The following is a 57671-nucleotide window of genomic DNA, read 5'->3' as shown; positions in this document are numbered from 1 at the left end:
CCCGCTTGGCCGCGTCGGTGGGGGTGGAGGCGCGCAGGTCGGCCACGTAGTCGAGCAGCGGGTTGTCGGGCTCGTGCCCGATGGCGGACACCACGGGCGTACGGCACTCGGCGACCGTCCGCACCAGCTGCTCGTCGGAGAACGGCAGCAGATCCTCCACACTGCCGCCACCGCGCGCGACGATGATCACATCCACCTCCTCGAGCGCGTCGAGCTCCTTCACGGCCTGCACGACCTGCGGCACCGCGTGCACGCCCTGGACCGGCACGTTCCGCACCTCGAACCGCACCGCCGGCCACCGGTGCCGGGCGTTCTCCAGCACGTCCCGCTCGGCGGCCGAGGCCCGCCCGCACACCAGCCCGATCAACTGCGGCAGAAACGGCAACCGCTTCTTCCGCTCGGCGGCGAACAGCCCCTCCGCGGCCAGCGCCTTCTTGAGCATCTCCAGCCGCGCCAGCAGCTCCCCGACCCCGACCGGCCTTATCTCGGCAGCCCGCAGGGACAGCTGCCCGCGCGGCGCGTACCACTCCGGCTTCGCGTGTACGACGACCCGGGCGCCCTCGCCGACCACATCGGCCACCGCGTCGAACACCTGCCGGTAACAGGTGACGCCGATCGAGATGTCGTGCGACGGATCGCGCAGCGTCAGAAACACGACGCCCGCCCCCGGCCGCCGCGAGAGCTGGGTGATCTGCCCCTCGACCCAGACGGCCCCGAGCCGATCGATCCACCCACCGATCAGCCGGGAGATCTCACCGACGGGAACGGGAGCCTCGGCGGACGTGTTCAAAGCCATGCGCCGAGAGTAACGGCGCACACTGACAGACAGACCGGCACCACAACCCGGCCGGTCCGCCGGTCTCCCCGCGATCGTCACCCGGACGCGATCTTCGACCCCCCGAACGCGGCCTTACGATGGGTGCCATGACTGCTTCGCCTGGCCGCCGTGTCCTGCTCGCCGCCCCCCGTGGCTACTGCGCGGGTGTGGACCGCGCCGTGATCGCCGTCGAGAAGGCCCTGGAGCAGTACGGGGCCCCGATCTATGTCCGGCACGAGATCGTCCACAACAAGTACGTCGTGCAGACCCTGGAGAAGAAGGGCGCGATCTTCGTCGAGCGGACCGAGGAGGTCCCGCCGGGGAACATCGTGATGTTCTCCGCGCACGGCGTCGCCCCCGTCGTCCACGAGGAGGCAGAGCGCGGCCGCCTCGCCACCATCGACGCGACCTGCCCGCTGGTCACCAAGGTCCACAAGGAAGCCGTCCGCTTCGCAGGCGAGGACTACGACATCCTCCTGATCGGCCACGAGGGCCACGAGGAGGTCATCGGCACCTCCGGCGAGGCCCCCGACCACATCCAGCTGGTCGACGGCCCGGCGGACGTCGCCAAGGTCGAGGTCCGCGACGAGTCCAAGGTCGTCTGGCTCTCCCAGACCACCCTCTCCGTGGACGAGACGATGGAGACCGTCGACGCCCTGAAGGAGAAGTTCCCGCAGCTGATCTCGCCGCCCAGCGACGACATCTGCTACGCCACGCAGAACCGCCAGCTCGCCGTGAAGCAGATGGGCGCCCAGGCCGAACTGGTCATCGTCGTCGGCTCCCGCAACTCGTCCAACTCCAAGCGGCTGGTGGAGGTCGCCAAGCTGGCCGGCTCCCGCGCCGCCTACCTGGTCGACTTCGCCGACGAGATCGACGAGGCATGGCTGGAGGGCGTGACGACCGTCGGCGTCACCTCCGGTGCCTCCGTACCCGAGGTGCTGGTCGAGCAGGTCCTGGAGTGGCTCGCCGAGCGCGGTTACGGCGACGTCGAGATCGTCAAGGCGGCCGAGGAGTCCATCACCTTCTCACTCCCCAAGGAACTCCGCCGTGACCTGCGCGAAGAGGCGGCCACCCTGGTCGCCGAACGCGGCGGCACCGGCGCCGGGGCGTAAGGACCGGCCGTACGGTCCTCCGGCGTCGTGACTGTCAGTCGTACGACGTAACGTGTAGCCATGCAGATCTTCGGCGTGGACATCGGTGGTTCCGGGATCAAGGGCGCTCCCGTGGACCTGGACAAGGGCGACCTGGCCCAGGAGCGGTTCAAGGTGCTCACCCCGCACCCGGCGACGCCCGACGGTGTCGCCGACGGGGTCAAGCAGGTGGTCGACCACTTCGGCTGGAGCGGCCCGGTCGGGCTCACCTTCCCCGGTGTGATCACCGACGGCACCCACATCCGCACGGCGGCGAACGTCGACAAGAGCTGGATCGACACCGACGCGCGCACGCTGTTCAGCGAGCGGCTCGGCGGACTCCCGGTGACCGTGGTCAACGACGCGGACGCGGCCGGCGTGGCCGAGATGGAGTTCGGCGCCGGCCGGGACCGCAAGGGCGTGGTCATCCTGCTCACCTTCGGCACCGGCATCGGCAGCGCCCTGTTCGTCGACGGCGAGCTGGTCCCCAACACCGAGCTGGGCCACCTGGAGCTGGACGGCCACGACGCCGAGAAGAAGGCGTCCAGCAAGGCCAAGGAGGACCACGACCTCAGCTGGGAGCAGTGGGCGCAGCGGGTCAACAGGTACCTGGCGCACGTCGAGATGCTCTTCACCCCGAACCTGTTCATCATCGGCGGCGGGGTGAGCCGCAAGGCCGACAAGTTCCTGCCGCACATCGAGGGCATCAAGGCCGAGATCGTCCCGGCCCAGCTGCAGAACAACGCGGGGATCGTGGGCGCGGCGATGCGCGCGGCGCACCACGCCAAGTAGGCGGCAGCACAGTACGCGGGCCGGGGTGGGTCGGGCTCGGTGGGTCAGGCCCGGCGGCGGGTGGGTCAGGCCCGGCGGCGGCGCCGGATCAGCCGGATCCGGCGGACGATGACGATCACCCCGGCGATCAGCGTCCCGCCGTAGAGCCAGCCGGCCTGCGTGGCCAGGGCCGTCACCAGACCCATCACCCCGCCCAGGAATCCGCCGCCGCCGTCGGTGACGGCCAGCAGGCCGACGGCGAAGGCGATCGGGACGACGACGGGTGCGGTCAGCAGATCGCCCCCGCGCACCCACAGCGCGGTCAGCGCGGACACCGGCAGGAACAGCACGCCGTACACGGTCAGGGACGCCCCGAGGAGCAGGTCGTCCAGGAAGCCGAGCAGGAACATCGCGGCCATGCAGAAGAGGCCGCAGCCGAGCCCCGTGAGCCGTGGACCCGGCAGCCGCGCGGGCCCCGCCACCGGTGCCGGACGCGACCTTCCCGGAGCGGGCCGACGCTCGGCCGTCCCCGGCCGCCGTCTCGCCTGCGGCGGCAGCGGCGCACGGGGAGCGCCTCGGCGCGGTCCGGGTTGTCGGGGTCGGGTCCTGTGATGCTCCACCGGACCAACTTAGGTCGGTTAATGTGCCCAATCGCGGCCCAGACACGCCGAAACCAAGCCGAAGAGGAGAGCTTGGCCAGGTGTTCGACGCGACCGCAGGCCGGGTGCCCCGAACCCCGTAAACTGGTGGATCGGCCGGCCCGCCGGCACTGGCAGCCCCTGGCCCACTCACCCTCTCACTACGGGAAGTCGCAACGTGTCGCTCACGATCGGAATCGTCGGCCTGCCCAATGTCGGCAAGTCGACCCTGTTCAACGCCCTGACCAAGAACGACGTGCTGGCGGCCAACTACCCGTTCGCCACGATCGAGCCCAACGTGGGTGTCGTCGGCGTCCCCGACGCCCGCCTGGCCAAGCTTGCCTCGATCTTCAAGTCGGAGCGCATCCTCCCGGCCACGGTCGACTTCGTCGACATCGCCGGCATCGTGCGCGGCGCCTCCGAGGGCGAGGGCCTGGGCAACAAGTTCCTCGCGAACATCCGTGAGTCCGACGCGATCTGCCAGGTCATCCGCGCCTTCAAGGACGAGAACGTCGTGCACGTCGACGGCAAGGTCTCGCCGAAGGACGACATCGAGACGATCAACACCGAGCTGATCCTCGCCGACCTCCAGACGATCGAGAAGGTCCTCCCGCGCCTCCAGAAGGAGTCGCGCATCAAGAAGGACGTGGCCCCCAAGGTCAAGGCCGTCGAGGAGGCCAAGGAGATCCTGGAGAAGGGCGACACGCTCTTCGCCCACGGCATCGTCCAGGGCACCGAGCGCAACGAGCTCCTGCACGACCTGCACCTCCTCACCACCAAGCCGTTCCTCTACGTCTTCAACGTCGACGAGGACGAACTGCTCGACGAGGACTTCAAGACCGAGCAGCGCGCCCTGGTCGCCCCCGCCGAGGCGATCTTCCTCAACGCCAAGCTGGAGCAGGACCTCGCCGAGCTCGACGAGGAGGACGCCCTGGAGCTGCTGGAGTCCGTCGGCGCCGAGGAGCCCGGCCTCGCCACCCTCGCCCGCGTCGGCTTCGACACCCTCGGCCTGCAGACCTACCTCACGGCCGGCCCCAAGGAATCCCGCGCCTGGACCATCAAGAAGGGCGCCACGGCCCCCGAGGCGGCCGGCGTCATCCACACCGACTTCCAGAAGGGCTTCATCAAGGCCGAGGTCATCTCCTTCGCCGACCTGGTCGAAACCGGCTCGGTGGCCGAGGCCCGCGCCAAGGGCAAGGCCCGCATGGAGGGCAAGGACTACGTGATGCAGGACGGGGACGTGGTGGAGTTCCGGTTCAACGTGTGACGGTTCCTCGCCGCGCGCTAGAGGCCCCGCCAAGTGTGCAGGTCGGAAGGGGCCGGGCTCTGGTGAGCCCGGCCCCTTCGGTGTCCCCGCGCTGATGTGGTGCTGACTCCTAGTCGCCCCGCGGCGGGGTGAGCTTGTCGAGATCCAGGCTGATCTCGAACGGCACCGGGCGCTTCAGGGTGCCCCGGAAGATGCCCGCAGGTGCGTAGACGCCAGTCGGTTCGTCGAGTTCGTAGGCGTGCACGACTGGGGCGCCGTCTTCGTCCTCGATACACCAGTAGTGCGGGATGCCCGCCTCCGCGTACTTGCGGAGCTTGACCGTGCGGTCCCGGTGCGCGGACTCGGGTGAGACGACTTCGATGACGAGTCGTACCTCATCCGGTGCGAACCAGGTGCGGTCGCCGTCGTAATGGGCGGTCGTCAACAGCAGATCGGGCTCGGGCCGGTTTCGCTCGTCCAGCTTTATGGTCATCTCGCGGCCGACCCTGACATCGGCGGGAGCCTGCTCCATGAGGGCGACGGTGAGCATGGTGACGAGGTGGCCGTGCCACCACCGCTGGGGCGACATCATGAAGACGAGGGCTCCGTCGATCAGCTCGGTGTGGCGGGGTGCCTCGGGGAGGCGGTCCAGGTCCTCCGCGAACCAGCCTTCCACGCGCGGCGGGCGCATCCAGTCGGGCAGTGCGGTCATGGCTCAACCGTAGCCACTCGGCGAGACTCGGGCCACGAGATGGTCAACGCTCGGCCGCCTGTCCGCGGGACCGTGTGATCGAGGCCCGCCGCCTCACCGCTCCTCCTGTGCAGGCGGGCGCCCGCCTCGTCCACCGTCCTGGCGGCCGGCGTTGCCTCGGCGAGCCTGGCGGGCGGCGCCTCGGCGAACTTGAGGCCACGCACGGCACGTCCGTCGATCTCGGGCAGGCCGAGGCCTTTTTCTGCCTGTGAGGAGACACCGCCCTTGACCGTGACGGTGCGGGAGTGCGCCGTGGCGACGTTCTCCACGGTGATGTCCGCACCGGCGAATTTTTCGGGGTGCGGACGACTCGGGGTGGTGCGACCGCCGCTCGCGCGGGTCCGACGCGGCCGTCTGACACGCCCCGCGCGGTCAGTCGTAGTGGAGGAAGCCGGGCCACAGGGCGTGCCACGGTCGCACCGGGTCGTGGCAGAGGTAGATGGCGCGGTGCTGTTCCTCGCTGTCGATGCGGTAGCCGCTGTCCAGTCGGCCCTCGACGCGGCAGTCGGTGAACTGGGCGGACAGCCAGGCCCGGTCGTCGTAGCCGACGACGACGGCCGTACGGGCGGAGTCGGGTGGAGTGCCCAGGGTGCGCAGGGCGTTCTGCCCGCTGTAGAGCGCCCGCGCGGGAATGCCGTGGGCGCCGCCGTAGCGGTCGAGGGCGCCGTACTCGCCGTAGTTGCCGGTGACGATGATCGCGCCCGGGCGGTAGACGGCGGCGATCTGGGAGACGTAGCGCGGCCAGCCGATCTCGTCCCCGAGGCCCTGGTCGGCCTCGGCGAAGTGCAGGCTCTGCTGGCTGCGGAGGGAGACCACCGGCAGGGCGAACGCCGCCGAGACCACCAGGTTGAGTCCGAGGAGCAGGGCGAACAGCGCCCGGCTGTGCCGCCGCTCGGCCAGCGCCCGCGCCACCGGCACCGAACCCACCGCGTGCAGGGTCAGCACCATGCCCATGGCGTAGTAGGGCTGTGCGGCGACGGCGCAGAGCAGCACCAGCAGCAGCAGGTATCCGACGCCGAAGGCGCGCACGGGCCCCAGCACCGGATCGCGGAGCACCCGGAACAGGCCCACCACGGCGATGTACGACAGGGGCAGCCCGACCGTCAGGAAGAAGAACGGGATGTTCAGCACGCCGCCCATGGCGCCCTTGTCGGAGCGGAGGGCACCGGCCATGGTGAGCGCCGGGAATTGGTGGGTGGCCTGGTAGACGAGGTTCGGCGCGCCGATCAGCGCGGCCAGCCCCATGCCCGCCCACGGCCACCGCGACAGCAGCACCCGGCGCGGTCCGACCGCCAGCAGGCCGGCACCCAGCGTGGCCAGAAGCAGCAGGACCAGCAGCTTGTTGTACAGCCCCACGCCGACCACCGCGCCGACTGCGAGCCACCACCGTGGCCGGTCGCGCAGCAGGGCCCGGAAGGCGAACAGCGCGACGGCGAGCCACACGACCATGTCCAGCGACGTGGTCACGAACAGATGCCCGAAGGTCAGCACGAGCGTCCCCGAGGAGGCCGCGGCCGCCAGCGTCTGCGCGCCAGGGCCGCCGCCTACCTCACGGGCGATCAGCGCACACAGGTACGCCACCGCTCCCGCCGCCAGGACCGCCGGGACCCGGAGGCCGCGCACGGTGTCCCCGAACAGGGCGATCGACGCGCGGGAGAGCAGGGGCGTGCCGGGCGGCTGGTCGACGTATCCCCACGCGGGATGCCGGCCCAGTACCCGGAAGTACAACTCGTCCCGGTGATAGCCGTACCGCGAGGCGAACATCAGCAGTAACGCCATCACCGCGAGCGCCACCACCGAGACCGGGAGCCAGGCGAATCCACGACGCTGCGGGCCGGTGTCCGTCACGGCGAGAACGTAGCCGCGCTCGGTATGCGTACGGAAGCAGCACGCCGCAAGTGGTAAGAGGCTTCGCCAGTTGTGACACCCGCCCGAGGCGCCGGCGCACGACCTCGATCCGCGAAGCCCTGCGGGACAGTCCCTGCCCTCGGCCCACGACGCGGATGCGCTGCTGTCGGACCTGTGGCAGGCCCTGACCCCCACGGCCCTTGAGGTGGGAGGATGCCCGAACGGCGAGTGAGGGGGGCGCGTGGGGCGGGACGAGCGGGGTGTGGTCGCGAAGGGAGCGCGGCTGGCCGAGGCGGCCCGGAACGTGGTCGATGACCATGGCAGGGCCGTCGAGGCGGTACGGGCGGCACTCAAGCCGATCCACGACGCGGCGGTACGGCGGGAGCTCGACGCCATCCCGGTCGCGCGGCTCCAGGACGTCACCGAAGGCCGGCTGCGGCTCGGCGGCGTCGAACAGAGCGGACTGCGGACGGTGGGCGCGGTGCTCGAAGCGGGCGCGTACCGGCTGCTGCAGATACCCGGTGTCGGGCGGCGCACCGCCGACCAGATGCTCGCCGCGGCCCGCAGGCTCTCCGAGGCCGTGCACGAGACCGTGGCCGTCCATATCGACGTGGACCGGCCGGAGCCGAGCACCACCGCGCTCGTCACCGCCCTGCAGGTACTGGTGGAGGCAGGGCCTCAGGCGCGGCGGGCCCTCGACCGGGCCGGTGCCCTGACGCGACGAATGGAGCCGCTGCTGGCCGACGCCAGGCCCGCCACCGGGCGGTTCCGGATGCTCCTGGCCGGCCGGGAGAGGAAGGCCCGCGCGCTGGCGGCGGTGGCCGGACTCCGTCCGCTGGTGGACGAGGCGGACCGGGGGCGGCTGCCCGAACTGTTCGCGCAGGCCTCGGTGGACCTGCTCCGGGGGCCGTCGTCCGACCTCGCCGCCTGGGCGGACTTCGAACTCCGCTCCGCCGACTACTACGGTCTGCTCGCCGAGATCTCGGGTGCGGCACCCGACACGGCCGCCGCCGAGGGCTTCCTGCCGGACGAGATCGCCGAGCGGGTCCGGGCCCAGCGCCTCGACGACTCGCACCGGCGGGTCTCCCTGCGTGGCTACCAGGCGTTCGGCGCCCGGTTCGCCCTCGCGCAGCGCAACGTGATCCTCGGCGACGAGATGGGCCTCGGGAAGACCATCCAGGCGATCGCCGTGCTGGCCCACCTGGCCGCCGAGGGGCGGAGCCACTTCATGGTGGTGTGCCCGGCGAGCGTCCTCGTGAACTGGACGCGGGAGATCGAGGCCCGCAGCGCCCTGCGCGTGCTGCTCCTGCACGGCCCCGACCGGCGCGACGCGTTCGCCGACTGGCAGGAGCGGGGCGGGGTCGCGGTGACCACGTTCGACGCGCTGCGCGGGTTTCCCGAACCGGGCGGCGGCGAGGTCGGCCTGTTCGTGGTCGACGAGGCGCACTCGGTGAAGAACCCGAAGGCCAAGCGGTCCCAGGCGGTCGCCCGGTGGGCGGAGCGCTGCGAGCGCACCCTCTTCATGACCGGCACCCCGATGGAGAACCGGGTCGCGGAGTTCCGCAACCTGGTCGGCATGCTCGACCGCGGCGTCGCGGAGTCCCTGGACGACGGTGACGCCCTGGCCGGATCGGTCGCCTTCCGCAAGGCCGTCGCCCCCGTCTACCTGCGGCGCAACCAGCGCGACGTGCTGACGGAGCTCCCCAGCCTCCAGCACACCGACGAGTGGGAGGAGCTGAGCGCGTCGGACGAGGAGGCGTACCGCGACGCCGTACGCGCCGGCAACTTCATGGCGATGCGCAGGGCCGCCTACCTGCGCCCCGACAAGTCGGCCAAGCTGGAGCGGCTCCGGGAGATCGTCGAGGAGGCCGGCGAGAACGGGCAGAAGACAGTGGTCTTCTCCAACTTCAAGGACGTCCTGCGCGTGGTCGAGGAGGCGCTCGCCACCGGTACCACGGTCTTCGGCCCGCTCACCGGCGCCGTCCCGGCCGCACGCCGGCAGCAACTCGTCGACGACTTCGCCGCCGCCCCGGGCGCCGCGGTGCTCCTGGCGCAGATCCAGGCCGCGGGCGTCGGCCTCAACATGCAGGCCGCCTCCGTCGTCGTCATCTGCGAACCGCAGATCAAGCCGACCATCGAACACCAGGCGGTCGCCCGGGCCCACCGCATGGGCCAGGTCAGACCGGTCCGGGTGCACCGCCTGCTCGCCACCGGGGGAGTGGACGAGCGTCTGGTGAAGATGCTGGAGCGGAAGACCCGCCTGTTCGACGCCTACGCCCGCCGCAGCGCGGTGGCCGAGGCCACCCCGGACGCGGTCGACGTCTCGGACACCGAACTGGCCCGCCGGATCGTCGAGGAGGAACAGGCGCGGCTGGGCATGACGGCGCCGGAGCCGGAGCGCATCGAGAGAGCCGACGCCTGACACCTCGACGGGAGAACGCGCTGCTCCGGCTCCGGCTCCGGCTCCGTCACCGTCTGGCCCGGAGCCCGGTCACCCCTACGCCGACTCGCGAAGCCGCAGTTCCGCCCCCACCTTCAGCTGGTCGGCGGGCAGTGGGCCGCTGCCGGTCAGCAGCCGGGCCGCCTGTTCGACGGCGAGTGCGCCGAGGCTGCGGGTGTCCAGGGCCACCGTGGTCAGCTGCGGTTCGACCAGCGTGCCGAGCCCCAGGCCGTCGAAGCCGATCAGGGCGAGGTCCCGGGGGACCTGCCGGCCGAGCCGGCGCGCGGCGCGCAACGCCCCTATCGCGATGATGTCGTTGAACGTGAACACGGCGGTCAGGTCCGGGTGCCGGGCGAGGAGTTCCTGGAGCGCCCGCTCGCCGCCCTCGACGCTCTGGTCCGCGCGGGCCACCGAACCGGAGTCCAGCCCGCACGCGGACATCGCGGCGTCGAACCACTCGTGCCGGATGCTCGGCTCGGAGCGTTCCGCGTGGTCGAGCATGCCGATGTGCCGGTGCCCGGACCCGGTCAGGTGCCGTATCGCCGCGTGCACGCCCGCCTCGCCGTCGATCAGGATCGAGCTGAAGCGTTCCGTGCGGTGCTTGCGGTCGATGAGGACGACGGGGAGCCCCCGGGTGAGCCGCGCGATCTCGTCCTCCGGCAGGCTCAGGTAGCCCACCACCGCGTCCACCTGGGAGGCGATCACCTCCAGGGTGCCGCGCTCCTCCTCGACCCGGTCGCCGGTGTCGTACACGACCACATGCCAGCCGCGTCCCCGCGCCGCGTCCAGCGCGGCGGCGGCGACCTCGGTGAAGAACGGGTTGAGCAGGTCGGGGATGACCAGGCCGACGCTGAACGTGTCCTGCCGCACCAGCCCCCTGGCGAACCGGCTCGGCCGGTACCCCAGCGCGAGGGCCGCGTCCAGCACCCGCTGCTTCGTGGAGACGCCGATCTCGCCCTTGTCGTTGAGCGCCCGTGACACGGTCTGCCGGGACACTCCGGCGGCCTCGGCCACATCGTCGATCGTCACCCTGCGGGGTCCGGTTCCCGACGACGCCATCGCGCACCTCCGTGAAATTGCCGACGCGCCCGCGTCGCAGGGACACCGAGTATGCCCGGGTCCGACGTCATGAGCCTTGACACTCCGGCGGACCGGAGCTCACACTCCCAATCAACTTCCCGTTACCGCTCCCGTGAGCGCTCACGTTACCGCTCACGGACCCTTATTCCAACCAGCAGGCAGCCGCCTCCAGGAGTCAATGTCGACCCGCCTGACCACCTTCGCCAGGCGTTCTCTGGAACGGAAGATATGAGCAGCACAGTCACGCGCACCCGCCTCGCCGTAGCAGCGGCCACGGCCGGCATCGTCGTACTCGCCGGGTGTTCCTCGTCCGGTTCGTCGGACAAGGCGTCCGCATCCTCCTGCGAGCCCGCGAAGGGCAAGGTCACCCTCCAGTACTGGAACACCGTTCCGGGCATGGACAAGGTCGTCGACCTCTGGAACAAGCAGCATCCGAACATCCAGGTCGAGACGAAGAACATCTCCAACGACCAGTACGGCACCCTCGGCAACGCCCTCAAGGCGAACAAGGCCCCGGACCTCGCCCAGGTCGGCTACGACGAACTGCCCAACCTGCGCACCCAGAGCGCCTTCGTGGACGCCTCCGCCTGCAAGGCGGCCACCGCGGCCGAGTCGAAGTTCGTGCCGTGGACGTGGTCGCAGACCAGCTTCGGCGGCACCGGCGTGTTCGCGATCCCGCAGGACACCGGGCCGATGGCGCTCTACGTCCGCAGCGACCTCTTCAAGAAGTACGACGTCGCCGTTCCCACGACCTGGGACGAGTACGCGACGGCCGCCGAGAAGCTGCACAAGGCGGACCCGAGCCTCGACATCACGTTCTTCGACCCGAACAACGCCGAGTGGTTCAACGGGCTCCTCTGGCAGAACGATGCCAAGATGTACGGCTACTCCGGCGACAAGTGGCAGGTCAGCGTCGACTCGGCGCAGAGCAAGCAGGTCGCCGACTACTGGCAGAAGCTGATCTCCGAGAAGGTCGTGCGCACCGACCTCGCCCACGGCTCCACCCAGATGTACGCGGCGTACCAGAAGGACCAGATCGCCACCTACGTCGGCGCCGCCTGGGGCTACAGCATGTTCCGCGACAACCTGCCCAAGCAGGCCGGGAAGTGGACCATCGTCCCCATGCCGACGTGGGGTTCGAACGGCTCCTCCGGTGACTGGGGCGGCTCGACCGTCGCGTTCATGAAGGGCAGCAAGCACCTCTACGAGTCGGTGGAGTTCAACACCTGGCTGAACTCCGACCCGGACGCCCTGGCGCTGGAGAACAAGCTGGGCGGCCTGTACCCGGCGGCCACCGCGGGCCTGGACCTGCCCGCGCTGAAGCAGGGCGTGCCCTACTACGACAACGAGAAGATCTTCGACGTCTTCGCCGACGCCTCCAAGAAGATCGACACCAGCTTCGCCTGGGGCCCCACGCAGAAGACCGTGAACCTGGCCCTCCAGGACGCGATGGCCAAGGCCGCGGCCGGCAGCGGCACCCTCAGCGACGCGCTCGCGACCGCCCAGGCCGCCGCGCTGAAGTCGATGAAGGACCAGGCGATCCCGGCGACGGCGGGCAAGTGACCGCGTAATGACCGACCTCGCAACCCGCTCGGCCGGCGTGCGAACCACGCCCCGGGGCCGCCGTCGCCCGAACGGCGGCGGCCCCGGGGCGGCCACCGTCGCCGCCTTCGTGACCCCGTTCTTCCTGCCGTTCCTGCTGTTCTACCTGGTGCCGGTCGGCTACGCCCTCTGGCAGAGCTTCCGCGTCGTGCGCCGCTCCGGCGGCCAGTACGGGACGTCGTACACGACCTTCGGCGGCTTCGAGCAGTACGGGCAGGTGCTCCAGAACGACGAGTTCTGGTCCAGCATCGGCCGCATCGGGCTGTTCGGCATCGTGCAGGTGCCGGTCATGCTGCTCGTGGCCCTGATCATCGCGCTGCTGCTCGACACGCCCCTGCTGCGGGCCAAGGGGTTCTTCCGCATCGTCGCGTTCATGCCGTACGCGGTGCCCGGCGTGATCGCCGCGATCATGTGGTCGTACCTCTACTCGCCCCAGCTCAGCCCGGTCGTCGACCTGCTGAACGGCATCGGACTGCACCCCGACTTCCTCGGCCCGGGTGCCGTGCTCTGGTCGGCCGCCAACGTCTCCACCTGGCTGTGGACCGGCTACAACATGCTGATCATGTTCTCGGCGCTCCAGTCGATCCCGCAGGAGCTCTACGAGGCCGCGAAGATCGACGGCGCCTCCGACTGGACGATCGCCTGGCGGATCAAGGTGCCGATCATCGCCCCGTCGATCGTCCTGACCACCGTCTTCTCGATCATCGGCACGCTCCAGCTGTACGCCGAGCCGGCCGTGCTGCGGCAGATCTCCTCGAACATCTCCAGCACGTTCACCCCGAACATGCTCGCCTACACGGTGGCCTCCGGGAACAACTACCAGCAGGCCGCGGCCATCTCCGTCGTCATCGCCGTCATCACCTTCGTCTTGAGCTTCGGGTTCATGCGACTGACCTCGAAGAAGGCCGGACTGTGAGCACACCGACCGTCACCCGCGAAAACCGGATCAGCCGTACGGCCGCCATGGGGCTGATGCTGCTCCTGGCCGTCTACTTCCTGCTGCCGGTGTACTTCCTGGTCGTCGCGTCGACCAAGCCGCAGGGCGACCTCGCCTCCACCAACGGGCTGGTGTTCTCGCACTTCAACCTGTTCGAGAACCTCCACACCCTGTTCACCCGCAGCGACGGCATCTTCGGCCGCTGGGCCCTCAACACCGTCCTGTACGCGGTGCTGGGCGCGGCCGTGGGCACCCTGATCTCCGCGCTGTGCGGCTACGCCCTCGCCAAGTTCCGGTTCCGCGGCCGGGAGTTCCTGTTCTCCGTCATCCTCGGCGGTGTCCTGGTGCCCACCACCGCGCTCGCCCTGCCGCTGTTCCTGCTGTTCTCGGCGACCGGGCTCGTCAACACCTACTTCGCGGTGTTCCTGCCCAGCATCGTCAGCCCGTTCGGCGTCTACCTGGCGCGGATCTTCGCCAACGCCTCCGTGCCGCAGGAGCTGATCGAGTCGGCGCGGCTGGACGGCGCCGGCGAGTTCCGCACGTTCTTCTCGGTGGCGTTCCGGCTGATGACCCCGGCCCTGGTGACCATCTTCCTGTTCCAGTTCGTGGCCATCTGGAACAACTTCTTCCTGCCGATGGTGATGCTCCAGAAGGAGTCCCTCTTCCCGATCACGCTCGGCCTGTACGAGTGGAACGGCCAGACCGCCCGCGCCCCGCTGCTCCAGCAGTCCATCATCACCGGCTCGCTGGTGTCGATCCTGCCGGTGATCGTCGTGTTCATCCTCCTCCAGCGGTTCTGGCGCACCGGCCTGGCCGCCGGCTCGCTCAAGTGACGCCCCCCACGCACAGAAGGTGTCTCCTTCCATGACCGACTCCGCCGTGTTCGTACCCCACTTCCACTGGGACCGGGAGTGGTACGAGCCGTTCCAGGTGTTCCGGCACCGCCTTGTCGCCGCCCTCGACACCGTGCTGGAGACGGCCGAGGCCGACCCCGGCTTCCGGTTCACCGTCGACGGGCAGATGGCCGCGGTCGAGGACTACCTGGAGATGCGGCCGGAGAACCGCGACCGGGTCGCGGCCCTGGTCCGCGAGGGCCGGCTGGCCGTCGGGCCGTGGCTGATCCTGCTCGACGAGTTCCTCTGCTCCGGCGAGACCATCGTCCGCAACCTCCAGATGGGCTGGGCGGCCGCCGAACGGCTCGGCGGCGCGATGCCGATCGGCTATCTGCCGGACATGTTCGGCCACATCGCGCAGATGCCGCAGATCCTGGCGCGGGCCGGTATCGAGCACGCGGCGCTGTGGCGCGGGGTGCCCGGCACGGTCGACGGGCACGCCTTCCGCTGGCGCGCGCCCGACGGCTCCGAGGTGCGCACCGAGTTCCTCTTCGACGGGTACGACAACGGTCTCGACGTCCTGCTCGTGCCGGACCAGATCAGGCGGGCGCTGGGCGAGTACGCCGGGATGACCGCCGGGCGGTGGGGCGGCGACCCGCTCCTCGCCATGGCCGGCACCGACCACAACGCGCCCGACCCGCGGCTCGCGGACTGGCTGCGGAAGGCCTCCGGCGAAGAGCGGCCGATCACCGTCGCCACGCTCGACGAGTACATCCGCAAGCACGCACGGGACGAGGTGACCGCCGTCGTCACCGGCGAACTCCGCAGCCACGTGCGGGGCAACATCCTCCCGGGCGTGCTGTCGGTACGGCTCGGGCTCAAGCAGCGGATGGCCGCCGCCGAGCGGACCGTCGACCACGCCGAGCGGATGAACGCCCTGTGGTCCGGCCGCGACGACGCCAACTTCCTCGCCCTCGCCTGGCACAAGGTCATCGAGTCCACCGCGCACGACTCCGTGGTCGGTTCCGGCACCGACGAGACCTGCGACCAGGTCGCGGCCCGCCTCGCCGAGGCCGCGCAGACCGCCCGCGCGGTCCGGGACGCGGCCCTCGCCGAGCCCGCCGCCGGGGTGCCCGGCGACGCCTACCTGGTCGCCAACCCGCTGCCGGCGCCGCGGACCGCGCTCGTCGAGGTGGACGTGGTGGCCGCGCCGAAGGGCAGCACGCTGGTGGCGACCACCGCCGACGGCTCGGCGCACCCCGTACAGCTGGTCTCCCAGGCGCCCACCGTCCTCAGCGACGAGCGGCTCGACGCCTCCCAGCTGGAACGCGTCCTGCGCCGGATCCACCGCCGCGAGCTGTTCGGCCTGCTGATCAACGGCTACGAACTCACCCCGAACTCCCTGGTCTTCCACCTCGCCGAGGTCCCGGAAGGCCCCTTCGACCTGATGACCCTGCGCGGCGAGGTCGCCGCCGCGGCCGCGGCCCACCCGGGGGAGTGGCGGGTACTGACCCTGGCCCAGGCCCGGGCCACCGCACTGGTTGCCGTACCCGTCCCGGCCGCCGGGCTGGCCGCCTTCCGGGTCGAGGCGGGCGAGCGGCCCGCCGCCCCCGCGACGCCGGGCGCGACGGCGACGGCGGACGCCCTCTCCAACGGCCTGGTCCGGGTCGCGGTGGCCGCCGACGGCACACTGGACGTGACCGGCGTCGACGGCACCGTCCTGTCCGGCGTCGGGCGCCTGGTCGACGGCGGTGACCGCGGCGACAGCTACAACTACGCCCCTCCGGCCCACGACGTGCCGGTGTCCGAGCCGACCCGCGTCGACGTCGAACTCCTCGAAAGCGGCCCGCTGCGGGCCCGGTTGCGCGTCACCCGCGTCTACGACTGGCCGGAAGCGCTCGCCGACGGCGACCGGGACCGGCGCAGCGGCCGTACCGTCCCGACCCCCGTGGACATGCTGGTGGAAGTACGCGCGGGCGAGCCCTTCGTCCGGGTCTCCACGGCGTTCCTGAACCGGTCCGCCGACCACCGGCTGCGCCTGCACGTCCCGCTGCCCGTGCCCGTCACCGGCTCCGCTTCGGCCGGGCAGTTCGCCGTCACCGAGCGCGGCCTGACCGCCGAGGGCGGCTGGGGCGAGTACCCGATCCCGACCTTCCCGGCGAGCACCTTCGTGTCGGCGGGCCCGGCCACCGTGCTGCTCGACCACTCCGCCGAGTACGAACTCGTCGACGACGGCTCCGCACTCGCCGTCACCCTGCTGCGTGCCATCGGCTCCATCAGCGTCAACATCCACCCCCTGCGCGACGAGCCCGCGGCGAGCGAGATCCCCGCCCCGGGCGCCCAGGACCTGGGCATGCGCATCGAGAACCGGTTCGCCGTGCTGCCCTGGGCGGCCGGCTGGCAGGGCGCGAACGCGGTCGCCCTCGCCGACGAGTTCCGGGGCGACTGCCTCGTCACCCGCGGCACCGCGCCCGGCGGCGGCCCGCTGCCCCCGGACGCGAACGGCGTGCAGGTCGACGGCCGGGACGTGCACGTGTCGAGCATCCGCCGCGTCACCGACCCCGAGCACGGGCCCGGCACCGAGGTCCGGCTGGCCGCGATGCGGGACACCGCGACGGCCGTCCGCGTGACCGGCGCCTTCACCGGGGCGACCACGGTCGACCTGCTCGGCCGGCCGATCGCCCCCGAACCGGTGCGGGACGGACTCGACCTCGTCCTCGGCCCCTGGGAGATCCGCACGGTGGTGCTCCGCTGGTAGGGCCGCGATGTGCCGTCTGTCGTCTGCCGGTCCGTCGTGGCTGGTCGCGCAGTTCCTCCCCCAGCCTTCGGCCGGGGGTACCCCCAGCGCCCCTTCGGGGGCGCTGCAGCTCCCCCCATCATCAAGAAAGTTGTGACGTCTTGCCCTCCGAGCTCTCCGCGTACGTATCGGACCCCACCCCGTGGCACGGCGCCCTGCGCCCGGCCCGCTCATGGCTGCACTCCGACGCCCCGTCCCGCTCGCTGAACGGCCCCTGGCGCTTCCGGCTGTCGCCCACGGCGGCCGTGGCCGAGGAGTTCGCCACCGAGGACTTCGACGACCAGGGCTGGGACAGCATCCCGGTGCCCGCCCACTGGGTGCTGGAGGGCGACGGCGCTTACGGCCGGCCGGCCTACACGAACATCCAGTTCCCGTTCCCGATCGACCCGCCGCACGTCCCCGACGAGAACCCCACCGGCGACTACCGCCGCCACTTCGACCTCCCCGCGGACTGGTCGGACGCCGAGCGCATCGTGCTGCGGTTCGACGGGGTCGAGTCGCTGTTCCGGGTGTGGGTGAACGGCGTCGGGATCGGCACCGCGAGCGGCAGCCGGCTGGCCCACGAGTTCGACGTGACGTCGGCGGTCCGCGCCGGTGACAACGTCGTCGCCGTACGGGTGCACCAGTGGTCGGCGGCCAGCTACGTCGAGGACCAGGACCAGTGGTGGCTGCCCGGCATCTTCCGGGACGTCACCCTGCTCGCCCGCCCGGCCGGGGGCATCGAGGACGTCTGGCTGCGCACCGGCTACGACGGCGGGCGCGGGCGCCTCGACCCGGAGGTCACCGCAGGTGCGGCCGCGTTCCCGGTCACCCTGCGCATCCCCGAACTGGGCGTGGAGCGGGTCTGGGAGACGGCGGCCGACGTGGCGCCCGTCGACGTCCCGGAGGTGGCGCCGTGGTCGGCCGAGCTGCCCCGGCTGTACGACGTGACCGTCTCCTCGGCCGCCGAGACCATCGCCCTGCGCATCGGTTTCCGCACGGTCGAGATCCGCGGCGACCAGTTCCTGGTCAACGGCCGCCGGGTCGTCTTCCACGGCATGAACCGGCACGAGGCCCACCCCGAGCGCGGCCGGGTCTTCGACGAGGCGCACGCCCGCGCGGACCTGGCCCGGATGAAGCGGTTCAACGTGAACGCCATCCGCACCAGCCACTACCCGCCGCACCCCCGGCTGCTCGACCTCGCCGACGAGCTCGGCTTCTGGGTCGTCCTCGAATGCGACCTGGAGACCCACGGTTTCGACAAGGTCGGCTGGGTGGGCAACCCGACCGACGACCCGGCCTGGCGCGCGGCCTGCCTGGACCGCATCGAGCGCACCGTCGAACGGGACAAGAACCACCCCGGCGTCGTCATGTGGTCGCTCGGCAACGAGGCCGGCACCGGAGCCAACCTCGCCGCCATGTCCGCCTGGGTGCACGCCCGCGACCCCGAGCGCCCCGTCCACTACGAGGGCGACTACACCGGCGAGTACACCGACGTCTACTCCCGGATGTACGCGACCGTGCCGGAGACCGAGCAGATCGGCACCGACGGCTCCCGTACGCCGCTGCTCGGCTGCACCCCCGCCCAGGGCGCCCGGCAGCGCACCAAGCCGTTCCTGCTCTGCGAGTACGCCCACGCCATGGGCAACGGTCCGGGCGCCCTCGACCAGTACGAGGAACTGGTCCACCGCCACCCGCGACTGCACGGCGGCTTCGTCTGGGAGTGGCGCGACCACGGCATCCTGGCCACGGCCTCCGACGGGACGCCGTACTACGCCTACGGCGGCGACTTCGGGGAGGTCGTGCACGACGGCAACTTCGTGATGGACGGCATGGTGCTCAGCGACGACGTGCCGACGCCCGGCCTGCACGAGTTCAAGGCGGTCGTCCAGCCGGTCCGGTTCGCCTTCGACGGCGACAAGCTCGACATCACCAACCTGCGGCACTCGGCCGACACCTCCGACCTGCGCTTCCGCTGGCGCGTCGAGTTCGACGGCATCCCCGTGGAGGCGGGGGAGTTGGAGACCCCGCTGCTCGCGGCGGGCGAGTCGGGAAGGGTGCCGCTGCCCGCGATCGCGGTGGCCGCGGACGCCGAGACCTGGCTGACGGTCGAGGCGGTGCTGGCGACGGAGACCGCTTGGGCACCCGCAGGCCACGAGGTCGCCACCGCCCAGCTGGACTGCTCGGTACGGCGGCCGGTGCCCCCCGTCCGGCCCCGGTCCGGCTGGCGGCCGGGCGAGGGGACCCTCGCGCTCGGCATCGCCGAGTTCACCGGCGGATCCCTCACCCGGCTCGCCGGGCGGTCCGTGACCGGGCCCCGGCTGGAGCTGTTCCGCGCCCCGACCGACAACGACGAGGGCACCGCCGACCGGCTGGAGGGCAGCGACGCCAGCGCCGAGGGGGTCTCCAGCGCCGAGCTGTGGCGCCGGGACGGACTCGACCGCCTCACCGCACGGCGGATCAGCGTGGAGCACGCCACCGACGCCCTGCGCACCGTCGACCGGGTCTCCGCCGCGCACTCCGCGCTCTCGGTGACCTTGGAGTCGGTCTGGTCGGTCGAGGACGGCGAGCTGGAACTGCGCGTGGAGATCGAGCCCGGGCGCGGCTGGTCGACGGTGTGGCCGCGGATCGGGGTGCACTTCGAACTCCCCGACGAGGCTGCCCCCGTGGACGGCGCCGAGTGGTTCGGACTCGGCCCGCTGGAGTCCTACCCCGACAGCCTCCGGGCGGCCCGCACCGGCCGGTTCTCGGCCACCGTCGGGGACCTGTCGGTGGACTACGCGCGCCCCCAGGAGACCGGCCACCGTTCCCAGCTCCGCCGCCTCACGCTGACCAGCGGCGACACCGGGACCCTGCGCATCGACGCCCTCCCCGACACCCGCGGGCGGCGCCCCGGCTTCACCCTCGCCCGCCACACCCCGCAGCAACTCGCCCGGGCCGCCCACCCCTTCGAACTCCCGGAGTCCACCACGAGCCACCTCGTCATCGACGCGGCCCAGCACGGCCTCGGCTCCCGCGCCTGCGGGCCGGACGTGTGGCCGGAGTTCGCGCTGCGCCCCGAGGCCCGCACCCTCAGGCTGCGCTTCACGGCTGGCGCCTGAGCCACCGGATCTGACAGCCCGACAGCTCTTTCACAGTCCGCACCCACGCGTCTCACGGCCGGGAGGTGGACGGTCACCGGCCATGAAGTTATCCACCGGTACCCCACGGATCCTGGTCGTGGACGACGAGAAAGACCTGACCGACCTGCTGGTGACGGTGCTGCGGGCCGAGGGCTGGCGGACCGAGCCGGCGCTGGACGGCGCGACGGCGCTGCGGGCGGCCCGCGGCTTCCGGCCCGACGTGGTCGTCCTGGACCGCGGACTGCCCGACCTGGAGGGCCTGGAGGTGCTGCGGCGGCTCCGGGCCTACCGGCCGGACCTCCCCGTGCTGTTCCTGACCGCCCGGGAGAGCGTGGAGGACCGGGTCGCCGGCCTCTGCGCGGGCGCCGACGACTACGTGCCCAAGCCGTTCGACCTCGACGAGGTCGTGGTCCGGCTGCGCGCCCTGCTGCGCCGCTGCGACGCGGCAGGGGCGGGCGGCTCGCTGCTCGCGGTCGGCGACCTGACCCTCGACGAGGAGACCCGGCAGGTGCACAGGGCCGGCACCCCGGTCCGGCTCACCGCCCGGGAGTTCGAGCTGCTGCGCTATCTGATGCGGCACACCGGCCGGGTCCTCGGCCGGGCGGAGCTCCTCGACAACGTCTGGGCCGGCGAGGCCGACCGCCACCTGAGCATCGTCGAGAGCTACGTCAGCTACCTGCGCCGCAAGATCGAGCGCGACCGTTCCGTCCTCATCCACACCGTGCGCGGCGTCGGCTACCTGATGAAGCCCGCCGAAGCGAAGCGATGAGACGCGGCCTGCGCCGGCCGCGCAGCCTGCGCTCCCGGATGATCCTCTCCAGCAGCCTGCTGCTGGCCGCACTCTCCGTCGTGATCATCGCCATCACCGGGCTGACCATGCGCAGCTATCTGATGACCGGCCTCGACCAGCGTCTCGACGCCCTCGCCGAGCACTCGTCGGCCGCCCGCGGCCAGATCGGCGCCCCGACCAGCGGCCTGCCCTACCTCAGGGCGTTCGGGGTCCCGGCGGGCACCATCGGCGTCTCCGTGGCCGGCCGGCACGGCTCGGCCACCATCCGGCACGCGGCGGTCGTGGCCGGCTCCGGGGAACTGACCGCCCCGACCGCCGGACAACGGCGGATCCTCGCCACGGTCGAGGCCGACGGCCACCACCACACCCTGGACCTGCCCGGCCGCGGCACCTACCGGGTCAAGGCCGTGCGGGCCGACACCCGGAACACCGAGATCACCGTCGTCACCGCGCTGTCGGTGCACCCGGTGGACCGGATGCTCGGCCGGCTGCTGGCCGTCGAGTCGGCGATCGCGGCCGCCGCGCTCGCCGTCGCCGCGCTGATCGGGGCCACCGTGATCGGCCGTCAGTTACGGCCCCTGCAACGCGTCGTCGCCACCGCCACCCGCATCTCCCGCGAACCACTCGGACACGGCGAGGTCCGCGCCCTGGAACGGGTGCCGGAGGCCGACTGCGCCACCGAGACCGGCCGGCTCGCCGAGGCCGTCAACCGGCTCCTCGGACACGTCGAGAGCGCCCTCGCCGACCGCTACGCCACCGAACTGCGCATGCGGGACTTCCTCGCCGACGCCGGCCACGAACTGCGCACCCCGCTCGCCTCCGTCGCAGGACATCTCCAACTGGTGCGCCGCGCCCCGAAGTCGGCGGCCCCGCAGGCCGAGTACGCGCTGGGCCGCATGGAGTCCGGCATCGGCCGGATGCGCACCCTCGTCGAGGACCTGCTGCTCCTCGCCCGCCTGGACACCGGCCGTCCGCTGGCCCACGAGGAGGTGGGCCTCGGCCCGCTGCTCGCCGAGGCCGTGGCCGACGCCCGCGCCGCCGGACCCGACCACCGCTGGGAGTTCCTGATGCCGGGCAACCTGGTGCTGGTCGAGGGCGACCCGGACCGCCTCCACCAGGTCGTCGCCAACCTCCTCGCCAACGCCCGCACCCACACCCCGCCCGGCACCAAGGTCACCGTGACCGTCCGGACCGTCGGCGACCAGGCGGTGGTCCGGGTCGCCGACGACGGCCCCGGCATCCCGCCCGAACTGCTGCCCCGCGTCTTCGAGCGGTTCGCCCGCGGTGACGCCTCCCGCTCCCGGGCCACCGGCAGCAGCGGCCTCGGCCTCGCGATCGTCGCCGCCGTGTCCGCCGCCCACGCGGGATGCGCGGAGGTCAGCAGCGAACCGGGCCGCACGGTGTTCACCGTACGGCTGCCGCTGTGCCCGGCGTACGCCGGTGAGGTGAACCCGCCGAGGAAACCCATTGGACGTGAACTCCCTTACGGGTGAGGGTGGTTGGCTGGACGCACAGCACGGAGCAGGGAGACGGGACATGACCAGGATCTGGCTCATCACCGGCGCGAGCAGCGGCTTCGGCCGGGCACTCGCCGAGGCCGCGCTCGCCGCGGGCGACACCGTGGTCGGGGCGGCCCGGCGCCCCGAGGCACTGGCGGAGCTGGCCGCCGCCCACCCCGGCCGGGTGGACCCGGTCCGCCTGGACGTCACGGACACGGCGGCGATCGAGCCGGCCGTACGGGACGTGATCGCCCGCCACGGCCGGATCGACGTCCTCGTCAACAACGCGGGCCGCACGCACGTCGGCGCCTTCGAGGAGACCACCGACGCCGAACTGCGCGACCTCTTCGACCTGCACGTGTTCGGCCCGGCCGCGCTGGTCCGGGCGGTACTGCCGCACCTGCGCGGACAGCGCTCGGGAGCCATTGTCCAGATGAGCAGCATGGGCGGGCAGATGTCCTTCGCCGGCTTCTCCGCCTACAGCGGCACGAAGTTCGCGCTGGAGGGCATGTCCGAGGGACTCGCCGACGAGGTGAGGGAGTTCGGGATCAAGGTGCTGATCGTGGAGCCGGGCGCCTTCCGCACCTCGCTCTTCGACACCAGCAGGGCCGGGGCCAGCTCCGACACCGGCGTGTACGCCAAGGTCGCCGAGACCCGCGGCTTCGTCGAGGGCGGCGACGGCAGCCAGCCCGGCGACCCGGCCAAGGCGGCCGCCCTGATCCTGGCCGCCCTGGACGCCGAGGAGACCCCGCTGCACCTCCCCCTGGGCGACGACGCGGTGACCGCCGTACTGACGCAACTGGACGTCGTACGAAGGGACATCGCGGCCTGGGAGAAGCGGACACGGGCCACCGACTTCGACTAGGCGCCCCGCGGGATGTGCCGTCGTCCGTGTGCGGCGCCGTCGTGGCTGGTCGCGCAGTTCCCCGCGCCCCTTTGGGGCGCGTTGTTGCGGACGCCAGCTGTAGCGTCCCGTAAGGGGCGCGGGGCTGTGTCCGATATGCGGCTCCGCCGCGTGGGCGCGACCAGCTGAGCGCCCCGTAAGGGGCGCGGGGAACTGCGCGAGCAACCCCCACGCACCCGCGGCCGAACGACCGCGGCCCGTCCGGCAGGGCGCTCAGCTCACGACCGTCGGCTCCGTCACCCACCCCGCCGCCAGCACCAGCCGGCTCTCCCGGTGCACGGCGAGGAAGCCGAACGGCCGGTCGAAGGCGGCCCGCACCACCGTGGACTCGTGCCGGTACCGCGGCGGCCCGCCGCCCGGCGCCGCCACCACGGCAGTGACCGCGGCGGCCCGGAAGCCCAGCGGCCCGAACTCCGCGACCGCGGACTGCCCGGCCGCCCCGATGGCGAGCGGCGCGGCGCTGATCCCGGGGAAGTGCCCCTCGCGGGCGTCCGCGGCCGTGGAGAGCCCGAACAGCCCGTGGAGCTGGAGCAGGTCGTGGTCGGCGCGGACCGCGAAACCAGGGGTGGTCACATCGAGCCGGATCGGGTCCGGGGCCACGGACGGCTGCCGCTCCACGACCACACCCGGCCCCGCGGGCCCGTAGGGGAGCTGTCCGCCGGTCGTCACCGGCAGGGCGCGCTCCAGGACGCCGATGCCCGTGTGCAGCACCTGTCCGGGAGCCATCCCCTCCGTGCCGAGCACCAGGTGCACGTCGAGGCGGTTGTCCCCGAGGACCTTCAGCGTGGTGACGTGGCCGTCCGGGCCCGCGGCCACGCCGATCCGGTCCAGGCGGACGCTGTTGCGCTGCAGACCGGCCAGCGTACGGCCCTGCCAGGGCCCGGAGCCGGGCCGCAGCACGGTCTCCCGGAACGGCTGCTGCCAGTCCGTGCGCAGCGCCAGCGCGGTCGCCAGCACCATCCGGGCGCCCTCGGCCGGCCGGACCGGCATCCGCTCGACCAGCCCCTCGGTGCGCTTCGCCGCCCACGCGTCCAGCGCCTCCTGGGCGGCCGCCGGATCGGCGTCGAGCAACCCGTGCGCGTCGGCGGGCAGCCCCGCCGCCCACTGCTCGCGCAGCTCCAGCGCCCGGTCGGTCCACAGCCCCAGAGCGGACCCGACGCCTGGCATCGAGTCGAGCCCCGTGAGTAACTCCCGCGCACCGGCGGCGGCCTGGTCGGCTTGCATCCCCACGGCCCGGGTCAGTTCGTCCCGGGCCGGGCCCGCGGCGCCGTCGGCGAGGAAGGCCAGCAGCGGCCAGACACCGGCGGCCGAGAAGACCGTGCCCTGTCTGGTCTGCCGCGCCCAGCGTGCGGTGAGCGCGTTGACGGCGCGGACGGTGTCGTTCATTCGTCGTGCTCCCATGGGTACTCGGGGAAGGGCAGGGGATCCGTCACCCAGCCCGCCGCGAGGACGAGCCGGGAGTGCCGGTGCAGGGCGAGGAAGCCGAAGGGACGGTCGAAGGCGGCGCTGATCCGGGTGGTGACGTGACGCCGCTCGGGCGGGGCTCCTGCCGCGACCATCCCGAACGCCGTCACCGCAGCCGCCTCGAAGCCCAGCGCACCGAATCTCGCCATGACGGCCTGCTCGGCCGACCCGACGGCCAGCGGGAAGGCGCTGATCCCGGGGAAGTGCCCCTGATCCGCGTCCCTCGCCGTCGTGAGCCCGAACAGCCGGTGCAGCGCGAGCAGATCGTGGCCCGCCGTCAGGTCATACGCCGCCGTCGTCACGTCGAGCCGCGGCGGCTGCGGTCTCTCACACCGCACCCTTTCCACGCTCAGCCCCGGTCCGGGCGCCCCGTAGGGGAGCCGACCGCCCGGCACCACCGGGTGCGCGCCGCCCAGGATGCCGACGCCCGCCCCCAGCACCTGCCCCGGTGTCATCCGCTCCTCGCCGAGCAGCAGGTGGACGTCGAGGGCGTTGTCGCCCAGGACCTTCAGCGTGGTGACGCAGCCGTCCGGGGTGTCGGCCACCCCGATCCGGTCCAGCAGCACGCTGGTGCGGCGCAGGCCGAGCCGGTCGACGGCGGCCCAGGGCTGGTACGCCGTCTCCAGTGGCAGCTCCTCGAAGGGCGCGAGCCAGCGCGTGCGCATCGCCAGTGCACCGGCCAGCACCAACTCCGTGTCCTCGCGGACCTCGACCGGCATCCGGGCGACGAGCCCGCCGGTGCGCCGCACGGCCCAGGCGTCCAGCGCCGCGCGGTCCGCCGCCGCGTCCCCGGTGAGCACCCCGTGCGTCCCGGCGGGCAGCCCCGCCGTCCATTCCTCCCGCAGCTCCAGGGTCCGCCCGGTCCACAGGCCCACCGCGGTGTCCAGGCCGCGCATGCCCGCCATCGCGCCGAGCAACTCCCGTGCCGCGCCCGCCGCCTCGTCCGCCGGCAGGCCCAGCGCGTCCGCCAGCTCGCCGCGTGCCCTGCCGTCCGCGGCGTCCGCCAGGAAGGCCAGCAGCGGCCACACCCCGGCCGCCGAGAAGACCGTGCCGCCCTCCGACGCGGCCGCCCAGCGCGCGGTCAGGCCGTTCACCGCGCGCACGGCCGCCTTCCCCACCCTCATTCCGCCCCCGTTCACGGCGCGCTTACGATGCGCGCAGTCGTACGTCAGTCCAGCCGTCCGTTTCCACGCGGCCCGACGCCCCCTCAGGAGCACGGTACCGGTGTCCATACCTCCGCCCCCCGGCCCCCACCAGCCACAAGGGCCCTACCAACCGCCCCAGTCGGGCCAGCCGCAGTACCCGCAGTACCCGCAGGGACCGTACGGGCAGCAGCCGCCGTACCCCGGGCCGTACCAGCCCTGGGGGCAGGGCTACGGCCCCTACGCCGCCCAGCCGCCCGTCAACGGGCTCGCCATCGCCTCCCTCGTGCTCGGGCTGCTGTGCTGTCTGCCGGGGGTGGGGCTGGTGCTGGGGCTGATCGGGCTGAGCCAGATCCGCAAGCGCGGTGAGCGCGGCAAGGCGATGGCGGTCATCGGGTCGGTGTTCTCCTCGGTCGGGCTCGCCCTGTGGGTGCTGCTGCTGGCCACCGGCGGGGCGGGCGAGTTCTGGGACGGCGTCAAGGAGGGCGTGAACGACAGCTCCAGCCTCTCCCTCTCGACCGGCGACTGCTTCGACACCCCCGACGGCACGCTCACCGGCGACCTGGTCTCCGACGTCACCGTCGTGGACTGCGAGAGGGCGCACGACGGCGAGGTCTTCGCCACCTACAAGCTCAAGGGCTCGTCCTACCCGGGTGACGACAGCGTCGGCGACTCCGCCGACCAGCGCTGCTACGCCCTGGAGGACGGCTACGCGATGGACGGCTGGGCGATCCCGGGCGACGTCGACGTGTACTACTTCACGCCCAGCGAGGACAGCTGGGGCTACGGAGACCGGGAGGTCGCCTGCGTCTTCGGCAACACCTCCGAGGGCAAGACCCTGACCGGCTCGCTGCGCAACGACGAGAGTGTGCTGGACGCCGACCAGGTCGCCTACCTCGACGCCGCGCACGTCCTCAACTCCGCTCTCGGCACCGTCCCCGAGGCCGAGTACGTCGAGGACGACCTGCCCGGCTACCGGCAGTGGGCGGACCGGGTGACCACGGCGATCGGCAAGCAGACCGCGATGCTGCGCGCGCACGGCTGGGGCCCGGACGCGAAGCAGCCGGTGAACGACCTGGTCGCGGACCTCGACCGGGCGAAGGCGGAGTGGGCGAAGGCCGCCAAGGCCACGGACGCGGACACGTACTACGCCCCCTACGACAAGGGTTCGGCGCTGCTCGACCCGAAGCGGACCGTCACCGCGCGCAAGGCTCTGGGCCTCGCCACGACCCCGCCCTCGTACGACGACGGGGGCGCCGGCTCCGGCAGCGGAGGAAGTGGCTCCGGCCTGGAGGTGTGATCGCGGCCATAGCGGGGAGAAAGTGCCTGCGTAAAGCCTCCCCCCGCCGCATGTCATCACATCGAGTGATTCTCTGGCCTTTGCTTGCACCGCTCAACCCACGGTTGCCACGCTGTTGCTGTCTGTACAACCTGATGGGAGCGGCTAGTGACTTTCGGTGAGCAGCCGGCGTATCTGCGTGTCGCGGGTGATCTCCGCAAGAAGATCGTCGACGGTTCGCTGCCGCCTCACACCCGGCTGCCCTCCCAGGCCCGCATTCGTGAGGAGTACGGCGTCTCGGACACGGTCGCCCTGGAGGCCCGCAAGGTGCTGATGGCCGAGGGGCTGGTCGAGGGCCGCTCCGGCTCCGGGACCTATGTGCGCGAGCGGCCCGTGCCCCGGCGGGTGGCCCGCTCCGGGTTCCGCCCGGTCGGCGGTGCCACCCCGTTCCGGCAGGAGCAGTCCGACGCGGCCGCGCGCGGCACCTGGGAGTCCAGCAGCGAGCAGGCCGAGGCCGGCGCCGCGATCGCCGACCGGCTCGGCATCCACCTCGGCGACCGCGTGATGCGCACCCGGTACCTGTTCCGGGACGCGGGCGATCCGATGATGCTCTCCACCTCCTGGGAGCCCCTCGCCGTCACCGGCCGCACCCCCGTGATGCTGCCCGAGGAGGGCCCGCTCGGCGGGATGGGCGTGGTCGAGCGGATGCGCGCCATCGACGTCGTCGTGGACAACGTCACCGAGGAGGTCGGCGCCCGCCCCGGTCTCGCCGAGGAACTGCTCACCCTGGGCGGGGTCCCCGGCCATGTCGTCCTGGTGATCCAGCGGACGTACTACGCCTCCGGCCGCCCGGTGGAGACCGCCGACGTCGTCATCCCCGCCGACCGCTACCGGGCCTCCTACCATCTGCCGGTGAAGTAGCGCGGGTACCACCTCTGCGTGAAGTAGCGCACACCCTTGCGATGGTTGACGTCTTCACCACTCGGGTCCCGACCTGCGCCCCGGCGCTGGAATCCGGCCGTTCTCCCAGGTGGCCCCGGCTGTCCCCGGCATGCCCGCGACCCGAAGTGTGAGGCGCGCGAACGGCGCATTCGGCACCGTGCGCCCCCACCGTTCTGGCTGGTTGCGTACCTCTTTGTGAAAAGGCGTATTCGCTGCGTAAAGGTTAGGCGTACGCTCGGGCATATGCGGAGTGCGGTTTCCTTAGCGGGGCGGGGATGGATGGGAGCCGGGAGATGCGGAGGGGCGCGATGACGGAAGGCACGGTCTCTCTCCCCTGGCTCGTCATACGGCAGGACGACAACGGCAATCGCTACCGGGTCGGCCGGTACGCGACCCGGGCCGAGGCGCAGAAGATCGCCGACAGTCTCGACGACCGCGGACACAAGCAGCTCTACTGGGTCGAGCGCATCGGCCACAGCAACGGGGACGGGGCCAGCCGGAACTGACCCTCCCGTAGGCTCCGGCCCATGAGCGAACGGATCGTGGTGGTCGGAGCCGCCCTGCTCGACGCGGGCCGCCTTCTCGCGGCCCGCCGCAGCGCACCCCCCGAGCTGGCCGGCCGCTGGGAGCTCCCCGGCGGCAAGGTCGAGCCCGACGAGACCCCCGAGCACGCCCTGGTGCGCGAACTGCGCGAGGAGTTGGGCGTCGAGGCGGAGACGCTGACCCGGGTGCCGGGGGAGTGGCCCCTGCGGGAGCCGTACGTCCTCCAGGTGTGGACAGCCCGTCTGCACCCCACCTCGCCCGCCCCCAAGCCCCTCCAGGACCACGACGAACTGCGCTGGCTGACACCGGAGGAGCTCTGGACGGTGCCCTGGCTGGACCAGGACGTACCGGCGGTGCGCGAGGTGGCGGCGATGGTGGGACACGGGGCGTAGCCCCGGTTCCACCAGGGGCGCGGGGCTGCATTGGATTTGCGGCTGCCGCCGCGTGGGCGCGACTAGCCGATCGAGTCTGGGGCGCAGCCCCGACGAGTAGGGGCGCGGGGCTGTACTGAATATGCGGCTGCCGCCGCGCGGGCGCGACAGGCCGACTGAGTCCGGGGCGCAGCCCCGACGAATAGGGGCGCGGGGAACTGCGCGACAAGCCACAACGTACCCGCAGTCGCCCGACATCCGTGCCTCCCGAGCTCATGGGCGCACGGCCCCCAGCGTAAGCCGTTCGCACCACAGCGCGCCCTCCCGTGCGGTACTGCCCCCCGGTAATCGGGTATGTGCCCATTAACCCCACGAAACCGGACAGGGGCGGGCTCGCAGCCAGGAAAGCGACTGGGAAGTGATCGGTGTGATCGACACCGAAGGTGACACCGCCGAGTGGACCTTTCCCGCGGAACCGGGCGCCGTGCGCACCGCCCGGACCGCGGTCCGTGACCAACTGCGCGGCTGGGGCCTCGACACCCTCGCCGACATCACCGCCCTGCTGGTCAGCGAGCTGGTCACCAACTCGCTGCGGCATGCCACGGGCCCCATCGGCGTCCGCCTGGTGCGGCCCGCCGACCTCGGCGACACGCTCCGCGTCGAGGTATCGGACCCGCTCCCGGACCCGCCGCGCGAACGCGCCGTCGGCCCCGACGACGAGAACGGCCGCGGCCTGCAGCTCGTCGCCGGCTCCTCGCGCAGCTGGGGTACCCGGCCCGGAGACAACGGAAAGACGGTCTGGTTCGAGCTGGCCGTACCCGGGTGAACGGGGTGAACAGGGTGTACACGCGGTGCTACGCCGTCCACCCGCGAGAGTGGCTGATCAACACGTGCCGGAGTACGTGATTCGACGGCGTGTTCCCTGGTTAGAAGACTGGAAGTGTTGTCACGGTCCGGTCCGGAAATCGTCGGGACCGTGCTGTGATCGTGAACACCGTGTCAGGCGGCGCCGTAGTGCTGGATACTGCGGGCAGCCGCACCCGGTGACCGGTGCCGGACGCGGTGAGCTGGAGGGGACGGTTCGCGTGAGCGAGATACCAGCTAAGGCCACGGAGTCCGAGGACCCGTCGGACGGCGCGAGGGCGGGGACCGCGGAGACAGCCGCGGCGGCCCCTGGCGACGCCATGTGGCAGAGCAGCCCGCCCGGCTCGATCTACGACTACATCAAGGTCGCCTCGTTCTCCATCGGCGCCGGCGGCCTGGTCGACCAGTGGAGCCTGCGCGCCGAGCAGATCTTCGGCATCCCCGCCGAGCGCGCGGTCGGCATGGACCCCATCGAGGCGTTCATAGACCCGGACCTGCGCGCACGCGGCCAGCGGAAGATGGCCGAGATCCTGGACGGGCGGGAGTGGACCGGCGTGGTCCCGTTCCGGATGCCCGACACGGTGGACGGCGAGCGCGGCGAAGAGGGCATCGCCGAGGTCTACGTCATGCCCACCCGCACCGCCGAGGGCGAGAACGCGGCCGTGTGCATCGTGGTCGACGTCCGCACCCTACGCAGCATCGAGACCGACCTCGCGGCCTCGCAGTCGATATTCGGTCAATCTCCGTTCGGCTTCCTGCTGATCGACACCGACCTGCGGATCCGCCGCGCCAACGTACGGTTCTCGTCCATCTTCGGCGGCAGCCCCGACGACCACCGCGGCAAGGGCGTCCACGACTACCTGCCGCGCTCCGAGGCCGAGCGGGTCGCGGCCACCCTGCGCCGGGTCCTGGAGAGCGGCAACTCCATCACGGACATGCACGTGACGGGCTTCGTGCCGGGCTCCGAGGAGCGCCGGCACTGGTCCATCAACCTCTACCGCGTGCACAGCGGCACCGGCCGCCCCATCGGCATCGCCTGGCTCGGCCTGGACATCACCGCCCGCCGTGCCGCCGCCCGCGAGGCCGCCGCCGCCCGGCGGAATCTCGCCCTCCTCAACGAGGCCGGCGCCCGCATCGGCAACTCCCTCGACCTGGAGACCACCGCCCGCGAACTTCTCGACGTGGTCGTGCCCGGCTTCTGCGACCTCGCCACCGTCGACCTCTACCAGGGCCTGCTGGCCGGCGACGAGACCCCGCCGGGCCTCGCCGACGGCAGCGCCGAGCTGCGCCGGGTCGCCTTCGCCAGCGCGGTCTCCGACGCCCCCTTCGTGGGCGGCGGCGTCCCGGTGGCCGTCGGCGCGGTCCACCACTACCCCTTCAACTCCCCCTGCGCGGACGCCCTGCGCACCGCCCGCCCGCAGCACGTGCCCGCCGAGGACGGCGGCCTCGTCCAGTCCACCCTGGCCGTGCCCATGGTCGCCCACGACACGGTCGTCGGCCTCGCCCAGTTCGCCCGCACCAAGGGCAGCGAGCCGTTCGGCGACCGCGACCGGGACCTCGCCGTGGAGCTGGCCGCCCGCGCCGCCGTCTGCATCGACAACGCCCGCCTCTACCGGCGCGAGCACGAACGCGCGTTGATACTGCAACGGTCCCTGCTCCCGCCCGGCGACCCGGAGGCCTCGGGCCTGGACATCGCCTGCCGTTACCTGCCCGGCAACGCGGCCACCGAGGTCGGCGGCGACTGGTTCGACGTCATCGAACTCCCCGGCCACCGCACGGCGCTGGTGGTGGGTGACGTGATGGGCCGGGGTCTACGCGCGGCGGTCGCGATGGGCGAACTCCGCACGGCGGTCCGCACCCTGGCCCTGCTCGACCTCGAACCGGCCGAAGTCCTCTCCGCGCTGGACGAGATCGCCCGCGGCCTCGGCACCCCCGGCGGCGTCCAGCAGGCCACCCGCACCGCCCGCCAGCCCCGCGACGCCGACCTCTCCGAGGTCTATCTCGCGACCTGTGTGTACGCCGTCTACGACTCCGTCACCCGGCGCTGTACGTTCGCCAACGCCGGGCACCTGCCCCCGGTCCTGGTCGAACCCGGCGAGGACGCCCTGATGCTCGACGTCCCGCCCGGTATGCCGCTCGGCGTCGGCGGCGAGCCCTTCGAGGAGGTCGAGGTCGAACTCCCCGAGGGCGCGTTGCTGGCGCTGTACACCGACGGCCTGGTCGAGTCCCGCGACCACCCCCTGGACGAGGGCCTCCAGGCGTTCGTCGGCGCCCTCACCGACCCTTCCCAGCCCCTGGAGGACGTCTGCGACCACGTCCTCAACACCCTCGACACGCACCACGGCGAGGACGACATCGCGCTGTTGATGGCACGTGTCCAGGGGCTGCCGGCCGAGTCGGTCGGCGACTGGGCGCTGCCGCGCGAGCCGCGCAGTGTGGGCCGCGCCCGTGAGTACGCGCGCGGCCAGCTGGTCACGTGGGGCCTGGAGCCGCTGGTCGACACGGCGGAGCTGCTCGTCAGCGAGCTGGTCACGAACGCCCTGCGGTACGGCGAGGGCGAGATAAGGCTACGGCTGCTGCTCGACCGCACGCTGGTGTGCGAGGTGTGGGACTCGGGCCTGGTCCAGCCGAGGCGCCGTAGGGCGCGGGACACCGACGAGGGCGGGCGTGGACTGCAACTGGTCGGTCTGCTCAGCGCGGCGTGGGGCTCGCGCCGGACGCCGCGCGGGAAGACGGTGTGGTTCGAACTCCCGCTGCCGGACGGCGAGACGGGGCTGACCGACCCTGCGGAGGCGCTGCTCAGCCTGTTCTGAGGAGGGGCCCTCCGGCCGGTGGTTCGGCGCGGCGCGGTGGGGGCTGGTCGCGCAGTTCCCCGCGCCCCTTTGGGGCGCGTTGTCGTGGACGTCAGCCGTAGCGCCCCGTCAGGGGCGCGGGGCTGTGCCCGATATGCGGCTCCGCCGCGTGAGCGCGACCAGCCGCAGCGCCCCGTAGGGGCGCGGGGAACTGCGCGACCAGCCCCCACGCGCCCGCAGCTGCCCGGCACCCGTCCTGGCACCCCCTGACGCGCTACCCCAGCCTCCCTCGGCTCTCCGGCCCCCCGAAGGCCACCACCGGCCCCCCGTCCCCCTCCTCACCCAGCAGCACACCCCCGAGCACCGCCCCGGCCACCCCACTCCCGTGCGCGGCCTCCCCGGCGAACGGGTTCCCGTGCGCCCGTACATCCCGCTCCGCCAGCTCCCGCGCCTTCCGTGCGAGCCTGTCGGCGTCCGCTGGCGCCGCCCGCCCCGCCGCCGCCAGCAGTGCCCGCGCCTCCACCCCCACCGCCGCCCGATGCGTCCCGACGAAGTCGTCCGCCGCCCCCAGCGCATTCCGCGCCACCAGCCCCGCCCCCGCCGCGATCACCCCGGACCGCCCGCCCCCCGTCCCCTCCACCGCCCGCACGACCCGGCGCAGGGCGTCCAGCGGGTCGTGCGGCCCACCGGTCATCTCCTCCCGCACGGCGGCCAGCACGGCGTCGGCATGTGCCAGCCGCGGCGGCAGGGCCGTCCCCCGCAGGCCCGTCAGCTCCGCCTCCGCGCCCGTCAGGGCGGCCGGCAACAGCCCCGCCGCCGTCCGCAGCTCCCGCACCAGCCGTTCCACCCCGCCCAGCAGCACCCCGGCCTGCGCCACGGCCCCCTCGGCGGCCCGCACCCCGCGCCGGGACCCGTCGCCGTCGCCCGAATCGGCGTCCTGGCGGGCCCGGTTGAGCCGCGAGGTCGCGAACACCAGCCGGTCCTTGGCCTGTTCCACGTATCCGACCACGGAGGCGACCGCCGTCGCGCCGTACCGCTCACCCCCCTCGGCCAGCGTGCCCGCCACCCCGCCGGTCCGCCCCGCCAGCTCCCGGAACCGCCCCTCGGCCACCGCCAGCGCATTCCCCGTGTCCCACTCGGCGTCGAACTCCGCCGTCGCCGCGTCCAGTTGCCGCCCCGCCTCCGCGCACCGCCCTATCACCCCCACCAGTGCCTGACGCCGGCCGGCGTCCTCCGCCGGTACCCCCTCCTCGTACCGCCGCCATATCGCGAACGCGGCCGCCAGCTCGGTCTCGGCCACCCGCAGGGCCCGTACGACGGACTCGCCCCCGTCGACGTACCCGAGCGCCTCCCGGCTGGTGCGTACGCAGTCGTCGGCGAGGACCAGGGAGGCGCGGGCCTGCCGCTCGACGTCGACGGGCGACGGAGTCGGCGGGGCGGGGGACAGGATCCCCGGCGTGGTGCGGGAGCGGGCCCGCCGTATCCGGCGTACGTATCCGTAGCCGCCCAGGGCGCCGGCGGCCGCGACGGCGACGAGCGGCAGGACGTAGTCGGTGGCCGACGCGCCGTCCGCCGCCCGGGCCGCGGCGACCGTGCCGCCACCCGTCACGGGAACCGGATCTTGAGTGACGCTCGTCATCACCGGCAACACCAGCCAGACCACCCCGGCCACCCCGCCCAGCACCGCATGCCCCACCCGCACACCTATGTGCCCGGTGGCATGCCTCGGCCGACCCCGGATCAAGGATGACGTCACATTTCGGAGCGTATGGGCAGCTAGTCGGCTTCGCGACCGGGGCGGAGACAGCCGGGGGACAACGAGAAGAGGGGGACAGAACATGAAACGGAGCCCAAACCCGGAGCGAGACCCCACAACCACCGACGAACCGAACTCCGCCCAGGACCCGCCCACAGCCGCAGACACACCGGAACCCCGACCGACACCACCCGCCCCCACCGACGAACCACCCCCTGCACAGGCATCACCCGCGCCCGCCACCGACCAGGGCGCCGCGCAGGCGTCACCCGCGCCCGCCTCCGGACCGCACTCCGTGCAGGTCTCACCCGCAGTCGCCGACGCGTCTGCACCCCCACAGGGGCCACCCGCAGGCGGCGACGAGAGTCGCACGGGTTGGGCGGGTGGGAGGAAGATCTGGAGATGGGGTCGGCGTCTGGGGCTCGGTGCCGTTCTGGTGTTGCTGGTCCCCCTTCTCATCGCCGAGACCGCCCTCCGCATCAACTACACCGGCGACCCGAAGGCCGGTACGTACAGCAGGAGCCGGGACGCCCTCTGGCTCGGTCACGCCTGGGTCGACGGTCGTAGGACCGACGCCGACGTCACCGCCCTCGCCGCCCGGCTCGCGGACACCGGCATACGCGACCTCTACTTCCATGCCGGACCACTTGAGCACAACGGCACGCTGCCCAAATCGGCCTATCCCAAGGCTCGTTGGCTGATAACAGCCGTGCATCAAAAAGCCCCCGGCGTCCGGGTGCAGGCCTGGCTCGGCGACGAGGTCGCGCCCGAGAAGCCGTACGCCATGCATCTGGAGAAGAGAGGGACGCGGGACGCCGTCGTCGATTCGACGCGGCAGGTCGTCGGCGCCGGGTTCGACGGGGTCCACTTCGACCTGGAGCCCCTGCACTCCGGCGACCGGAACTACCTCGCCCTCCTCGACGCCCTGCGCCCCGCAACCCCGCTGCTCTCCGTCGCCGCACACCAGATCGACCCGCTCCCGGCCTTTCACTCCTTCTGGGGTACTGTCACCGGTCATCCCAAATGGTGGTCACAGGAGTATTTCGGGCAAGTCGCTCGTCGGGTGGATCAGATCGCGGTGATGTCGTACGACACCATGCAGCCCCTGCAGAGCCTGTACGGCGGCTATGTCGCCCAGCAGACGAGCCTCGCGCTGGAGGTCACGCCCAGTTCGACCGACCTCCTCATGGGGCTGCCCTTCTACCACGAGAACCGGTTCGGGCACTGGGCGCACGCCGAGACCGTGCCGGCGGCCGTGCGCGGGGTTCGGCTGGGACTGTCACGCACGGACGCGGATCGCGCTAACTTCGGCGTCGCCCTGTACGTCGACTTCGCCGCCACCGAGGATGACTGGACCTCTTATCGGAAGGACTGGGTTCGTACGCCATGACTACCGCTCGTGCCCACCTCACCCGTGACGACCTCGCGTCGCTCTCCCGCGAGGCCCTCGGCCGTGCCCCCGCCGCGGTCACCCGGCTGCGCGGCGGGAGCAAGAAAGGCGTCTACCGGCTCGCCCTCGACAACGGTCGCAGCGCGATCGCGTACGTCTGGTCTCCGGAGGAGGACTACTGGGGGCCCGCCGACGTGGACATCCGCGACCCGTTCGCGCACGCCTCCGGTCTCGGCCTGTTCCTGTCCGCCCACGACCTGCTGACCGAACTCGGCGTGCGCACCCCGCGCCTGCTCTTCGCCGACGAGGACGCCGAACACCTGCCTGCCTACGCCGCGGTCGTCGAGGACGTCCGCGGCGGCAGCCTGGAGGTGCTGCTGCGCAGCGACCCGGGCGCCGCACGGGTGCCGCTGGCCCGGCTGGCGGGGACCCTCGGCGTGCTCCGCGAACGCGTCTCCGCCGGGTACGGCAAGGCCGCCCTGGTGGAGGAGGGCGGAAAGCCGCTCGGCAACTCCTGCGAACAGGTCGTCGCGGACCGCGCGATGCGCGACATCGCGGAGGTGGCCGAGCGGGACCCCCGGGTGCGCGAGGTACGGCAGGCGCTGGCCGAGCGGGTGCACGAGCTCTACGACGCGGTCGAACCGCGCGACCACGCCTCCCTCGTGCACGGCGAACTCGGCCCGGACCACGTCCTGGTGACCGAGGAGGGCGATCCCGCGCTCATCGACATCGAAGGCCTGATGTACTTCGACGCCGAATGGGAGCACGTCTTCCTCGACCTGCGCTTCGGGCCCGCCTACGACTTGCTGCGCACCGCCGACCTGGACGAGGACCGGACGGCCCTGTACCGCCTTGCGATGCACCTCAACCTCGTCGCCGGGCCGCTCAGGCTGCTGGACGGCGACTTCCCGGAGCGCGAACCGATGCGGGACATCGCCGAGTCCAACCTCCGGCAGGTGCTCAGCCTCCTGCGGGGCGCCTCCTGATCTTCGAGCCGAGCCACACGAGGGGGTCGTACTTGCGGTCGACCGCCCGCTCCTTCAAGGGGATCAGGGCGTTGTCCGTGATGTGGATGCCCTCCGGGCAGACCTCCGTGCAGCACTTGGTGATGTTGCAGTAGCCGAGACCGTGTTCGTCCTGGGCCGTGCGCTTGCGGTCCAGGCCGGACGTCTCCGCCGCGTCCAGCGGGTGCATGTCCAGTTCGGCGACCCGCATGAGGAAACGGGGACCGGCGAAGGCCGTCTTGTTCTCCTCGTGGTCGCGGACGACGTGGCAGGTGTCCTGGCACAGGAAGCACTCGATGCACTTGCGGAACTCCTGCGACCGGTCCACGTCCTCCTGGTACATGCGGTACTCGCCGGGGCCGAGGTCGGCGGGCGGTACGAAGGACGGGACCTCCCTGGCCTTCTGGTAGTTGAAGCCGACGTCCGTGACCAGGTCGCGGATCACCGGGAAGGCGCGCAGCGGGGTGACCGTGATGGTCTCGTCCTGTTCGAAGACGGACATGCGGGTCATGCACAGCAGGCGCGGGCGGCCGTTGATCTCCGCCGAGCACGAACCGCACTTGCCCGCCTTGCAGTTCCAGCGGACGGCCAGGTCGGCGGCCTGGGTGGCCTGGATGCGGTGGATGATGTCCAGGACCACCTCGCCGTCGTTCACCTCGACCTTGAAGTCCTCCAGGCCGCCGCCCTCGACGTCGCCCCGCCACACCCGGAAGTGGGCTGTGTAGCCGCTCATTCGTACAGCTCCTCTTCGGCGAGGTACTTGACCAGCTCCTCCTTCTCGAAGAGGGCGAGCAGGTCGGCTCGGATGGGGTCGGTGGTCTCACGGGTGAGGTCGATCTGGCCGTGCTCCGGGTCGGTGGCGGCCAGTCCGCCGGTGGGGTCGGTCAGCCGGCAGAGCAGGTTGACCGGGCGCCACCGGCGGTCCATGACCGGGTGGTCCTCGCGGGTGTGGCCGCCGCGCGACTCGGTGCGCTCAAGGGCCGCCCGGGCCACGCACTCGCTGACCAGCAGCATGTTCCGCAGGTCCAGGGCGAGGTGCCAGCCCGGGTTGAACTGCCGGTGCCCCTCCACCCCGGCCCGGCGCGCCCGTACCCGCAGCTCGGCGAGGTTCTCCAGGGCCTGCTCCATCTCGCCCTCCCGGCGGATGATGCCGACCAGGTCGTTCATGGACTGCTGGAGCGCCTGGTGGAGGGTGTACGGGTTCTCCGGCGGGCCGGAGTCCGGCTCCTGGCCCTCGGCGGAGAAGGGCCGCAGCGCCTCGGCCGCCGCCGCGTCGATCTGCTCGTCGTCCACTTCCGGCCGGGCGTCCAGGTCCGCCGCGTGGTCGGCCGCGTGCCAGCCCGCCCGGCGTCCGAACACCAGCAGGTCGGAGAGCGAGTTGCCGCCGAGCCGGTTGGAGCCGTGCATCCCGCCGGCCACCTCACCGGCCGCGAACAGCCCCGGCACCCCACGGGCGGCGGCGGTGTCGGAGTCCACCGCGACCCCGCCCATCACGTAGTGGCAGGTCGGCCCGACCTCCATCGCCTCCGCCGTGATGTCGACGTCCGCCAGCTCCTTGAACTGGTGGTACATGGACGGCAGCCGGCGCCGGATCACCTCGGCCGGCATCCGCGTCGACACGTCGAGGAAGACCCCTCCGTGCGGGGAGCCGCGGCCCGCCTTCACCTCGGAGTTGATCGCACGGGCGACCTCGTCGCGGGGGAGCAGCTCCGGGGGACGCCGGTTGTGGTCCGGGTCCTCGTACCAGCGGTCGCCCTCCTCCTCGGACTCGGCGTACTTCTCCTTGAAGACGTCCGGGACGTAGTCGAACATGAACCGCTTGCCCTCGGAGTTGCGCAGCACCCCTCCGTCGCCGCGCACCGACTCCGTGACCAGGATCCCCTTCACCGACGGCGGCCAGACCATGCCGGTCGGGTGGAACTGCACGAACTCCATGTTGAGCAGCGGCGCCCCGGCCAGCAGGGCCAGCGCGTGCCCGTCACCCGTGTACTCCCACGAGTTCGACGTCACCTTGAACGACTTGCCGATGCCCCCGGTCGCGATGACGACGGCGGGTGCTTCGAGGACGAAGAAACGGCCGGTCTCCCGCTCGTACGCGAAGACCCCGGAGACCCTCGTGCCGTCCTTGAGGATCCGGGTGACCGTGCACTCCTGGAAGACCTTGAGCCGGGACTCGTAGTCGCCGGTCTCCTTCCTGTCCTCCTGCTGGAGCGAGACGATCTTCTGTTGCAGCGTCCGGATCAGTTCGAGTCCCGTGCGGTCGCCGACGTGCGCCAGGCGCGGGTACTCGTGGCCGCCGAAGTTGCGCTGGGAGATCTTTCCTTCCTTCGTGCGGTCGAAGAGGGCGCCCCAGGTCTCCAGTTCCCAGACCCGGTCCGGGGCCTCCTTGGCGTGCAGTTCGGCCATCCGCCACTGGTTGAGGAACTTGCCGCCGCGCAGGGTGTCGCGGAAGTGCACCTGCCAGTTGTCGTGCTCGTTGACGTTGGCCATGGCCGCCGCGATGCCGCCCTCGGCCATCACCGTGTGCGCCTTGCCGAACAGCGACTTGCAGATCACCGCCGTACGGGCGCCCCGCTCGCGCGCCTCGATCGCGGCCCGCAGTCCGGCCCCGCCGGCGCCGACGACCACGACGTCCCACTGCTGCCGCTCCACCGCTGCCATCAGAAAAACCTCGGATCGTCGAAGACACCGGACGCGAGCAGATAGACGTAGAAGTCGGCGAGCGCCACGCTCACCAACGACGCCCAGGCGAGCTGCATGTGCCGGTCGTTGAGCCTGCCCACGAACTGCCATGCCTTGTAGCGCACGGGGTGTTTGGAGAAGTGCTTGAGCTTGCCGCCGACGATGTGCCGGCAGGAGTGGCAGGACAGCGTGTACGCCCAGATCAGCACGATGTTGACCAGGAAGACGAGGGTGCCGAGGCCCATGTGGCCCCAGTTCTCGTGCGTGTCCCGGAACGACAGGACGGTGTCGTAGGTCAGCACGCCGGCGACCAGCAGGGCGAAGTAGAAGAAGTACCGGTGGACGTTCTGCAGGATCAGCGGGAAGCGGGTCTCACCGGTGTACTTCGCGTGCGGCTCGGCCACCGCGCAGGCCGGCGGGGACGCCCAGAAGCTGCGGTAGTACGCCTTGCGGTAGTAGTAGCAGGTCAGGCGGAAGCCCAGCGGGAAGATCAGGATGATGATCGCCGGGGAGATCGCCCACCAGCTGCCGAAGAGGTCGGCGTTCGGGCCGGACGGCATGGTCTTGCAGTTCTCGGCCAGACACGGCGAGTAGAACGGCGAGACGTACGGCGCCGAGTAGTAGTGCGCGTTCGAGAAGGCCCGCCACGTCGAGTAGACGACGAACGCGAACAGACCGGCCGCGGTGACGGCGGGTGCCAGCCACCAGCGGTCGGTCCGCAGGTGCGGGGCGGAGATCGCGGCGCGCGTACGGGTGCGTACGCCGCCGCTGTTCTGATGTGGTTCCGTACCAGTGGCCAACGGATGACTCCGGTCGGGTCGGGGGTCGGGTCCCTGCGGGCGGCGCTCCTACGGGGCGTGCCGGTCGCGGGCGCCGAGACCCTCGTCGTCCGTGTCCGTCCACAGGTTGATGTCGTACGGATCGTCGGAGATGGTCACGAGCTCGGGGCGTTTGCCCGGGGCGCCGGTGTTGGCCGCCTCCCGCAGCAGTGCCACGCTCTCGCGCAGGTGATCGGCGTCGGATCGGACGCGGCGCATCTCCAGTCCGCCGCTCCCGAGCTGCTGCTCCAGGCGGCCGACGGACCGGTTCAGGTCTTCTAGGCAACGCTGGACTGACGTCAGGTCGTCGTGCACGGACATGACGTGACCTCACTTCCGCGGACTTCGTGGTCCAAGGCGGCAACGTTCATGCGCCTGCGAGTGTTGCGCGTCACACCTACTGATGTGAAGCCATGTGCAGCGATTGGCGGATTGCGCGCCTCCGTCGCACGCCCGCACGCGCTCTGTGTGCGCCGGGGAGGAGCACGGCATTGGGCCGCACGGGTGGCCTTTGGCAGCCCCCGCCGCCGTGTCGTCCCCGGCCGACGGACCCCGTCCATTTCAGTGGGGTCCGTACTTCTGACGTACATGTGATCAACTCCAAAATACCCCCAAACGTGAACAGACCCCACCCGTGGTACCGGGCCACACGGAGGTAGCAGAGATGTCTCACCGCGGAGTCGGCGCCGGACAGCGCCCCGTAGGGGCGCGGGGCGTTCTTGAATTTGCGGCTACCGCCGCGCGGGCGCGACCAGCCACAGCAGCGCCGCAGACACACGACGGCGTTACCCCGCGGCGCTACCAGCGAAGCCTCGCGTTCCTCGCCGCGGGCGCCCTCGCCGTCCCCCTGCTCGCCGGCTGCGGCTCCGACGACGAGGGCAGCAAGCCGCTGGCCGGGCAGGACATCGTGCCGGTCGCCCGGGACGCGGTCGCCGAGGGCGGCACCCTGAAGATCGCCGTGGACGCCGTACCGGAGACCCTCAACACCTTCCAGGCCGACGCCGACGCGGGCACCACCCGGGTCGCCCAGGCCGTCCTGCCGTCGATGTTCACCATCGACGCCACCGGGAAGCCGGTCCGCAACCCCGACTACCTGGAGTCCGCGAAGGTCATCGAGACCGAGCCCCGCCAGGTCGTCCTGTACAAGCTCGACCAGCAGGCCGTCTGGAGCGACGGCCGGGAGATCGGCGCCGCCGACTTCGCCGCCCAGTGGCGCGCCCTGTCCGGCAAGGACTCCGCCTACTGGACCGCCCGCAACGCCGGCTACGACCGCATCGCCCAGATCGAGCGCGGTGCCAACGACCTGGAGGTCCGGGTCACCTTCGACCGGCCGTACGCCGACTGGAAGTCGCTGTTCTCGCCGCTGTACCCGAAGGACGTCATGGGCACCCCGGACGCCTTCAACGACGGCGCCCGCCGCAAGCTCGCCGTCACCGCGGGCCCCTTCCGGGTCGACAAGGTCGACACCGCCAAGAAGGACGTCGTCCTCACCCGCAACCCGCGCTGGTGGGGCCGCCCCGCCAAGCTCGACGAGATCGACCTGCACGCCGTGGACCGCGAGAAGCGGGCGTCCGCGCTCGCCGCCGGCACGGTCGACGTCGCCGACATCGACGCCTCCGAGGCCGAGCGGATCAGCATCGCCGGCCGCGAGAAGGGCACCGGGCTGCCGCTGCAGGGCGCCGGGAAGACCTCCGCGAAGAAGCTGCGGTCCTGGGCGCTGACCCTCGGCATGGACGAGGAGAAGCTCCCCGACGGGCCGAAGAAGCTCCGCAGGAGCATCGCCAAGTGGCTGGAGCAGCAGCACGAGCTGCGCGACTTCGAGGTCCGCAAGTCGCTGGAGCCCGCCTTCACCCAGCTCGCCCTCAACGGTTCCGAGGGCCCGCTCGCCGACGAGCGGGTGCGCCGGGCCGTGGCCCGCGCGCTCGACCGCAAGGCGCTCGCCAAGCTGGTGCTCACCCCGCTGGGGCTGCCCGCGGTGCCGGTCGGCAGCCATGTCGCGCTGTCCGGGCAGGCCGCCTACACCGACGGCAGCGGGGCCGTCGGCGACCTGGACGCCCACGAGGCGCAGGCGCTGCTCGCCGACGCGGGCTGGGTGGCCGGCGGGCCGATCAAGACCGGCGGCAAGGCGGCAGGCGCGGAGGACGAGAAGAAGAAGGGCGACAAGGGCGACGAGTCGGACGGCGGGCACGACGGGCAGTACATCGTCGGGGAGGACGACAAGGCCCACGACAAGGACACCCGCGACCACCAGAAGGACCACGCCCACGGGGCGCCCGGGGCGTACGCGCCGAAGGGCACGGCGGCGCCCAGGGGCGCGGGGGCGCCGGCCGGGCCGCTGGCCAAGGACGGCAAGGCGCTCTCACTGCGGTTCGTGCTGCCGTCGGGGCCGGGCTCGGAGACGCTCCAGACGGTCGCCGACCGGATCTCGAAGATGCTGGACAAGGTGGGCATCGTGACCGAGATCAAGAAGGTCTCGGACGACAGCTACTTCAAGGACCACATCGCGTCCGGGCAGTACGACCTCGCGCTGTACTCGTGGCCGTCGTCCGCGTTCCCGGCGACGGACGCCCGGCCGATCTACGCGAAGCCGGTGGTGGCGGCCGACGGGTCGCTGAACGTCGAGCAGAACTACACGCGGGTCGGCACCGACCAGGTGGACCAGCTCTTCGACCAGGCGCTCGGCACGCTGGACGAGGACGAGGCGGACGGGCTGCTGCGCAAGGCGGACTCCAGGATCTGGGCGGCGGCCGGGTCGCTGCCGCTGTACCAGCGGCCACAGATCGTGGGCGCGCGCAAGGACCTGGTGAACGTGGGCGCCTTCGGCTTCCAGACGCCGGTCTACCAGGACATGGGCTTCCTGAAGAAGGGCGCGAAGGTGTCGCCGAGCCCGAGCAAGTGAGTGACCGCCGTGGGCAGGCGTTCCGCAGGGCGATGGGGGCGCCCCCGCGCGAGCGAAGCCGAGCGTGGGGGAGGGTGGGCACGGCGAGCAGCGCCGGGTACGCAGAAAACCAAGCTGAAGTGCACTGACGTATCCCGGCGCGCCTTAGTGGCAGCGGCCCCGTACCATGGGGTGAGGCCGTGGCGTGTTCAGCCCGGCAGGGTCCGCGTAACACCGACGTACGCGCAGGCCCCTTCCTCACACTCCGGGAGTACGCCGCACTATGGCCACGCGCCACGACATCCGCAACGTCGCCATCGTCGCCCACGTCGACCACGGCAAGACGACCCTCGTCGACGCCATGCTGAAGCAGGCCGGTGCCTTCGCTGCGCACGCCGCCGAGTCGCTCGACGACCGAATGATGGACTCAAACGACCTGGAGCGTGAGAAGGGCATCACGATCCTGGCCAAGAACACGGCCGTGAAGTACCACCCCAAGGATGGCGGCGACGTCATCACCATCAACATCATCGACACCCCGGGCCACGCCGACTTCGGTGGCGAGGTCGAGCGCGGTCTGTCGATGGTGGACGCGGTGGTGCTGCTGGTCGACGCCTCCGAGGGCCCGCTGCCGCAGACCCGCTTCGTGCTGCGCAAGGCGCTCCAGCAGCGGCTGCCGGTCATCCTGTGCATCAACAAGACCGACCGTCCGGACTCCAGGATCGACGAGGTCGTCAACGAGACCTACGACCTCTTCCTGGACCTGGACGCGGACGAGGAGCAGATCGAGTTCCCGATCGTCTACGCGTGTGCGCGGGACGGCGTGGCCTCGCTGACCAAGCCCGAGGACGGCACCGTCCCGCAGGACAGCGACAGCCTGGAGCCGTTCTTCTCCACCATCCTGTCCCACGTCCCGGCCCCGCAGTACGACGAGGAGGCCCCGCTCCAGGCACACGTCACCAACCTGGACGCCGACAACTTCCTCGGCCGTATCGCGCTGCTCCGCGTCGAGCAGGGCGAGCTGCGCAAGGGCCAGACCGTCACCTGGATCAAGCGTGACGGCACGATGTCCAACGTGCGCATCACCGAGCTCCTGATGACCGAGGCGCTCACCCGCAAGCCCGCCGAGATGGCCGGCCCGGGCGACATCTGTGCCGTCGCCGGTATCTCGGACATCATGATCGGCGAGACCCTCGCCGACCCCGAGAACCCGATCCCGCTGCCGCTGATCACGGTCGACGAGCCGGCGATCTCGATGACCATCGGTACGAACACCTCGCCGCTGGTCGGCCGTGGCGGTACCGGCAAGGGTGCCGACAACAAGGCCGCGGTCAAGGACCGCAAGGTCACCGCCCGCCAGGTCAAGGACCGCCTCGACCGCGAGCTGGTCGGTAACGTCTCCCTCCGGGTGCTCGACACCGAGCGTCCGGACGCCTGGGAGGTCCAGGGCCGTGGTGAGCTGGCGCTCGCCATCCTGGTCGAGCAGATGCGCCGTGAGGGCTTCGAGCTGACCATCGGCAAGCCGCAGGTCGTCACGAAGCAGGTGGACGGCAAGACGTACGAGCCGGTCGAGCGCATGACGATCGACGTGCCCGAGGAGCACATGGGCGCCGTCACGCAGCTCATGGGCGTCCGCAAGGGCCGGATGGACAACATGTCCAACCACGGCTCGGGCTGGGTCCGCATGGAGTTCGTGGTGCCGTCCCGCGGTCTCATCGGCTTCCGGACCGAGTTCCTGACGCAGACGCGCGGCACGGGTATCGGACACTCCATCCACGAGGGGCACGAGCCCTGGTTCGGCGCCCTCCAGACCCGTAACAACGGTTCGCTGGTCGCCGACCGCGCCGGTGCCGTCACCGCGTTCGCGATGACGAACCTCCAGGAGCGCGGTGTGCTCTTCACCGACCCCGGCACCGAGGTGTACGAGGGCATGATCGTCGGCGAGAACTCGCGCTCCGACGACATGGACGTGAACATCACCAAGGAGAAGAAGCTCACGAACATGCGGTCTTCGTCGGCCGACTCGTTCGAGGCGATCGTGCCGCCGCGCAAGCTCTCGCTGGAGCAGTCGCTGGAGTTCTGCCGTGACGACGAGTGCGTCGAGGTGACCCCGGAGGCCGTTCGCATCCGCAAGGTGAACCTGGACGCCCGCGAGCGGGCCCGCGCCGCCAGCCGCGCCAAGCACGGCTGATCGCAGGGCGATCGCAGGACATCCGAGCCCGGGTGCCCCCATGATGGGGGTGCCCGGGTTTTTCGCAACCCTTTTTCGGTGGGGCGGGACTCGGCCAACTTCGAGCCCTTGTCCGAAATGCGGAGATCCTCGCCCGATAGCCATGTAACAAGTCCGTTTCGCGGCCTTCTCCCGTCGAACACTTTGTCCATTTTTCGGAAGAACTACGTGCCAGCTGTGACTGAATTGAGATTTAAAGACAGTGGTCGGCACCTGGCTCATGGCAGATAGTTAGCCGCGTAGCGCTCGGGTCAATGGGTCTCGCGTTGTGGGGACAGCGCCCGACTCACGAGCACCAGGGGGTGTCTGACCCTCCGTCAGGGGTGTCGGAGGGTATGGACGGAAGCCTCCTGTTGGTGAACACGTGAAGTCATGAGGAGAAGTCCCATGTGCAGTGTCACAGGCACCAGGTGGGTTCCATCGTCCGTTCCATCTGTTCCGTCCGTGTCGTCCGTTCCGTCCGGCCGCCCTCGCTCGTCCGGCGGTTCGTCCTGAAGCAGTGGTCGGCCGTGTAGCGCCGTCGTTCGCCTACGCGCGTCCGGCTGCGGCATTTCCGCTCACCGCGGGGATGTCCTGACGCTTCATCGGATCACACCGCTCATCGGATCACGCCTCGGTGGCCGCGCGCCCGCGCCGGTCGCCGGTTCGGCACACCCATACCTGTGAATTGGACGAACTGTGACAAGTCCTACGGACATTGAGGGCGGCGGAAGGTCGGCCGTCGTGGACGGCGGACCCCAGCCCGACACGAACACCGGGACGGTGAAGGTCGAGGGCCGGTCGCCGGGCCAGCTGATGTGGATACGCTTCAAGCGCGACCGCACCGGTGTCATCTCCGCCTACGTCGTGGGCTTCTTCTTCCTGATCGCCCTGCTCGCCCCGCTCATCTCGAAGCTGTACGGCAAGAACCCGTACACCGTGTACGCGGACGAACGACCCGAGCTCTTCGACAGCGCGGGCGTGCCGGTCCAGCCCAACGGCGGCATCAGCAGCGAGTTCTGGTTCGGCCTCGAACCGGGCAACGGCTACGACGTGTTCACGAAGCTGATCTACGGGATCCGCACGTCACTGTTCATCTCCCTCGCGGTGACCGTCGCGGTGGTCCTCACCGGCATCCTCCTCGGCGTCACGGCCGGCTACCTCGGTGGCAGGACCGACTACTGGATCGGCCGGCTGATCGACTTCCTGCTCGCCTTCCCCTCGCAGCTGTTCTTCATCGCCAGCATGCCGGTCGTGGTCTCCCTCTTCGTCAGCCCGCGTGACGAGACCCCGACCTATGTGCGCGTGGTCGCGCTGATCGTCGTCCAGTGGGTGCTCGGCTGGATGAGCCTCGCCCGCATCCTGCGCGGCACGACGCTGTCCATCAGGGAACGCGAGTTCATCGAGGCGGCCCGGGTCAGCGGAGCGTCCCCCTGGCGGATCATCCGCAGGGAGATCCTGCCCAACGTGGTCACACCCCTGCTGGTGCAGGCCACCTACCTGCTGCCGAGCTTCGTGACCATCGAGGCGGGCCTGTCCTTCCTGGGTGTCGGCGTGGTCGAACCGACCCCCGACTGGGGCCAGATGTTCTCCAAGGCATCGACCGAACTCGTTCTGCAGAACGACATCACCTACATGTTCTTCCCCGGCGTCTCGATGATCATCTTCATCGTGGCCTTCAACCTGCTCGGGGACTCGGTCCGCGACGCCTTCGACCCCAAGACGGCGCGCTGACCCAGGGATTGGGCGTCCTCGCCCGGATACCGCACGGCAATTCCCGTTTGTGTACCGGTGACACGGAGATAGGTGGAAATTTCAGTGATGAGTAGGGGCGGACGCCACGCATACACGGCGGTCTCAGTGCTCGCGGCCGGAGCTCTCGTGCTCACCGCTTGCAGCAAGGGGGGCAGCGATGCGAGCGACAACAACAAGCAGGACCAGAAGAACGCCAAGGCACAGCAGGCGGCCATCAAGTTCGGCGACGCTGCGGACTCCACGGGGCCCGCGAAGGCGGTGCCGGGTGCGAAGACCGGCGGCAAGCTGGAGGTCCTCCAGCGGGACAGCTACGCGCACCTCGACCCGGCCCAGATCTACGTCTCCGACGAGGGTTCCCTGGCGACGCTGCTCCACAGAGGCCTGACCGGCTACAAGTCGACCGACGACAAGGGCGTGGGCCACGAGGTCGTCGGTGACCTCGCCACCGACTCCGGTACCACCACCGACGGCGGCAAGACCTGGAAGTACACCCTCAAGGACGGCATCAAGTTCGCCGACGGCACGCCGATCACGTCGGCGGACTTCCGGCAGACCTTCGAGCGTCTCTTCGCGTCCTTCGTCAACCAGGGCCCGACCTACCTCCAGCAGTGGCTGGCCGACACCACGGGCGCCGACTACCGCAAGCTGCTGCCGGACGGCCCGTACAAGGGCAAGCACCTGCCGGACAGCGTCCTGGAGACGCCCGACTCCAAGACCATCGTCTTCCACTTCAAGACGGCCCACCCGGACCTGCCCTACGCCCTCGCGATGGCGGGCTACGCGGTGGTGTCCAAGAAGGGCGACACCCAGGCGAAGTACGACAAGAACCCGGTCACGAGCGGCCCCTACAAGATCCAGTCGTTCAAGTCCGGCAAGTCGATGGTTCTCGTCAAGAACACCAACTGGGACCCGAAGACGGACCCGATCCGCAACCAGTACGTCGACGAGATGGACTTCACCTTCAACCAGCAGTTCGAGACGTCCACGAAGGCGCTGCTCGCGGACAGCGGCACCGACCAGACCGGCGTCAGCTTCAACAACCAGGTCGACGCGGGCAACCTGTCCAAGGTCCTCAGCGACTCGACCCTCAAGGCCCGTACGGTCGCCGGCTACCAGCCGTACGTGGGCCAGATGAACATCAACATGAACCACATCAAGGACAAGAAGATCCGTGAGGCCATCGCGTACGCGCTGCCCATCACGCCGTTCATCCGCGCCTACGGCGGCAACGACGCCATGGAGGTCGCCGGCGGTCTGATCTCCCCGACCGTCACCGGGTACGACTCCTCCTTCGACCCGTTCGGCAAGAAGGCGAAGCCCGCGGGTGACCCCGCCAAGGCCAAGAAGCTCCTCCAGGAGGCCGGCAAGGTCGGCATGAAGCTGACCTTCGGCTACATCAACACCCCGGAGGGCCAGCAGTACTCCACAGCCATGGCGGCGGGCCTGGAGAAGGCCGGCTTCAACGTCCAGCGCCAGGAGATCCCGGCCGAGACGTACTACGACCAGATCGGCAAGGTCGACAACAACTACGACATCTACCACACCGCGTGGGGCGCCGACTGGCCGTCCGCCTCGACCGTGATCCCGCCGCTGTACGACGGCCGGGCGATCGCCGACGGTTCGCCGAACTACTCGCACGTCAACGACCCCAAGGTCAACAGCGACATCGACGCCGCCAACGCGCTCACCGACCCGGCCAAGTCGGCCGCGGCCTGGGAGAAGATCGACAAGTACCTGCTCACCGATGTCGTCAACGCCGTTCCGACCGCGTACTACAAGCAGGTCCAGATCGCCGGTTCCAAGGTCGGCGGCCTCGTCTACGACAACGTGATCGGCGGCATCGACCCGCGTCGCCTCTACATCAAGTAACCGCCGCCTTCGGTCCGGTACCCGGTACGTCCGTCCGCCCCGCGCGGGTCACGGCGTACCGGGTACCGCCCGGCCAGTCGACGCGAGAGAGCTGCCCCTGTCATGCTGCGTTTCCTCGTCCGCCGGACCCTCGGTGCGATCGTCATCCTGTTCCTGCTGAGCATCGTCACGTTCCTGCTGTTCTTCGGGATGCCCCGGGACCCGGCGCTGCTGATGTGCGGCAAGACGTGCAACCCGACGTCGCTCGCGAACATCCACCATGTGCTCGGCCTCGACAAGTCGATCCCCGAGCAGTACTGGATCTTCCTGCACAACCTGGTGCTGGGCAGCAACCAGTTCGACCAGGGTCCCTGCCCCGCCCCCTGTTTCGGGTACTCGTACCACACCAACGACCTGGTCTGGCAGACGCTCATGGACCGGCTGCCCACCACGGTCTCCCTCACCCTGGGCGGTGCGGTCTGCTTCCTGATCATCGGTCTCGGCACCGGTCTCCTGGCGGCCTGGAAGCGCGGCACGCTGATCGACAAGACCGCCACCGCCGGAGCCATGGTGCTCAGCTCCATGCAGATCTACTTCCTCGGCCCGCTCGCGCTCGCCGTCCTCGTCTACCAGACCCACTGGTTCGACAAACCGGCGTACAACAACTTCACCGCCGACCCGGTCACCTGGTTCACCGGGCTGATCATCCCCTGGGTGGTGCTGTCCACGATCTTCGCCGCGCAGTACACCCGTATGGCGCGCTCGTCGATGATCGAGCAGCTCCAGGAGGAACACGTGCGCACCGCCCGCGCCAAGGGCATGTCCCGTCAGTACGTCTTCTTCCGCTACGCCTGGCGCGGCTCGCTCATCCCGATCGTCACCATCTTCGGCATCGACCTCGGCGCCCTGCTCGGCGGCGCCATCATCACCGAGTACACCTTCAGCCTGCCGGGTCTCGGCCAGCTCGCCGTACAGTCCGTGTTCTTCAGCGACCTGCCGCTGCTCCTCGGCGTGATGCTGTTCTCGGCCGCCATGATCCTGCTGTTCAACATCATCGTCGACGCGGCCTACGCGTTCATCGACCCGCGCGTCCGGCTGGCCTAGGCCGGTCAAGAGGAGAACCGTCGTGACCACTCTGACCAAGGACGCCGGCACCCCCGCACCGGCCGGCCCGGGTGCCTTCCTCTCGGTGCGGGACCTGCATGTCAGCTTCAGGACCGAGGACGGTGTGGTACGGGCCGTGGACGGGCTGTCGTTCGACGTGGCGCGCGGCAGGACCCTCGGGATCGTCGGCGAGTCGGGCTCCGGGAAGTCGGTCACCAACCTGACCATCCTCGGCCTGCACAACCCGCAGTTCACCACGGTCGAGGGCGAGATCCTCCTGGACGGCCAGGAGTTGATCACCGCCCGTGAGTCGGAACTGGAGAAGCTGCGCGGCAACAAGGCCGCCATGATCTTCCAGGACCCGCTCACCGCGCTGTCGCCGTACTACACGGTGGGCCGGCAGATCGCCGAGCCGTTCATGAAACACCGGGGCGCCTCCAAGCGGGCGGCCTGGGACCGGGCGGTCGAGATGCTCGCCAAGGTCGGCATCCCCAACCCGAAGGAGCGGGCGAAGGACTACCCGCACCAGTTCTCCGGCGGTATGCGGCAGCGCGCGATGATCGCGATGGCCCTGGTCTGCGACCCCGACCTGCTGATCGCCGACGAGCCGACCACCGCCCTGGACGTGACCGTCCAGGCGCAGATCCTGGACCTGCTCAAGGACCTGCAACAGGAGTTCGGATCGGGCATCATCTTCATCACCCACGACCTGGGGGTGATCGCCGACATGGCCGACGACATCATGGTGATGTACGCGGGCAGCGCGGTGGAGCGAGGCTCGACGGACGAGGTCCTGCGCGCGCCCCAGCACCCGTACACCTGGGGCCTGCTGAACTCGATGCCACGCCTGGACTCCGACCTGGCCCTGCCGCTCAACCCGATCCCCGGTACCCCGCCCTCCCTGCTGGCCCCGCCCTCCGGCTGCCGTTTCCACCCCCGCTGCACCTTCCAGGACCGGGTCGGTGGCACCCGCTGTGTCACCGAACGTCCCCTGCTGGCCCCCGACCGCTCCTCGGCGTGCCACCTCACGGCGGACCAGAAACGCACCATCTTCCTCGAAGAGATCAAGCCCGGTCTGGGCTAGGAGACGACACGTCATGACCCAGGACACGGTCCTTCCCGCCCCGCGCGAGGCGACTGCCGGTGAACCGCTGCTCGAGGTCTCCGGCCTGACCAAGTACTTCCCGGTCAAGGGCGGCTTCCCGATCCGGCGCACGATCGGGCACGTCCAGGCCGTGGACGGCATCGACCTGACCGTCCGGGTGGGCGAGAGCTTCGGCCTGGTCGGCGAGTCCGGCTGCGGCAAGTCGACCACCGGCCGCCTGATCACCCGCCTGCTGGAACCGACGAGCGGCACGATCAGCTACCGCGGCCAGGACATCAGCCACGCGTCGCGCAGGGAGCTGGCACCGATCCGCTCCGAGATCCAGATGATCTTCCAGGACCCGTACTCGTCGCTGAACCCGCGCCAGACGGTCGGAAAGATCATCTCGGGTCCGATGGAGATCAACGGGGTAGAACCGGACGGCGGCCGCGAGAAGCGGGTCCGGGAACTCCTCGAGATCGTCGGCCTGAACCCCGAGCACTACAACCGCTTCCCGCACGAGTTCTCCGGCGGCCAGCGCCAGCGCATCGGCGTGGCCCGCGCCCTGGCCCTGGAGCCGAAGCTGATCGTCGCCGACGAACCGGTCTCGGCCCTGGACGTCTCCATCCAGGCCCAGGTGGTCAACCTCCTCCAGGAGGTGCAGAAGGAACTGGGCATCGCGTTCCTGTTCATCGCCCACGACCTGGCCGTGGTACGGCACTTCTCGCAGCGCGTCGCGGTGATGTACCTCGGCAAGATCATCGAGGTCGGCGACCGGGAGGCGATCTACACCCGCCCCCGCCACCCCTACACCCACGCCCTGCTGTCCGCCGTCCCCGAGGTCAACCTCACAGCCGACGCCGACTCGGCCGGCCGCGAACGCATCCGCCTGGCCGGCGACGTCCCGTCCCCCATCTCCCCGCCGTCCGGCTGCCGCTTCCGCACCCGCTGCTGGAAGGCCCAGGACAAGTGCGCGACGGAGGAACCCCCGCTGGTCCAGATCTCCGGCAACCACGCGGGCCACCTCACGGCCTGCCACTTCCCGGAGGACCCGACGACGGAGGCCCGGGACGAGGACATCGTGCTGGATCCGGCGCTGGCGGCGCTGGAGGAGGCGGGCGAGGGGTAGACCGACGTGCTATCGGCACGGTGACGCTCTCGGGACCGGTGGGGCGGCGGCCCGCTCCCGGTCTCGCGTGGGCCGGTGGGCCGCCCGCTCCGCCAAGGCGGTTCACCTCGGCGGTTCTCTGTCCGCCTTGCCGTAGCGACGGGAGCGGCTCAGGCGCGCCGGGCGACCGTGATGATCTCGGGGCTGCCGGGGGACAGCGGCCCGCATGCCCAGTCGCCGTACTGCTCGACGACCTCCAGACCGGCGTCGGCGAGGAAGGCGGAGAGGGCGTCCTTGCCGAGGAATCGCAGGGTGGACCGGCACACCTGGGGCTGGGGCCAGGGTGCCCCGTCGTACGTCTCGGTGAAGGTCACCCGCTCTCCGCTCGGCACCCCCTCGACCTCGTGCCAGACCCGGACGGCAACGCCGTCCCGGCCGGTGACCTGACGCACGCGGTCGGGGGTCCAGCCCTCCCAGGCCCGGGCGGCGGGGTTGCGGGTCTCGAACACGAAGTGCCCCGTCGCGGACAGCGCGGTGCGTACGGCGGTCAGCGCCGCCCGCAGCTCCTCGTCCCCGAGCAGCTCCTGGAAGGCGTGACCGGTCATCACGACGAGGTCGAAGTCCTCGGTGTCCCAGTGCCGGGTCCGCAGATCACCGAGCACCCACTCGACAGCGGGTTCGGCTCGCCGCGCCTGCACGAGCATCGCCGCGGCCGGCTCCAGCCCCATCAGCGACCCACCGTGCCCCGCGGCCCGCGCCTCGCGCAGCAACCGCCCGGTCCCGCAGCCGACATCGAGCACCGACCCGGCGGACATCACCAGGTCCAGGTAGAAGTCGTCACCCGGCCCCCACGGGTTGAGGTTGTCGTAGAGCGCGGCGAGCGAGAGATCCGCGTACGAATGATCGACCACCGCGGCAGTGTGCCACATGATGTTGAACACAGGGTCAGGAACGGCCTTCTTCTTGAACTTCTATCAACTTTCTCTGGACCGAGGGTGCTTCATCACGTAGAGCTGTGGGTGCCGGACCTGGACCGGGCGACGGGGTCCTGGGGCTGGCTGCTGGGAAGCCTGGGTTGGACGCCGTACCAGAACTGGCCGGACGGGCGGAGCTGGCGGCTGGGGGAGACATATGTGGTGGTCGAGCGATCACCGGCGATGCGGGGCGGCGACGCCGGGCACGACCGCATGCGACCGGGCCTCAACCACCTGGCGTTCCACGCACCGGACCGGGCGACGGTCGACGCGCTCACGGAAGCCGCTCCGGCACACGGGTGGACGTTGCTGTTCCCGGACCGCCATCCGTTCGCCGGCGGGCCGGACCACTACGCGGCGTACCTGGAGAACGAGGACGGCTTCGAGGTGGAGCTGGTGACTCGGGGATGAGCGGCTTGCAGGGCGCCGAGGAAGGCGGCGAAGGCGTGAGGGTGGAAGGTGAGGGTGGCTCTGGTGGGGGCTTTGGAGTCGCGGACGGACATGTGGGTGGGGCGGGGTGCTACCTCGACGCAGTTGTTGCCGTCGCCGCTTCCCGAGTAGGACGACCTGCGCCAGTTGTCAGGGGTCACGGTGTGCCTCACAGCTCTTTCGTCAGGTTGTGGATGAAATCGCGCGACCGCTCGGGGCCGAGGGACGCGGACTCCACCTTACGGAAGAGCGTTCGAAATGCGCCGAGTTGGGCCTCGGAGTCGATGAACCCCGCGCCCTGCGGTGCATCGCGCACCGCCGTGTCCAGTTTGGGCACCGCACCACCCGCGTACATCATGGCGTTCGTCGCTCCGGCGAAGCCGTCCAGGTCGAACGGGATGACCCGGACGGTGATGTGCTCTGCCTCGGAGAACTCCAGGAGACGGCCGAGCTGAACACGTGTGGCGACCCGGTCGCACACCCTGATGTGCAGGGCTGCCTCGTGGATCACGGCCTCGTAGGGAACGCGGGCCGGCTCCTCCAGGACCGCCTTCCGTTCCATGCGGTGGCGGACGCGCAGCTCGAGATCGCTCGCCGGGAGTTCGGGCACCCGGTAGGAGAAGACGGCGCGGGCGTAGTCCTCCGTCTGGAACAGGCCGGGAATGTGCAGGAACTCCACGTCGAGCCGGTACGAGGAGTGGTATTCCAGCTCGGCGAGATCCAGGAAGGACGTCGGCAGCAGGCCCCGGTACTTCTCCCACCACCCCCGGGTCCGGTCCGTCGCCATCACCACCAACGCCTCGACCAACTCCACATCCATGCAGGAGTAATGGGCGGCGAGTCTCCGCACCCGGTCCTCGCTCACGCCTGCCGTACCGAACTCGATCTGGCTGATCTGCGCCGAGTCCGTCCCCAGCAGTGCGGCGGCCTCCAATCCCTTGAGTCCTGCGCCCTCACGGAGTTTGCGCAGCTCGGAACCCAGACGCGCCTGGCGTGCGGTGGGCTGTTTCCTGCGCGTCATGTCTTCCTCCTCGCCAGGAACCGCCGTGAAGCAGAACCTCGTTCGAGGGGAAGATTACGGCGGCGACTTGCGCCGTCCCAAATTGTGACTCTACCGTCGGTGACGTAACGGACACGCTGTGAAAGTGCACCGCGCCTCTGTCGTGCGGCGATGCCACCGCGCGTGAAATCCCCTTCATTCGACCGGAGTTGATGACGCATGCCCGAGTCCTGGGACTACACGCTCTACGTTCCCAACGACCTGAGAGCGGTCACCATCTGCCGTCGCACCCTGCGCCTGATCCTGACGATGCACGGATTGAACGGCCTCGCGGACACGGCCGAGTTGCTTGCCGCCGAACTGGTTTCCAATGCGGTGCGGCATACGAAGGGGCCGGCGGCGCTGAGGGTGCGGCGTTCCCCGGAGGGGGTGGTGTGGATCGGGGCGTGGGATGCGGATCCCGTGCCTCCGGAGCCGCCGGGGTCGTTGAAGGCGGTGACGGAGCTCGAAGAGGCGGGGCGGGGGTTGGGGCTGGTGGTCGCGTGTGCCGACTGCTGGGGCTGGCAGCCGTCCGCCCGGTTCGGGGAGCGGGGCAAGTTCGTGTGGTGTGAGTTGGGGGTGGCGTGATGGTGGGGTCGTCGCATGAGGCGTTGCACCGGATCTTCCAGAAGGATCCGGGGTTGTTGACGCATGCGTTGCAGCGGGTTCTGGGGGTGCCGTTTCCGGAGACGCGGGAGTTCGCGGCGATGAACGTGGATCTGACGGAGATCGAGCCGGTCGAGCGTCGGGTGGACACGTTGCTGCGGGCGGAGACGGACGAGGGGACGTACCTCCTGGTTGTCGAGTCGCAGGGGGAGGTGGACGGCCGTAAGCGGGGGAGCTGGCCGTACTACCTGTCGTACTTGTATGAGAAGTACCGGTGGGAGCCGGTGCTCATCGTGATCACGCAGAGCGCCGCGACGGCGAAGTGGGCGGCGCAGCCGATCCAGCTCGGCTTGCGGGGGTGGGAGTCATTGACGGTGCGGCCGCTGGTGCTGGGGCCGGAGAACGTGCCGGTGATCGCGGATGAGCGGGAGGCGGTACGGGACGTACCTCTTGCGGTGCTTTCGGCCATGACACACGGGCGGGGGCGGAACGCTGCGGCCATACTGGAGTCGCTGGCAGCCGCCTTGAAGACCATCGACCGCGACAGTGCCGCGGTCTTCGTGCAGTTCGTCGACTCGTGCCTGGTCGATCCCCAGGCGAAGCAGATGTGGAGGGACCTGATGACGGCGATGCAGTACTTCTGGCGGCACCCGCTGGCGGAGCAGGTGCGGGAGGAAGGCCGCGAGGAGGGGCGTGTTCAGGAGCGTGCCGAGATGGTGTTGCGTGTTCTGGAGTGGCGGGGGATCGCGGTGAGCGACTCCGTGCGCAAGCGGGTGGACGCCTGCGCCGATCTGGACCAGCTCGAAATCTGGGCGCAGCGGGCGGTGCACGTCACGGATGCTGCGGAGTTGTTCGTCGAGTCCTGAACGGCGGGGCTCGGGCGCGGGTCGGGGGAGCCCGACCCGCGATCCGTACGTGGCGGGAAGAGCGCGTGACGGTGACCGGCCCGAGGCCGCAAGGGCGTAAGGTGCCCGTCCATGTCTGCCGCTGAGCACCCCCCTTCCCTGCTGCGCAACACCGGTTTCGTGCGCCTCGCGTGCGCCCGGATCATCTCCGTCCTCGGCAACGGGTTCGCCCGCATCGCGCTGGCCTTCGCGGTGCTCTCGCTGCCCGGCGCGACCCCGGGCGACCTCTCGCTCGTCGTCGCCTGCCAGGCGGTCCCGCAGCTCGCGCTCGTCCTGGTGGGCGGAGTGATCGCGGACCGGGTCTCCCGCTCCGCGCTGATGGCCGTGGCGGACGTGCTCGGCGCCCTGTCCTACGGCGGACTCGCCGCCATGGTGCTCAGTGACCATGCCCCCGTCGCCGCCCTCTGCGCGCTCGCCGTCACCGCGGGCACCGCGACCGCTCTCTTCTCGCCCGCGATGGACGGGGTCATCCCGAGGCTGGTGCCGTCCGAGGCCCTCCAGCGAGCCAACGGTCTGTTGCGGGTCGGCACCAACACCTCCCTCCTGCTGGGGCTGGCCCTGTCGGGCGTGACCGTCGCATGGGTCGGCGCGGGCTGGGCGCTGGCCATCAACGGCCTTTCTTTCGTGGTCAGCGCCGCACTCACCGCCTCCCTGCGGCTGCCGCGACGGCAGCGGAAGTCCGCGTCGGGCTGGGCGGACCTGCGCGAGGGCTGGCACGAGTTCGCCTCCAGGCAGTGGCTGTGGGTGGTCGTCGTCCAGTTCTCCCTGGTGGTGGCCGCCATGAACGCCAACGCCGGGGTCCTCGGTCCGCTGGCCGCGCGTGCTCACTTCGGCGGGGCCCGCGCATGGTCGCTGGTGGTGGCCGCCCAGGCGCTGGGGGCCGTGGCGGGCGCCGGGATCGCGGCCCGTGCGCGCGTCACCCGGCCGATCCTGGCGGCGGTCCTGTTCACCCTCCCGGCCGCCCTGCCGCCGGCCCTCCTCGGGGCCGGAGCACCGCTGTGGGCTGTCGCTGCGGGCGCCTTCACCGCCGGCGTCAGCCTGGACTTCTTCGGCGTGCTGTGGGCCACCACCATGCAGCGCGAAGTCCCCGAGGAAGCTCTGTCCCGGGTCAGCTCCTACGACTGGTTCGGCTCGCTCACCCTCGCTCCACTCGGCCTCGCGCTGGCAGGACCCGCCGCCGACGCCTTCGGCACCGACCGGATGCTGATCGCCTGCGCCGTCCTCATCGTCGCGGCCACTCTCGCCGCGCTCCTGTCTCCCGGGGTGCGGTCGCTGCGGGCTGCGCCGGGTGCGGCCCGGCCCGAGCTCCTCGAAGCCGGTACCGCTTCCTGACGGCGCCGAGCGGCCATGAGAAGGGCCCGCACCTGGGGAGGTGCGGGCCCTTGCTCCCCTGGAGCGGACGTTCAGGGCTCGGGTCAATGGGCCGGTGAAAGTCCGTTCCGCAGGCGGCGGCTGACGGAAAAAGGGGTGTGTCAGGCCGCTGCCTCGGGGTCCTTGGAGA

48 protein-coding genes (2 of these 48 only partly in view) are annotated in these 57671 nt (G+C 71.0%); 31 read left to right on the top strand and 17 right to left on the bottom strand.

What is annotated here, in order from left to right; genetic code table 11:
• Nucleotides 1-796, bottom strand: partial view of an exodeoxyribonuclease VII large subunit gene (gene xseA, locus ACFWPS_RS16000; RefSeq protein ID WP_383705302.1) — the 5' portion only. Its footprint begins 413 nt before the window's first position; only the first 796 of its 1209 coding nucleotides appear in the window; its start codon is at nucleotides 794-796; its stop codon lies off the left edge, out of view.
• Nucleotides 797-915: 119 nt separating this feature from the next.
• On the opposite strand from xseA, the gene ACFWPS_RS15995 reads away from it, so the two are divergent.
• Both ACFWPS_RS15995 and ppgK read left to right on the top strand, forming a co-directional pair.
• Nucleotides 916-1929 carry a 4-hydroxy-3-methylbut-2-enyl diphosphate reductase gene (locus tag ACFWPS_RS15995; protein WP_383705300.1) on the top strand — a complete coding sequence of 338 codons (1014 nt, stop codon included), beginning with the start codon at nucleotides 916-918 and terminating at the stop codon, nucleotides 1927-1929.
• 60 nt (nucleotides 1930-1989) lie between these two features.
• Nucleotides 1990-2739, top strand: a complete 750-nt coding sequence (gene ppgK, locus ACFWPS_RS15990) for a polyphosphate--glucose phosphotransferase (RefSeq protein ID WP_383705298.1) — start codon at nucleotides 1990-1992, stop codon at nucleotides 2737-2739.
• 65 nt (nucleotides 2740-2804) lie between these two features.
• Here ppgK and ACFWPS_RS15985 read toward each other — a convergent pair whose 3' ends face one another.
• Entirely contained in the window at nucleotides 2805-3137 is a 333-nt protein-coding gene (locus ACFWPS_RS15985) for a DUF6542 domain-containing protein (RefSeq protein WP_383705296.1), read from the bottom strand.
• 397 nt (nucleotides 3138-3534) lie between these two features.
• On the opposite strand from ACFWPS_RS15985, the gene ychF reads away from it, so the two are divergent.
• Complete coding sequence (gene ychF, locus ACFWPS_RS15980) at nucleotides 3535-4623, top strand: redox-regulated ATPase YchF (RefSeq protein WP_217551385.1); 1089 nt, start codon at nucleotides 3535-3537, stop codon at nucleotides 4621-4623.
• Between the two features lie 109 nt (nucleotides 4624-4732).
• Here ychF and ACFWPS_RS15975 read toward each other — a convergent pair whose 3' ends face one another.
• From ACFWPS_RS15975 to ACFWPS_RS15965, 3 genes are all read right to left on the bottom strand, one after another.
• Nucleotides 4733-5314, bottom strand: coding sequence for a Uma2 family endonuclease (locus tag ACFWPS_RS15975; RefSeq protein WP_383705294.1), 582 nt, complete (start codon nucleotides 5312-5314; stop codon nucleotides 4733-4735).
• On the bottom strand, nucleotides 5311-5622 hold the full coding sequence (locus ACFWPS_RS15970; RefSeq protein WP_383705292.1) for a hypothetical protein: 312 nt from the start codon (nucleotides 5620-5622) through the stop codon (nucleotides 5311-5313). Before ACFWPS_RS15970 ends, ACFWPS_RS15975 begins: the two co-directional genes overlap by 4 nt.
• Before the next feature lie 103 nt (nucleotides 5623-5725).
• Nucleotides 5726-7201 carry a glycosyltransferase family 39 protein gene (locus ACFWPS_RS15965; RefSeq protein WP_383705290.1) on the bottom strand — a complete coding sequence of 492 codons (1476 nt, stop codon included), beginning with the start codon at nucleotides 7199-7201 and terminating at the stop codon, nucleotides 5726-5728.
• A gap of 241 nt (nucleotides 7202-7442) precedes the next feature.
• Between ACFWPS_RS15965 and ACFWPS_RS15960 the strand changes: the two genes are divergently transcribed.
• Complete coding sequence (locus ACFWPS_RS15960; protein ID WP_383705288.1) at nucleotides 7443-9623, top strand: DEAD/DEAH box helicase; 2181 nt, start codon at nucleotides 7443-7445, stop codon at nucleotides 9621-9623.
• Between the two features lie 75 nt (nucleotides 9624-9698).
• Here ACFWPS_RS15960 and ACFWPS_RS15955 read toward each other — a convergent pair whose 3' ends face one another.
• Entirely contained in the window at nucleotides 9699-10700 is a 1002-nt protein-coding gene (locus tag ACFWPS_RS15955) for a LacI family DNA-binding transcriptional regulator (protein ID WP_383705287.1), read from the bottom strand.
• A gap of 249 nt (nucleotides 10701-10949) precedes the next feature.
• On the opposite strand from ACFWPS_RS15955, the gene ACFWPS_RS15950 reads away from it, so the two are divergent.
• The 8 genes from ACFWPS_RS15950 (at nucleotide 10950) to ACFWPS_RS15915 (ending at nucleotide 23145) form a co-directional block, all read left to right on the top strand.
• A complete protein-coding gene (locus ACFWPS_RS15950) occupies nucleotides 10950-12284 on the top strand; it encodes an ABC transporter substrate-binding protein (protein WP_383705285.1) in 1335 nt (444 codons plus the stop codon).
• A 7-nt stretch (nucleotides 12285-12291) separates the two neighbouring features.
• The gene (locus tag ACFWPS_RS15945; RefSeq protein WP_383705283.1) at nucleotides 12292-13239 is read left to right on the top strand and encodes a carbohydrate ABC transporter permease; all 948 of its coding nucleotides are present in this window, start codon (nucleotides 12292-12294) and stop codon (nucleotides 13237-13239) included.
• The gene (locus tag ACFWPS_RS15940; protein ID WP_383705281.1) at nucleotides 13236-14093 is read left to right on the top strand and encodes a carbohydrate ABC transporter permease; all 858 of its coding nucleotides are present in this window, start codon (nucleotides 13236-13238) and stop codon (nucleotides 14091-14093) included. Before ACFWPS_RS15945 ends, ACFWPS_RS15940 begins: the two co-directional genes overlap by 4 nt.
• Nucleotides 14094-14124: 31 nt before the next feature.
• Nucleotides 14125-16851 (top strand): alpha-mannosidase, encoded by a 2727-nt coding sequence (locus tag ACFWPS_RS15935; protein WP_383705279.1) that lies wholly within the window; start codon nucleotides 14125-14127, stop codon nucleotides 16849-16851.
• 140 nt (nucleotides 16852-16991) lie between these two features.
• Complete coding sequence (locus ACFWPS_RS15930) at nucleotides 16992-19970, top strand: glycoside hydrolase family 2 TIM barrel-domain containing protein (protein WP_383705277.1); 2979 nt, start codon at nucleotides 16992-16994, stop codon at nucleotides 19968-19970.
• Nucleotides 19971-20052: 82 nt separating this feature from the next.
• On the top strand, nucleotides 20053-20760 hold the full coding sequence (locus ACFWPS_RS15925; protein WP_383705274.1) for a response regulator transcription factor: 708 nt from the start codon (nucleotides 20053-20055) through the stop codon (nucleotides 20758-20760).
• Nucleotides 20757-22274, top strand: coding sequence for a sensor histidine kinase (locus ACFWPS_RS15920; RefSeq protein WP_383705272.1), 1518 nt, complete (start codon nucleotides 20757-20759; stop codon nucleotides 22272-22274). The genes ACFWPS_RS15925 and ACFWPS_RS15920 overlap by 4 nt, the downstream gene beginning before the upstream one ends.
• 43 nt (nucleotides 22275-22317) lie before the next feature.
• Nucleotides 22318-23145, top strand: coding sequence for an oxidoreductase (locus ACFWPS_RS15915; protein WP_383705270.1), 828 nt, complete (start codon nucleotides 22318-22320; stop codon nucleotides 23143-23145).
• 252 nt (nucleotides 23146-23397) lie between these two features.
• Here the strand turns inward: ACFWPS_RS15915 and ACFWPS_RS15910 are convergent, their stop codons facing one another.
• Nucleotides 23398-24570 carry a serpin family protein gene (locus ACFWPS_RS15910; protein ID WP_383705267.1) on the bottom strand — a complete coding sequence of 391 codons (1173 nt, stop codon included), beginning with the start codon at nucleotides 24568-24570 and terminating at the stop codon, nucleotides 23398-23400.
• Nucleotides 24567-25772 carry a serpin family protein gene (locus ACFWPS_RS15905; protein WP_383705265.1) on the bottom strand — a complete coding sequence of 402 codons (1206 nt, stop codon included), beginning with the start codon at nucleotides 25770-25772 and terminating at the stop codon, nucleotides 24567-24569. Before ACFWPS_RS15905 ends, ACFWPS_RS15910 begins: the two co-directional genes overlap by 4 nt.
• A 100-nt stretch (nucleotides 25773-25872) precedes the next feature.
• On the opposite strand from ACFWPS_RS15905, the gene ACFWPS_RS15900 reads away from it, so the two are divergent.
• From ACFWPS_RS15900 to ACFWPS_RS15875, 6 genes are all read left to right on the top strand, one after another.
• Nucleotides 25873-27090: a DUF4190 domain-containing protein gene (locus ACFWPS_RS15900; protein WP_383705263.1), complete on the top strand. Its 1218-nt coding sequence runs from the start codon at nucleotides 25873-25875 to the stop codon at nucleotides 27088-27090.
• A gap of 147 nt (nucleotides 27091-27237) precedes the next feature.
• Nucleotides 27238-27990 carry a GntR family transcriptional regulator gene (locus tag ACFWPS_RS15895; RefSeq protein ID WP_383705261.1) on the top strand — a complete coding sequence of 251 codons (753 nt, stop codon included), beginning with the start codon at nucleotides 27238-27240 and terminating at the stop codon, nucleotides 27988-27990.
• 329 nt (nucleotides 27991-28319) lie between these two features.
• On the top strand, nucleotides 28320-28517 hold the full coding sequence (locus ACFWPS_RS15890) for an SPOR domain-containing protein (RefSeq protein ID WP_089098990.1): 198 nt from the start codon (nucleotides 28320-28322) through the stop codon (nucleotides 28515-28517).
• Between the two features lie 21 nt (nucleotides 28518-28538).
• Nucleotides 28539-28946 (top strand): (deoxy)nucleoside triphosphate pyrophosphohydrolase, encoded by a 408-nt coding sequence (locus ACFWPS_RS15885; protein WP_383705259.1) that lies wholly within the window; start codon nucleotides 28539-28541, stop codon nucleotides 28944-28946.
• Between the two features lie 397 nt (nucleotides 28947-29343).
• Nucleotides 29344-29751 carry an ATP-binding protein gene (locus ACFWPS_RS15880; RefSeq protein ID WP_383705257.1) on the top strand — a complete coding sequence of 136 codons (408 nt, stop codon included), beginning with the start codon at nucleotides 29344-29346 and terminating at the stop codon, nucleotides 29749-29751.
• Between the two features lie 259 nt (nucleotides 29752-30010).
• Nucleotides 30011-32602 (top strand): SpoIIE family protein phosphatase, encoded by a 2592-nt coding sequence (locus ACFWPS_RS15875; protein WP_383705255.1) that lies wholly within the window; start codon nucleotides 30011-30013, stop codon nucleotides 32600-32602.
• A 253-nt stretch (nucleotides 32603-32855) separates the two neighbouring features.
• On the opposite strand, the gene ACFWPS_RS15870 is transcribed toward ACFWPS_RS15875, so the two are convergent.
• Nucleotides 32856-34337, bottom strand: a complete 1482-nt coding sequence (locus tag ACFWPS_RS15870) for a hypothetical protein (RefSeq protein WP_383705253.1) — start codon at nucleotides 34335-34337, stop codon at nucleotides 32856-32858.
• A gap of 82 nt (nucleotides 34338-34419) precedes the next feature.
• On the opposite strand from ACFWPS_RS15870, the gene ACFWPS_RS15865 reads away from it, so the two are divergent.
• Both ACFWPS_RS15865 and ACFWPS_RS15860 read left to right on the top strand, forming a co-directional pair.
• Nucleotides 34420-35727 carry a hypothetical protein gene (locus tag ACFWPS_RS15865; protein ID WP_383705251.1) on the top strand — a complete coding sequence of 436 codons (1308 nt, stop codon included), beginning with the start codon at nucleotides 34420-34422 and terminating at the stop codon, nucleotides 35725-35727.
• Nucleotides 35724-36713: a phosphotransferase family protein gene (locus ACFWPS_RS15860; protein ID WP_383705248.1), complete on the top strand. Its 990-nt coding sequence runs from the start codon at nucleotides 35724-35726 to the stop codon at nucleotides 36711-36713. The genes ACFWPS_RS15865 and ACFWPS_RS15860 overlap by 4 nt, the downstream gene beginning before the upstream one ends.
• Here the strand turns inward: ACFWPS_RS15860 and ACFWPS_RS15855 are convergent.
• The 4 genes from ACFWPS_RS15855 to ACFWPS_RS15840 are packed head-to-tail and all read right to left on the bottom strand — an operon-like array spanning nucleotide 36688 to nucleotide 40552.
• Nucleotides 36688-37464: a succinate dehydrogenase/fumarate reductase iron-sulfur subunit gene (locus tag ACFWPS_RS15855; RefSeq protein ID WP_217557259.1), complete on the bottom strand. Its 777-nt coding sequence runs from the start codon at nucleotides 37462-37464 to the stop codon at nucleotides 36688-36690. The genes ACFWPS_RS15860 and ACFWPS_RS15855 overlap by 26 nt on opposite strands.
• Nucleotides 37461-39392 (bottom strand): fumarate reductase/succinate dehydrogenase flavoprotein subunit, encoded by a 1932-nt coding sequence (locus tag ACFWPS_RS15850; protein WP_383705246.1) that lies wholly within the window; start codon nucleotides 39390-39392, stop codon nucleotides 37461-37463. Before ACFWPS_RS15850 ends, ACFWPS_RS15855 begins: the two co-directional genes overlap by 4 nt.
• The gene (locus ACFWPS_RS15845) at nucleotides 39392-40213 is read right to left on the bottom strand and encodes a hypothetical protein (protein ID WP_383705244.1); all 822 of its coding nucleotides are present in this window, start codon (nucleotides 40211-40213) and stop codon (nucleotides 39392-39394) included. Before ACFWPS_RS15845 ends, ACFWPS_RS15850 begins: the two co-directional genes overlap by 1 nt.
• A gap of 48 nt (nucleotides 40214-40261) precedes the next feature.
• A complete protein-coding gene (locus ACFWPS_RS15840) occupies nucleotides 40262-40552 on the bottom strand; it encodes a hypothetical protein (protein ID WP_351489927.1) in 291 nt (96 codons plus the stop codon).
• Nucleotides 40553-40895: 343 nt separating this feature from the next.
• Between ACFWPS_RS15840 and ACFWPS_RS15835 the strand changes: the two genes are divergently transcribed.
• The 7 genes from ACFWPS_RS15835 (at nucleotide 40896) to ACFWPS_RS15805 (ending at nucleotide 52238) form a co-directional block, all read left to right on the top strand.
• Entirely contained in the window at nucleotides 40896-43130 is a 2235-nt protein-coding gene (locus tag ACFWPS_RS15835) for an ABC transporter family substrate-binding protein (protein ID WP_383705242.1), read from the top strand.
• 262 nt (nucleotides 43131-43392) lie between these two features.
• Nucleotides 43393-45300: a translational GTPase TypA gene (gene typA, locus ACFWPS_RS15830; RefSeq protein ID WP_383705240.1), complete on the top strand. Its 1908-nt coding sequence runs from the start codon at nucleotides 43393-43395 to the stop codon at nucleotides 45298-45300.
• Nucleotides 45301-46017: 717 nt separating this feature from the next.
• Nucleotides 46018-47052, top strand: a complete 1035-nt coding sequence (locus ACFWPS_RS15825) for an ABC transporter permease (RefSeq protein WP_383705238.1) — start codon at nucleotides 46018-46020, stop codon at nucleotides 47050-47052.
• 87 nt (nucleotides 47053-47139) lie between these two features.
• Entirely contained in the window at nucleotides 47140-48942 is a 1803-nt protein-coding gene (locus ACFWPS_RS15820) for an ABC transporter substrate-binding protein (protein ID WP_383705237.1), read from the top strand.
• Nucleotides 48943-49044: 102 nt separating this feature from the next.
• Complete coding sequence (locus ACFWPS_RS15815; RefSeq protein ID WP_383705235.1) at nucleotides 49045-50025, top strand: ABC transporter permease; 981 nt, start codon at nucleotides 49045-49047, stop codon at nucleotides 50023-50025.
• Nucleotides 50026-50047: 22 nt separating this feature from the next.
• The gene (locus ACFWPS_RS15810; RefSeq protein WP_383705233.1) at nucleotides 50048-51109 is read left to right on the top strand and encodes an ABC transporter ATP-binding protein; all 1062 of its coding nucleotides are present in this window, start codon (nucleotides 50048-50050) and stop codon (nucleotides 51107-51109) included.
• A gap of 13 nt (nucleotides 51110-51122) precedes the next feature.
• Nucleotides 51123-52238 (top strand): ABC transporter ATP-binding protein, encoded by a 1116-nt coding sequence (locus ACFWPS_RS15805; protein ID WP_383705231.1) that lies wholly within the window; start codon nucleotides 51123-51125, stop codon nucleotides 52236-52238.
• Between the two features lie 149 nt (nucleotides 52239-52387).
• Here the strand turns inward: ACFWPS_RS15805 and ACFWPS_RS15800 are convergent, their stop codons facing one another.
• The gene (locus ACFWPS_RS15800; protein WP_383705229.1) at nucleotides 52388-53128 is read right to left on the bottom strand and encodes a class I SAM-dependent methyltransferase; all 741 of its coding nucleotides are present in this window, start codon (nucleotides 53126-53128) and stop codon (nucleotides 52388-52390) included.
• Between the two features lie 84 nt (nucleotides 53129-53212).
• On the opposite strand from ACFWPS_RS15800, the gene ACFWPS_RS15795 reads away from it, so the two are divergent.
• Complete coding sequence (locus tag ACFWPS_RS15795) at nucleotides 53213-53602, top strand: VOC family protein (protein WP_383705227.1); 390 nt, start codon at nucleotides 53213-53215, stop codon at nucleotides 53600-53602.
• Here ACFWPS_RS15795 and ACFWPS_RS15790 read toward each other — a convergent pair.
• Nucleotides 53542-53781: a DUF397 domain-containing protein gene (locus ACFWPS_RS15790; RefSeq protein ID WP_383705224.1), complete on the bottom strand. Its 240-nt coding sequence runs from the start codon at nucleotides 53779-53781 to the stop codon at nucleotides 53542-53544. The genes ACFWPS_RS15795 and ACFWPS_RS15790 overlap by 61 nt on opposite strands.
• Nucleotides 53782-53789: 8 nt before the next feature.
• A complete protein-coding gene (locus ACFWPS_RS15785; protein ID WP_383705222.1) occupies nucleotides 53790-54641 on the bottom strand; it encodes a helix-turn-helix domain-containing protein in 852 nt (283 codons plus the stop codon).
• 198 nt (nucleotides 54642-54839) lie between these two features.
• Between ACFWPS_RS15785 and ACFWPS_RS15780 the strand changes: the two genes are divergently transcribed.
• From ACFWPS_RS15780 to ACFWPS_RS15770, 3 genes are all read left to right on the top strand, one after another.
• Nucleotides 54840-55247 (top strand): ATP-binding protein, encoded by a 408-nt coding sequence (locus ACFWPS_RS15780; protein ID WP_383705220.1) that lies wholly within the window; start codon nucleotides 54840-54842, stop codon nucleotides 55245-55247.
• Complete coding sequence (locus ACFWPS_RS15775) at nucleotides 55247-56131, top strand: hypothetical protein (protein ID WP_383705399.1); 885 nt, start codon at nucleotides 55247-55249, stop codon at nucleotides 56129-56131. Before ACFWPS_RS15780 ends, ACFWPS_RS15775 begins: the two co-directional genes overlap by 1 nt.
• Before the next feature lie 111 nt (nucleotides 56132-56242).
• On the top strand, nucleotides 56243-57502 hold the full coding sequence (locus ACFWPS_RS15770; RefSeq protein ID WP_383705218.1) for an MFS transporter: 1260 nt from the start codon (nucleotides 56243-56245) through the stop codon (nucleotides 57500-57502).
• 140 nt (nucleotides 57503-57642) lie between these two features.
• Here ACFWPS_RS15770 and ACFWPS_RS15765 read toward each other — a convergent pair whose 3' ends face one another.
• Nucleotides 57643-57671, bottom strand: the end of a protein-coding gene (locus ACFWPS_RS15765; protein WP_383705216.1) for an ABC transporter ATP-binding protein. 1015 nt of this gene lie beyond the right edge of the window; 29 of the gene's 1044 nt are visible here — the last part of the coding sequence; its start codon lies off the right edge, out of view — the gene reads right to left on this strand; it ends in the stop codon at nucleotides 57643-57645.

Origin of the sequence: Streptomyces sp. NPDC058457 (assembly GCF_042720695.1) — a bacterium.
GTDB lineage: Bacteria > Actinomycetota > Actinomycetes > Streptomycetales > Streptomycetaceae > Streptomyces.
This window is presented reverse-complemented; position numbering and strand designations above follow the sequence as displayed.

Bases quoted from the DNA above. Each gene is read 5' to 3' on its own strand.
- ACFWPS_RS15995 (WP_383705300.1), top strand. From the start codon at position 916: ATGGGTGCCATGACTGCTTCGCCTGGCCGCCGTGTCCTGCTCGCCGCC.
- ppgK (WP_383705298.1), top strand. From the start codon at position 1,990: ATGCAGATCTTCGGCGTGGACATCGGTGGTTCCGGGATCAAGGGCGCT.
- ACFWPS_RS15985 (WP_383705296.1), bottom strand. From the start codon at position 3,137: ATGGCCGCGATGTTCCTGCTCGGCTTCCTGGACGACCTGCTCCTCGGG.
- ACFWPS_RS15975 (WP_383705294.1), bottom strand. From the start codon at position 5,314: ATGACCGCACTGCCCGACTGGATGCGCCCGCCGCGCGTGGAAGGCTGG.
- ACFWPS_RS15955 (WP_383705287.1), bottom strand. From the start codon at position 10,700: ATGGCGTCGTCGGGAACCGGACCCCGCAGGGTGACGATCGACGATGTG.
- ACFWPS_RS15950 (WP_383705285.1), top strand. From the start codon at position 10,950: ATGAGCAGCACAGTCACGCGCACCCGCCTCGCCGTAGCAGCGGCCACG.
- ACFWPS_RS15945 (WP_383705283.1), top strand. From the start codon at position 12,292: ATGACCGACCTCGCAACCCGCTCGGCCGGCGTGCGAACCACGCCCCGG.
- ACFWPS_RS15935 (WP_383705279.1), top strand. From the start codon at position 14,125: ATGACCGACTCCGCCGTGTTCGTACCCCACTTCCACTGGGACCGGGAG.
- ACFWPS_RS15925 (WP_383705274.1), top strand. From the start codon at position 20,053: ATGAAGTTATCCACCGGTACCCCACGGATCCTGGTCGTGGACGACGAG.
- ACFWPS_RS15920 (WP_383705272.1), top strand. From the start codon at position 20,757: ATGAGACGCGGCCTGCGCCGGCCGCGCAGCCTGCGCTCCCGGATGATC.
- ACFWPS_RS15915 (WP_383705270.1), top strand. From the start codon at position 22,318: ATGACCAGGATCTGGCTCATCACCGGCGCGAGCAGCGGCTTCGGCCGG.
- ACFWPS_RS15910 (WP_383705267.1), bottom strand. From the start codon at position 24,570: ATGAACGACACCGTCCGCGCCGTCAACGCGCTCACCGCACGCTGGGCG.
- ACFWPS_RS15905 (WP_383705265.1), bottom strand. From the start codon at position 25,772: ATGAGGGTGGGGAAGGCGGCCGTGCGCGCGGTGAACGGCCTGACCGCG.
- ACFWPS_RS15890 (WP_089098990.1), top strand. From the start codon at position 28,320: ATGACGGAAGGCACGGTCTCTCTCCCCTGGCTCGTCATACGGCAGGAC.
- ACFWPS_RS15885 (WP_383705259.1), top strand. From the start codon at position 28,539: ATGAGCGAACGGATCGTGGTGGTCGGAGCCGCCCTGCTCGACGCGGGC.
- ACFWPS_RS15865 (WP_383705251.1), top strand. From the start codon at position 34,420: ATGAAACGGAGCCCAAACCCGGAGCGAGACCCCACAACCACCGACGAA.
- ACFWPS_RS15860 (WP_383705248.1), top strand. From the start codon at position 35,724: ATGACTACCGCTCGTGCCCACCTCACCCGTGACGACCTCGCGTCGCTC.
- ACFWPS_RS15855 (WP_217557259.1), bottom strand. From the start codon at position 37,464: ATGAGCGGCTACACAGCCCACTTCCGGGTGTGGCGGGGCGACGTCGAG.
- ACFWPS_RS15850 (WP_383705246.1), bottom strand. From the start codon at position 39,392: ATGGCAGCGGTGGAGCGGCAGCAGTGGGACGTCGTGGTCGTCGGCGCC.
- ACFWPS_RS15840 (WP_351489927.1), bottom strand. From the start codon at position 40,552: ATGTCCGTGCACGACGACCTGACGTCAGTCCAGCGTTGCCTAGAAGAC.
- ACFWPS_RS15835 (WP_383705242.1), top strand. From the start codon at position 40,896: ATGTCTCACCGCGGAGTCGGCGCCGGACAGCGCCCCGTAGGGGCGCGG.
- typA (WP_383705240.1), top strand. From the start codon at position 43,393: ATGGCCACGCGCCACGACATCCGCAACGTCGCCATCGTCGCCCACGTC.
- ACFWPS_RS15820 (WP_383705237.1), top strand. From the start codon at position 47,140: ATGAGTAGGGGCGGACGCCACGCATACACGGCGGTCTCAGTGCTCGCG.
- ACFWPS_RS15815 (WP_383705235.1), top strand. From the start codon at position 49,045: ATGCTGCGTTTCCTCGTCCGCCGGACCCTCGGTGCGATCGTCATCCTG.
- ACFWPS_RS15805 (WP_383705231.1), top strand. From the start codon at position 51,123: ATGACCCAGGACACGGTCCTTCCCGCCCCGCGCGAGGCGACTGCCGGT.
- ACFWPS_RS15785 (WP_383705222.1), bottom strand. From the start codon at position 54,641: ATGACGCGCAGGAAACAGCCCACCGCACGCCAGGCGCGTCTGGGTTCC.
- ACFWPS_RS15780 (WP_383705220.1), top strand. From the start codon at position 54,840: ATGCCCGAGTCCTGGGACTACACGCTCTACGTTCCCAACGACCTGAGA.
- ACFWPS_RS15775 (WP_383705399.1), top strand. From the start codon at position 55,247: ATGGTGGGGTCGTCGCATGAGGCGTTGCACCGGATCTTCCAGAAGGAT.
- ACFWPS_RS15770 (WP_383705218.1), top strand. From the start codon at position 56,243: ATGTCTGCCGCTGAGCACCCCCCTTCCCTGCTGCGCAACACCGGTTTC.